At 73.0% G+C, this 57,443-nt stretch carries 49 protein-coding genes and 2 pseudogenes (2 of these 51 cut by a window edge); 23 read left to right on the top strand and 28 right to left on the bottom strand.

Annotation, left to right across the window (positions count from 1 at the left end):
- The 4 genes from ACPXCB_RS14570 to htpG form a co-directional block, all read right to left on the bottom strand.
- Positions 1-683 carry the start of a nitrate- and nitrite sensing domain-containing protein gene (locus ACPXCB_RS14570; protein ID WP_425875665.1) on the bottom strand. 1,717 nt of this gene lie to the left of the window's left edge, so only the first 683 of its 2,400 coding nucleotides appear in the window; the start codon lies at positions 681-683; its stop codon lies off the left edge, out of view.
- Positions 684-936: 253 nt separating this feature from the next.
- Positions 937-1,410 carry a helix-turn-helix transcriptional regulator gene (locus tag ACPXCB_RS14565; RefSeq protein WP_425875663.1) on the bottom strand — a complete coding sequence of 158 codons (474 nt, stop codon included), beginning with the start codon at positions 1,408-1,410 and terminating at the stop codon, positions 937-939.
- A gap of 265 nt (positions 1,411-1,675) precedes the next feature.
- Positions 1,676-2,947, bottom strand: a complete 1,272-nt coding sequence (locus tag ACPXCB_RS14560) for a cytochrome P450 (RefSeq protein WP_425875661.1) — start codon at positions 2,945-2,947, stop codon at positions 1,676-1,678.
- A 595-nt stretch (positions 2,948-3,542) separates the two neighbouring features.
- Positions 3,543-5,471, bottom strand: coding sequence for a molecular chaperone HtpG (htpG, locus tag ACPXCB_RS14555; RefSeq protein ID WP_425875659.1), 1,929 nt, complete (start codon positions 5,469-5,471; stop codon positions 3,543-3,545).
- Positions 5,472-5,806: 335 nt separating this feature from the next.
- On the opposite strand from htpG, the gene ACPXCB_RS14550 reads away from it, so the two are divergent.
- Together ACPXCB_RS14550 and ACPXCB_RS14545 are read left to right on the top strand one after the other, a co-directional pair.
- Positions 5,807-8,758: an ATP-binding protein gene (locus ACPXCB_RS14550; protein WP_425875657.1), complete on the top strand. Its 2,952-nt coding sequence runs from the start codon at positions 5,807-5,809 to the stop codon at positions 8,756-8,758.
- A gap of 528 nt (positions 8,759-9,286) precedes the next feature.
- Complete coding sequence (locus ACPXCB_RS14545) at positions 9,287-9,937, top strand: C39 family peptidase (protein WP_425875655.1); 651 nt, start codon at positions 9,287-9,289, stop codon at positions 9,935-9,937.
- A gap of 96 nt (positions 9,938-10,033) precedes the next feature.
- Here ACPXCB_RS14545 and ACPXCB_RS14540 read toward each other — a convergent pair whose 3' ends face one another.
- The 3 genes from ACPXCB_RS14540 to ACPXCB_RS14530 form a co-directional block, all read right to left on the bottom strand.
- Positions 10,034-10,702, bottom strand: a complete 669-nt coding sequence (locus ACPXCB_RS14540; protein WP_425875653.1) for a hypothetical protein — start codon at positions 10,700-10,702, stop codon at positions 10,034-10,036.
- Positions 10,703-10,840: 138 nt separating this feature from the next.
- Positions 10,841-11,980 (bottom strand): snapalysin family zinc-dependent metalloprotease, encoded by a 1,140-nt coding sequence (locus ACPXCB_RS14535; RefSeq protein WP_425875854.1) that lies wholly within the window; start codon positions 11,978-11,980, stop codon positions 10,841-10,843.
- A gap of 308 nt (positions 11,981-12,288) precedes the next feature.
- A complete protein-coding gene (locus tag ACPXCB_RS14530) occupies positions 12,289-12,768 on the bottom strand; it encodes a hypothetical protein (protein ID WP_425875651.1) in 480 nt (159 codons plus the stop codon).
- 213 nt (positions 12,769-12,981) lie between these two features.
- On the opposite strand from ACPXCB_RS14530, the gene ACPXCB_RS14525 reads away from it, so the two are divergent.
- Complete coding sequence (locus ACPXCB_RS14525) at positions 12,982-14,187, top strand: chitosanase (protein ID WP_425875650.1); 1,206 nt, start codon at positions 12,982-12,984, stop codon at positions 14,185-14,187.
- Between the two features lie 10 nt (positions 14,188-14,197).
- On the opposite strand, the gene abc-f is transcribed toward ACPXCB_RS14525, so the two are convergent.
- The 3 genes from abc-f to ACPXCB_RS14510 all read right to left on the bottom strand — a co-directional run bounded on the left by abc-f (position 14,198) and on the right by ACPXCB_RS14510 (position 18,495).
- The gene (abc-f, locus tag ACPXCB_RS14520; protein ID WP_425875648.1) at positions 14,198-15,847 is read right to left on the bottom strand and encodes a ribosomal protection-like ABC-F family protein; all 1,650 of its coding nucleotides are present in this window, start codon (positions 15,845-15,847) and stop codon (positions 14,198-14,200) included.
- A 222-nt stretch (positions 15,848-16,069) separates the two neighbouring features.
- Positions 16,070-17,167 (bottom strand): SRPBCC family protein, encoded by a 1,098-nt coding sequence (locus ACPXCB_RS14515; protein ID WP_425875646.1) that lies wholly within the window; start codon positions 17,165-17,167, stop codon positions 16,070-16,072.
- A 128-nt stretch (positions 17,168-17,295) separates the two neighbouring features.
- The gene (locus ACPXCB_RS14510; RefSeq protein WP_425875644.1) at positions 17,296-18,495 is read right to left on the bottom strand and encodes an RtcB family protein; all 1,200 of its coding nucleotides are present in this window, start codon (positions 18,493-18,495) and stop codon (positions 17,296-17,298) included.
- 615 nt (positions 18,496-19,110) lie between these two features.
- Between ACPXCB_RS14510 and ACPXCB_RS14505 the strand changes: the two genes are divergently transcribed.
- The 4 genes from ACPXCB_RS14505 to ACPXCB_RS14490 are packed head-to-tail and all read left to right on the top strand — an operon-like array spanning position 19,111 to position 22,013.
- Entirely contained in the window at positions 19,111-19,566 is a 456-nt protein-coding gene (locus ACPXCB_RS14505) for a helix-turn-helix domain-containing protein (protein ID WP_425875642.1), read from the top strand.
- Positions 19,559-19,975, top strand: coding sequence for a DUF4180 domain-containing protein (locus tag ACPXCB_RS14500; RefSeq protein ID WP_425875640.1), 417 nt, complete (start codon positions 19,559-19,561; stop codon positions 19,973-19,975). The genes ACPXCB_RS14505 and ACPXCB_RS14500 overlap by 8 nt, the downstream gene beginning before the upstream one ends.
- Before the next feature lie 42 nt (positions 19,976-20,017).
- On the top strand, positions 20,018-21,208 hold the full coding sequence (locus ACPXCB_RS14495; RefSeq protein WP_425875638.1) for a spore photoproduct lyase family protein: 1,191 nt from the start codon (positions 20,018-20,020) through the stop codon (positions 21,206-21,208).
- A gap of 22 nt (positions 21,209-21,230) precedes the next feature.
- The gene (locus tag ACPXCB_RS14490; protein WP_425875636.1) at positions 21,231-22,013 is read left to right on the top strand and encodes an alpha/beta hydrolase; all 783 of its coding nucleotides are present in this window, start codon (positions 21,231-21,233) and stop codon (positions 22,011-22,013) included.
- Positions 22,014-22,045: 32 nt separating this feature from the next.
- Here ACPXCB_RS14490 and ACPXCB_RS14485 read toward each other — a convergent pair whose 3' ends face one another.
- Together ACPXCB_RS14485 and ACPXCB_RS14480 are read right to left on the bottom strand one after the other, a co-directional pair.
- On the bottom strand, positions 22,046-22,228 hold the full coding sequence (locus tag ACPXCB_RS14485; RefSeq protein ID WP_425875635.1) for a DUF664 domain-containing protein: 183 nt from the start codon (positions 22,226-22,228) through the stop codon (positions 22,046-22,048).
- A 64-nt stretch (positions 22,229-22,292) separates the two neighbouring features.
- Positions 22,293-22,418 (bottom strand): annotated as a pseudogene (locus tag ACPXCB_RS14480) (DUF664 domain-containing protein); the annotation flags it as partial.
- A 342-nt stretch (positions 22,419-22,760) separates the two neighbouring features.
- Between ACPXCB_RS14480 and ACPXCB_RS14475 the strand changes: the two are divergent.
- The 5 genes and pseudogenes from ACPXCB_RS14475 (at position 22,761) to ACPXCB_RS14455 (ending at position 27,582) form a co-directional block, all read left to right on the top strand.
- Complete coding sequence (locus tag ACPXCB_RS14475) at positions 22,761-23,810, top strand: dipeptidase (protein WP_425875634.1); 1,050 nt, start codon at positions 22,761-22,763, stop codon at positions 23,808-23,810.
- A 38-nt stretch (positions 23,811-23,848) separates the two neighbouring features.
- Positions 23,849-25,153 (top strand): annotated as a pseudogene (locus ACPXCB_RS14470) (ABC transporter substrate-binding protein); the annotation flags it as partial.
- Positions 25,154-25,526: 373 nt separating this feature from the next.
- On the top strand, positions 25,527-26,399 hold the full coding sequence (locus tag ACPXCB_RS14465; protein WP_425875632.1) for a tetratricopeptide repeat protein: 873 nt from the start codon (positions 25,527-25,529) through the stop codon (positions 26,397-26,399).
- Positions 26,400-26,401: 2 nt separating this feature from the next.
- The gene (locus ACPXCB_RS14460; protein ID WP_089000078.1) at positions 26,402-26,605 is read left to right on the top strand and encodes a tautomerase family protein; all 204 of its coding nucleotides are present in this window, start codon (positions 26,402-26,404) and stop codon (positions 26,603-26,605) included.
- On the top strand, positions 26,602-27,582 hold the full coding sequence (locus ACPXCB_RS14455) for a D-2-hydroxyacid dehydrogenase (protein WP_425875631.1): 981 nt from the start codon (positions 26,602-26,604) through the stop codon (positions 27,580-27,582). Before ACPXCB_RS14460 ends, ACPXCB_RS14455 begins: the two co-directional genes overlap by 4 nt.
- A 218-nt stretch (positions 27,583-27,800) precedes the next feature.
- Here ACPXCB_RS14455 and ACPXCB_RS14450 read toward each other — a convergent pair whose 3' ends face one another.
- The 4 genes from ACPXCB_RS14450 to ACPXCB_RS14435 all read right to left on the bottom strand — a co-directional run bounded on the left by ACPXCB_RS14450 (position 27,801) and on the right by ACPXCB_RS14435 (position 32,426).
- The gene (locus ACPXCB_RS14450; protein WP_425875852.1) at positions 27,801-29,936 is read right to left on the bottom strand and encodes a thiamine pyrophosphate-dependent enzyme; all 2,136 of its coding nucleotides are present in this window, start codon (positions 29,934-29,936) and stop codon (positions 27,801-27,803) included.
- 80 nt (positions 29,937-30,016) lie between these two features.
- Positions 30,017-30,838, bottom strand: coding sequence for an ABC transporter permease (locus ACPXCB_RS14445; protein ID WP_425875630.1), 822 nt, complete (start codon positions 30,836-30,838; stop codon positions 30,017-30,019).
- Between the two features lie 91 nt (positions 30,839-30,929).
- Entirely contained in the window at positions 30,930-31,877 is a 948-nt protein-coding gene (gene nikB, locus ACPXCB_RS14440; RefSeq protein ID WP_425875629.1) for a nickel ABC transporter permease, read from the bottom strand.
- Between the two features lie 21 nt (positions 31,878-31,898).
- Entirely contained in the window at positions 31,899-32,426 is a 528-nt protein-coding gene (locus tag ACPXCB_RS14435) for an Lrp/AsnC family transcriptional regulator (protein ID WP_425875628.1), read from the bottom strand.
- A gap of 128 nt (positions 32,427-32,554) precedes the next feature.
- Here ACPXCB_RS14435 and ACPXCB_RS14430 point away from each other — a divergent pair, with 128 nt between their 5' ends.
- From ACPXCB_RS14430 to ACPXCB_RS14410, 5 genes are all read left to right on the top strand, one after another.
- Positions 32,555-33,598: an ABC transporter ATP-binding protein gene (locus ACPXCB_RS14430; RefSeq protein ID WP_425875627.1), complete on the top strand. Its 1,044-nt coding sequence runs from the start codon at positions 32,555-32,557 to the stop codon at positions 33,596-33,598.
- The gene (locus ACPXCB_RS14425) at positions 33,598-34,644 is read left to right on the top strand and encodes an ABC transporter ATP-binding protein (protein WP_425875626.1); all 1,047 of its coding nucleotides are present in this window, start codon (positions 33,598-33,600) and stop codon (positions 34,642-34,644) included. The genes ACPXCB_RS14430 and ACPXCB_RS14425 overlap by 1 nt, the downstream gene beginning before the upstream one ends.
- An 8-nt stretch (positions 34,645-34,652) precedes the next feature.
- Entirely contained in the window at positions 34,653-36,077 is a 1,425-nt protein-coding gene (locus ACPXCB_RS14420) for an aldehyde dehydrogenase family protein (protein ID WP_425875624.1), read from the top strand.
- Positions 36,078-36,084: 7 nt separating this feature from the next.
- Entirely contained in the window at positions 36,085-37,017 is a 933-nt protein-coding gene (locus ACPXCB_RS14415) for a hydroxyacid dehydrogenase (RefSeq protein WP_425875622.1), read from the top strand.
- 71 nt (positions 37,018-37,088) lie between these two features.
- Positions 37,089-38,216 (top strand): acyl-CoA dehydrogenase family protein, encoded by a 1,128-nt coding sequence (locus tag ACPXCB_RS14410; protein ID WP_425875850.1) that lies wholly within the window; start codon positions 37,089-37,091, stop codon positions 38,214-38,216.
- 40 nt (positions 38,217-38,256) lie between these two features.
- Here the strand turns inward: ACPXCB_RS14410 and ACPXCB_RS14405 are convergent, their stop codons facing one another.
- Genes ACPXCB_RS14405 through ACPXCB_RS14380 form a run of 6 tightly spaced genes read right to left on the bottom strand, consistent with a single transcriptional unit; the run spans position 38,257 to position 45,593 of the window.
- Entirely contained in the window at positions 38,257-39,141 is an 885-nt protein-coding gene (locus tag ACPXCB_RS14405; RefSeq protein ID WP_425875620.1) for a M15 family metallopeptidase, read from the bottom strand.
- 17 nt (positions 39,142-39,158) lie between these two features.
- The gene (locus ACPXCB_RS14400; protein ID WP_425875618.1) at positions 39,159-40,148 is read right to left on the bottom strand and encodes an acetylxylan esterase; all 990 of its coding nucleotides are present in this window, start codon (positions 40,146-40,148) and stop codon (positions 39,159-39,161) included.
- Positions 40,149-40,151: 3 nt separating this feature from the next.
- The gene (locus ACPXCB_RS14395) at positions 40,152-42,530 is read right to left on the bottom strand and encodes a beta-glucosidase (RefSeq protein ID WP_425875616.1); all 2,379 of its coding nucleotides are present in this window, start codon (positions 42,528-42,530) and stop codon (positions 40,152-40,154) included.
- A complete protein-coding gene (locus tag ACPXCB_RS14390; protein ID WP_425875614.1) occupies positions 42,527-43,348 on the bottom strand; it encodes a carbohydrate ABC transporter permease in 822 nt (273 codons plus the stop codon). Before ACPXCB_RS14390 ends, ACPXCB_RS14395 begins: the two co-directional genes overlap by 4 nt.
- On the bottom strand, positions 43,345-44,286 hold the full coding sequence (locus tag ACPXCB_RS14385) for a carbohydrate ABC transporter permease (protein ID WP_425875612.1): 942 nt from the start codon (positions 44,284-44,286) through the stop codon (positions 43,345-43,347). Before ACPXCB_RS14385 ends, ACPXCB_RS14390 begins: the two co-directional genes overlap by 4 nt.
- Positions 44,287-44,294: 8 nt before the next feature.
- Positions 44,295-45,593 carry an ABC transporter substrate-binding protein gene (locus ACPXCB_RS14380; RefSeq protein WP_425875611.1) on the bottom strand — a complete coding sequence of 433 codons (1,299 nt, stop codon included), beginning with the start codon at positions 45,591-45,593 and terminating at the stop codon, positions 44,295-44,297.
- Between the two features lie 237 nt (positions 45,594-45,830).
- Between ACPXCB_RS14380 and ACPXCB_RS14375 the strand changes: the two genes are divergently transcribed.
- Positions 45,831-46,853, top strand: a complete 1,023-nt coding sequence (locus ACPXCB_RS14375) for a LacI family DNA-binding transcriptional regulator (RefSeq protein WP_425875609.1) — start codon at positions 45,831-45,833, stop codon at positions 46,851-46,853.
- Between the two features lie 206 nt (positions 46,854-47,059).
- On the opposite strand, the gene ACPXCB_RS14370 is transcribed toward ACPXCB_RS14375, so the two are convergent.
- Positions 47,060-47,881, bottom strand: coding sequence for a peptidylprolyl isomerase (locus ACPXCB_RS14370; protein ID WP_425875607.1), 822 nt, complete (start codon positions 47,879-47,881; stop codon positions 47,060-47,062).
- 87 nt (positions 47,882-47,968) lie between these two features.
- Positions 47,969-49,333, bottom strand: coding sequence for a D-alanyl-D-alanine carboxypeptidase family protein (locus ACPXCB_RS14365; protein ID WP_425875605.1), 1,365 nt, complete (start codon positions 49,331-49,333; stop codon positions 47,969-47,971).
- 275 nt (positions 49,334-49,608) lie between these two features.
- On the opposite strand from ACPXCB_RS14365, the gene ACPXCB_RS14360 reads away from it, so the two are divergent.
- The 3 genes from ACPXCB_RS14360 (at position 49,609) to ACPXCB_RS14350 (ending at position 51,632) form a co-directional block, all read left to right on the top strand.
- Positions 49,609-49,941, top strand: a complete 333-nt coding sequence (locus tag ACPXCB_RS14360) for a cupin domain-containing protein (RefSeq protein ID WP_425875604.1) — start codon at positions 49,609-49,611, stop codon at positions 49,939-49,941.
- On the top strand, positions 49,938-50,726 hold the full coding sequence (locus tag ACPXCB_RS14355; protein WP_425875602.1) for a YwiC-like family protein: 789 nt from the start codon (positions 49,938-49,940) through the stop codon (positions 50,724-50,726). Before ACPXCB_RS14360 ends, ACPXCB_RS14355 begins: the two co-directional genes overlap by 4 nt.
- Before the next feature lie 177 nt (positions 50,727-50,903).
- Entirely contained in the window at positions 50,904-51,632 is a 729-nt protein-coding gene (locus ACPXCB_RS14350; RefSeq protein ID WP_425875600.1) for a class I SAM-dependent methyltransferase, read from the top strand.
- A gap of 1 nt (position 51,633) precedes the next feature.
- Here the strand turns inward: ACPXCB_RS14350 and ACPXCB_RS14345 are convergent, their stop codons facing one another.
- Positions 51,634-52,374 (bottom strand): MerR family transcriptional regulator, encoded by a 741-nt coding sequence (locus ACPXCB_RS14345; RefSeq protein ID WP_425875598.1) that lies wholly within the window; start codon positions 52,372-52,374, stop codon positions 51,634-51,636.
- Between the two features lie 178 nt (positions 52,375-52,552).
- On the opposite strand from ACPXCB_RS14345, the gene ACPXCB_RS14340 reads away from it, so the two are divergent.
- Entirely contained in the window at positions 52,553-54,826 is a 2,274-nt protein-coding gene (locus ACPXCB_RS14340; protein ID WP_425875596.1) for an ATP-binding cassette domain-containing protein, read from the top strand.
- A gap of 186 nt (positions 54,827-55,012) precedes the next feature.
- Here ACPXCB_RS14340 and ACPXCB_RS14335 read toward each other — a convergent pair whose 3' ends face one another.
- From ACPXCB_RS14335 to ACPXCB_RS14325, 3 genes are all read right to left on the bottom strand, one after another.
- Positions 55,013-55,261 (bottom strand): hypothetical protein, encoded by a 249-nt coding sequence (locus ACPXCB_RS14335; RefSeq protein WP_425875594.1) that lies wholly within the window; start codon positions 55,259-55,261, stop codon positions 55,013-55,015.
- Positions 55,262-55,471: 210 nt separating this feature from the next.
- Positions 55,472-55,891: a protein-tyrosine phosphatase family protein gene (locus ACPXCB_RS14330; protein WP_425875592.1), complete on the bottom strand. Its 420-nt coding sequence runs from the start codon at positions 55,889-55,891 to the stop codon at positions 55,472-55,474.
- A gap of 156 nt (positions 55,892-56,047) precedes the next feature.
- Entirely contained in the window at positions 56,048-56,641 is a 594-nt protein-coding gene (locus tag ACPXCB_RS14325; RefSeq protein WP_425875590.1) for a helix-turn-helix domain-containing protein, read from the bottom strand.
- 80 nt (positions 56,642-56,721) lie between these two features.
- On the opposite strand from ACPXCB_RS14325, the gene ACPXCB_RS14320 reads away from it, so the two are divergent.
- On the top strand, positions 56,722-57,443 hold the 5' portion of the coding sequence (locus ACPXCB_RS14320) for an NAD(P)/FAD-dependent oxidoreductase (protein ID WP_425875588.1). 295 nt of this gene lie beyond the right edge of the window; only the first 722 of its 1,017 coding nucleotides appear in the window; it begins with the start codon at positions 56,722-56,724; its stop codon lies beyond the right edge, outside the window.

Genomic DNA, 57,443 nt, shown 5'->3' with positions numbered 1-57,443 from the left:
TGCTCCCACCAGCCCCGCCAGGCGGGCCGGGCGAGGGCCAGGAAGGACAGGCTGGACTCGGTGAAGCCGGACCGGGCGGCGGCGATGTCCTGCTGCATGGCGGGGGTCAACTGGTCGGCCGCGACCGCGCGCAGGACGGCGACCTGCTGCTGGCCGGCCGCCTCGGCCGCCTTGGACAGCGCCGCCGAGGCCCGCATGCCGTCCGTGATCCGGGCGTTGACCGCGCCGAGGGTGACGCCCTCCCGAAGGCTGAGCAGGTCGGCGATCACGATCCGGTAGCTGAAGGTCATCGCCGACACCGAGGCGTGCGCCGCCGTACGCACCTGCGCGCGCAGCGGCGGCAGGCTCTCCAGCGCCAGGTCGATCCGCTGGAGCGCGGTCTGCCCGGCGGCGGGGCCGGGAGGCACCAGCGCCCGCTGCCGGCGGTAGCGGGCGACGGCGTCGTCGGTGCTCCCGGTGGCGTCCACGAAGGCTTCCTGCTGCTCGGCCGCGCCCCGGCTGAGCAGGTCGGCGGCGACGACGCGCTCGCGTTGCAGCCGGTGGGCCAGGTCGCCCGCGTCGGCACCGAGGTGCGCCAGGAGTCCGAGATCGCTCGCGCGGGTCGTCTGGTGGACGCTCTCGGTCAGGGCGAGGCCGGCGAATCCCATCACGGCGACCAGCGGAGCCGCCACGATGAGGCGCATCCGGGTGCCGATCTTCCAGCCTCGGCGGCCGGTCGGGTAGGGTCGGGCCGCGTGGGACCTCGTGCTCGACGCCAAGACTGACTCCCGCGACTCATCCAGGACGGCCAATGCGCACCTTGCCGTTTGCACGTCTCATTCCGCCGGACCGAGCGCCCACAGAGAAGACCTGACGGTGGTACAAACGGGCCGTACCGGCATCTGTACCCAGCGTCAGCAGCGTCCGCCCCGCACCGCGATTCCGATCCCGCGCAGGTCAGGAGCGCCCGGGCCGCCCGCCTGACGGGTGCGGCGGGAGGTCCGCCTCCGGCTGCCCGCCGAGCACCTGGCCGATCAGCTCCCGCAGTTCGTCGATCGCCGCCACGACCGCCTCCGGGTCGCGCGCGTCCCGCCGTGCGGGCGGCGGCGCGGGGGCCGGGTCGAGCCCTGCCACCGTGCCGAACCGGGGGCCGCGGCGACCGTCCGCCGCCAACTGCTCCGCCGCGACCTGCGGCCACAACGCCGCCAGGCAACCGCCGGTGCCGAGCACCTCGTCGCAGCGGACGGCGAACTCATGACTGCCGTACCGGCGACCGGACTCGACCGCGGCGACCGTCTCGCGACTGAACCGCACCCGCTCCGCGAGCGCCCGCTGGGTCAATCCCTGACGGGTGCGCCAGCTGCGCAGTTCGGAGCGGAACCGGTGGATGGCACCGGAGCGCTGGGCGCTCGACGGGGGCGTGCGATCCATGTGTTCACCTTCGCGACGCCGACCGGCCGGCATCGGCGTCGACATCAATAGACATTGAGCGATGAATGGGCATTCGCAGGGGACAATTCTTAACCCATTGGTCGGTGGGTGTGAAGACGTGACTTCGGAGCGTAGTCGCCCGCCGGAGGCCGCCGGCGGGCCGCGGCGACCCCCACGGGTCCGCGCGCCGCCTGCCGGGCGCCGCACGGCACGGTCCGACGCGCCCGCCCGCAGAACAGGACCGGCGCCGCCACGAGACGGCTGGTCACCCGGCGACGGGCGCCGCCGGAGCACCGGACGGCACCGTCGTGTCGAGGACCACCGGCAGGCTCCGGTGCGCGCGGAAGGCGATGTTGACCTTGTACGAGCGGCGGTGGCCGGGGGCCAGGCGCAGTCCGGGAACCGCTCGGCAGAGCTGGGTCAGCGCCATCCTCGCCTCCAGCCGGGCCAGCGCCGCGCCGATACAGAAATGCGGCCCGTGCCCGAACGAGAGGTGCCCGTCCGCGTCGGACCGGTGCGGATCGAATTGCTCCGGCCGGGCGAACACCGCCGGATCCCGGTTGGCGGCGCCGATCAGCAGCAGGCAGCGCGCACCCGCCGGAATGGTGACGCCGTCCAGGGTCACGGGTCGGCGGGTCACCCGCAGCCAACCGTCGATGGCGGGCGCGAAACGCAGCGTCTCGCTCAGGAACGCGGGTATCCGGCGCGGGTCCTCGCCGAGTTCCCGCCACCTGCCCGGGCCCGACAGCGCCTGGTCGAGCGCGTGGGCGAGCAGCCCGGCCGTGGTCTCGTGCCCGGCGACCAGGAGGTTGAACACGATGCTCGACACCTCGGGCACCGTGAGCACCTCGTCGTCGCCGTCGCGGTACGCCAGCAACTGGCTGACGTAGTCGTCGCCGTACCGGCCACCGCCGAGTCGGGCGCCGACCAACCGGTCGCAGTAGCGCCAGAACTCCCAGAGGTCCCGGGCCAGCCGGACCTGTTCGGCCGGGTCCGGCTGCCCCCAGAGCAACGCGATCTGACCGTCCCCCCAGGCCCTGACCCGCCCGACGTCCTCCTCCGGTACGCCGAGGATGTCGAGCAGGACCAGCAGGGGCAGTTCGCTGGTGAACTCGCCGACGAGGTCCGCCCGCCCGTCGGCGCGGTCGACGAGCCGGGACACCAGTTCGTCGACCCGGCGCTCGACGATCGCGCCGTACCGGCGCTCGACGCGTTCGGCGGTGTTGGCGAAGGTCGCCCGCATGGCCCGACGGGTCCGGGGGTGCACCGGGGGGTCCGCGGCGGCGGTGGTGGGCGGCGCGTCGATGCGGGCGATGTACTCCATCGCCTCGGGGCAGACGTCGTAGATCGGGGCGAGGGTGAGGGCGTTGCCGAAGGCCTCCGCGTCACCCAGCGCGCGGCGCACGTCGGCGTGCCGGGTGATCAGCCACAGCCCCAGGTCCGGATCGTGGCGCACCCCCTCGGGCTCGTCGAGGAGCCGCCGCCACACCTGTGCCGGATCGGTGAGATACGCCCCCGCGAACGGATCCAATCGCATGACCGCCTCCTCGAGCGCCATGGCCACGAACGGAATTGCCGCACGACTCCCGGGGCTCCGGTTACCGCCGCACGCTTCACGGTGCGCCCATTCCGGGAGCAAGTCAATATCGGCGTTCTTCGATGTGCCGATGCGCAATTTCCACGCCTTCGGCCACGCGCGCACCACGTCGCCCTGCAAGTTGCGGGATGTTCCTTGCCCCGCTGGTCGCGACGTTGAACACGGTAGACGACGCAGCGGCCGACAGCGGGCACTCCCTCGCGACACGGGGCCCCGCGTGTCCCGCACGGCCGGGCGGGAAGGCGGTGCGACATCGACCGAGGATCAGGCCCTGAAAGGCCGACTGTACGCGGACCAGGAACACGATTCACGACGCGTTCCGCGAACGGCCGACCGATGACCCGAAGGAGTTTTCCCGGCAGGAGCGGCGGCAGATTCCGGCGCACGGCTCGGGTCCATGCGGGCGGCGGGTGGGTCGTCGAGCAGGACGACGCGCGGGGCGGTCCGTCCCGGCGATCCGGAAGACGGCCCGGTGTGGGAGTCGACCGGTCACGGGCCGACCGGCGGCGCCCCGCCGGCCGGCCCGTGCGTGCCGCTAGAGGGTGCGGGCGAGCCGGTCGGCGAGCATGCGGGTGAACCGGGACGGGTCGGCCAGTTCTCCGCCCTCGGCGAGCAGCGCCAGGCCGTGGAGCAGCTCGGCGGTCTCCTTCAGCGACTCCTCCGTGCCGCCCTGCTCGTGCGCCTTGCGCAGGCCGGTGACCAGCGGGTGGCCGGGGTTGAGCTCCAGGATCCGCTTCACCGTCGGCACCTCGTGTCCCATCGCCCGGTACATCTTCTCCAGCGTCGGGGTGATGTCGTGGGCGTCGCCGACGACGCAGGCGGGCGAGGTCGTCAGCCGGGAGGAGAGGCGGACCTCCTTGACGGAGTCGGCGAGGGTGGCGCCCATCCAGGTGAGCAGGTCGGCGAAGTCCTTGCGCTGCTGCTCGCGCTCGGCCTCGGCCTCCTTCTTCTCCTCCTCGGTGTCCAGGTCCACCTGGCCCTTGGCGATGGAGCGCAGCGTCCTGCCGTCGTACTGGCCGACGCGCTCGATCCACACCTCGTCGACCGGGTCGGTGAGCAGCAGCACCTCGTAGCCCTTGGCGCGGAACGCCTCCATGTGCGGCGAGTTCTCGATCATCGTGCGCGAGTCGCCGGTGGCGTAGTAGATGTCGCTCTGCCCGTCCTTCATCCGGCCGACGTAGCCGGCGAGGTCCGTGGGCTCGGCCGGATCGTGGGTGGAGGCGACCGACAGGATCTCCAGGAGCGTGTCCCGGTTCTCCGTGTCGTCGATCAGGCCCTCCTTGACGGCGGCCCCGAACTCCGTCCAGAAGGTCCGGTAACGCTCGGCGTGGTTGGCCTTCATGTCCTTGACGGTGGACAGGATCTTCTTGACCAGCCGACGGCGGACGACCTGGATCTGCCGGTCCTGCTGGAGGATCTCCCGGGAGATGTTCAGCGACAGGTCGTGCGCGTCCACGACGCCCTTGACGAAGCGCAGGTAGTTCGGCATGAGCGCTTCGCAGTCGTCCATGATGAAGACGCGCTTGACGTAGAGCTGCACGCCGCGGCGGCCCTGCGGGGCGAACAGGTCCAGCGGCGCGTGCGACGGGATGAACAGCAGGGCCTCGTACTCGAAGGTGCCCTCGCCCCGCATGTGCACGATGTCCAGCGGGTCGGCCCAGTCGTGGCTGACGTGCTTGTAGAACTCCTTGTACTCGGCCTCGTCGACCTCGTCGCGGGAGCGGGCCCAGAGCGCCTTCATCGAGTTGAGCGTCTGGGTCTCGGTGCTGGTCTCGTCGCCCTCGCCGGGGCGCTCGACGGTCATCCGGATCGGCCAGGCGATGAAGTCCGAGTACCGCTTGACGATCTCCCGGATCGTCCACTCGGCGGTGTAGTCGTGCAGGTTGTCCTCGTCGTCGGCCGGCTTGAGGTGCAGGGTCACCGACGTGCCCTGCGGCGCCTCCTCGACCGACTCGACGGAGTACGTGCCCTCACCGGCCGACTCCCACCGGGTGCCGCCGCTCTCCCCCGCCCGGCGGGTCACCAGCTCCACCCGGTCGGCGACCATGAACGCCGCGTAGAAGCCCACGCCGAACTGGCCGATCAGCTCCTGCCGCGCCCCGGCGTCGGAGGACTCGCGCAGCTTGCGCAACAGCTCGGCGGTCCCGGACTTGGCGATCGTGCCGATCACCTGCACGACCTCGTCGCGGGACATGCCGATGCCGTTGTCCCGGACGGTCAGCGTGCGCGCCGCCTTGTCGACCTCGATCTCGATGTGCAGGTCGGAGGTGTCGACCTCCAGCTCCTTGTCGACCATCGACGCCAGGCGCAGCTTGTCCAGCGCGTCCGAGGCGTTCGAGATCAGTTCACGCAGGAAGACGTCCTTGTTCGAATAGATCGAGTGGACCATCAGCTGGAGCAGCTGACGCGCCTCGGCCTGGAACTCCAACGTCTCGGCCCGGTTGCTCACACCGTGTCCTTTCATCCTCGAAAGCCCACCGAAGGTTCGCGGAAAGGATACGAGCCGTCGCCGACGGCGAGACGACGGGACCGCGGAACGTCGGCTGGCGTCGCGTTGCCCCCGCGCCCTACCCGTCGCAGACGGCGTCGACGTGGCCGCCGGAGAAGCCGAGGCTGATGCGCCCGCCCCCGCCGACCCGATCTGCCGGGTCGAGGTGTGGAGATGCGCAGGCCTGGGTACAGACACGCGCTGGGGTGCCGGCGGACGTGCAGCTGAAGCTGGGTGCCAGGATGTGCGGGTAACGCCAGCAAGGGTCGTCGGGGCCCGGAAGTGAGGGCTGCGATGAGGTGCGACCGAGGGTGACACGGCCCACGGGGGACCTGTTCGCCGACGGCGGTGGGACCGGGCGGCTGATGGCGCGCCTCGACTGGGCCGCCACCCCGCTCGGCCCGGTCGACGGCTGGCCGCAGAGCCTGCGCGCCGCCGTCCGGATGGTCCTCTCCTCCCGCTACCCGATGCTGCTGCTGTGGGGGGACCGCTTCACCCAGCTGTACAACGACGCGTACTCCGCCCTGATCGGCGACAAACACCCCGACGCGCTCGGCAACGACGTACGGGTCACGCTGGCCGAGGGCTGGGACGTGCTGGCCCCCCTGATCGACGAGGCGATGGCGACCGGCGTCGCCAGTTGGGTGCCGGCCCTGCAACTGCTGCTCGACCGCGCCGGCTACCGCGAGGAGGCGTACTTCAGCGTCTCGCACGCCCCCGCCCGCGACGACGAGGGACGCACGGTGGGGGTGCTCACCGTGTGCAGCGAGGTCACCGAGCAGGTCGTCGGTGAGCGCCGGCTGCGCCTGCTGCGCGACCTGTCCGTCGGCGGCGACGGGCGGACGGTCGACGTGGAGAGCACCTGCGCCCGGCTCGCCGAGGCCATCGGCGGGCACCCGCTGGACGTCCCCTTCGCCGCGATCTACCTGCGCGAGGGCGCGCTGCTGCGCCGCGCCGCCCACGTCGGCGGGGAGCCCGTGGCCGCGGCCCTGCCCGCCACGCTGCCGGCGGGCGAGGAGCAGGAGTGGGGGCTGGCGGCCGCCGCCGGCGGCACGGCGACCGAGGTGGCCGGCGTCAAGCGGCGGCTCGCCCTGCCCGCCGGGCCGTGGGGCGACCCGGTCGGCACCGCCCGCGCCCTGCCACTACCGTCCGCCGAGGCGGGCCAGCCCCTCGGGGTGCTGCTGCTCGGGGTCAGCCCGAGCCGGGGGGTGGACGAGGCGTACCGGTCGTTCCACGCGCTGCTGGCCCAGCAGGTGGCCGTCGCCGTACGCAACGCGCAGGCGTACGAGGAGGAGCGCCAGCGGGCCGAGGCGCTCGCCGAGCTGGACCGGGTCAAGACCGGCTTCTTCACCAACGTCAGCCACGAGTTCCGGACCCCGCTGACGCTGATGCTCGGCCCGCTGGCCGACGCCCTCAACGACAACGAGCATCCCCTGCCGGCGACCCAGCGGGAACGGGTCGACACCGCCTGGCGCAACGCCACCCGGCTGCTCACCCTCGTCAACAGCCTGCTCACCTTCTCCAGCCTGGAGGCCGGGCAGGCACACAGCCAGGCTCGCGAGGTCGACCTGGCCGGGCTCACCACCGAGCTGGCGAGCGTCTTCCGGGCAGCCGTCGAACGCGCCGGGCTGCGCCTGGAGGTCGACTGCCCGCCGCTGCCCCGCGCGGTCACCGTCGACCCGGTCAACTGGGAACGCATCGTCACCAACCTGCTGTCGAACGCGCTGAAGTACACCTTCGTCGGCCGGATCCGGGTCGGGCTGACCGCCGACGACGACGAGGTACGGCTGACCGTCGCCGACACGGGCATCGGTATCGCCGAGGAGCATCTGCCCCGGCTCTTCGAACGCTTCCACCGGGTGCAGGGCACCCGGTCGCGCAGCCACGAGGGCACCGGCATCGGGCTCGCCCTGGTCCGCGAGCTGACCCGCCTCGAAGGCGGCGACGTGCGGGTGGAGAGCCGGATCGGGACGGGAACGACGTTCACCGTGGCGCTGCCCTGGTCCGTCGCGGGGCGGACCGCCGCGCCGGCCGCGGGCGTGGCCGGAGCCGGGGACACAGACGGAGCCGGGGACGCGGCCCGGGCCGCCGTCCAGGAGGCGGTCGGCTGGCTGGCCGACCCGGCGCAGGCGGGGGCGTCCGCGCCGGCCGGGCCGCCGGTGCCGGCGTACGGTGCCGAGGACGCGCAGCGGTACACGCGGATCCTCGTCGCCGACGACAACGCCGACATGCGCGCGTACCTGGCCCGGTTGCTGGGCGAGCAGGGCTGGCTGGTGGAGACGGTCGGCGACGGCCGGCAGGCCCTGGAGGCGATCCGCCGGGAACCGCCCGACCTGGTGCTCACCGACGTGATGATGCCCGGGATCGACGGCCTCGAGCTGGTCCGTCGGCTGCGAGGGCAGACCGGCACCCGCACGCTGCCGGTGGTGGTGCTCTCGGCGCGCGCCGGCGGCGACGCCAGCGTGGAGGGGCTCGACCTGGGCGCCGACGACTACGTCGTCAAGCCCTTCGCCGCCGCCGAGCTGATCGCCCGGGTCCGGTCCGCCCTGCACGTCGCCCGCACCCGGCGGCATGACCGGTACGACGCGGGCGGCCCCGGCGACACCGCACGCGGGGCGGACGGCCCCGGCACGACGGGCGACGCGGGTGGCCTCGGCGGGGCCCCGACCGAGTCGGCGGCCGGCGCACGGCCGGCGACGTCGGCCGGTCCCGAAAACGACGGCGCCCCGGTCAGGTCATCGACCTCGGGTGGCGGTCCCGTGGACGTGGGTGGCGGTCCGGTGAGCGGCCCGCCTGTCGCGCCGGGCGTCGATCCGTCGGTCGGCGGGCACGGGGAGCACGCCCACGACGGGGGCCGGCGGCCGGCTCCCGAGCAGCCGGCCGCGCTGGACACGGGCTGGACGTATCCCTCACAGCCCACCTCCGCCGCCGCGATGCGCCGGGACGTGCGGGCCTCGCTGGAGAACCTGGACGTCGACCCGGACACCGTGGCTGACCTCCTGCTGGCCGCCTCCGAGGCGGTCAACAACGCCGTCGAGCACGCCCAACGCCCCACCCGCCCCGAGGTGCGGGTGCGACTGCGGGTGGCCGATGGCACGGTACGGATCTCGGTGCGCGACTTCGGCACCTGGCGGGACCGTCGTCCGGCCATGGACCGGGGGCGGGGTGCCACGCTGATGAACGCGTACGGCGACGTGCGACTGGTCTCCACCGCCGACGGCACCACCGTCACCATCGAACGCCGCCTGCCGCCCACCGCCTGACCCGCCACAGCGGGACCCTCGCGCACCTGCCGTCACCGTGTCGGCCACATGTGGCGTATGTCCCGTTTGTGGTGGTGCGCGTCACGGGTCGGGTGGGCATGGGCCGGGGTGCCGGGTCGTTGTAGCCATCGTGGCCGCGGTGACCAGGCCCGGCCGCGTGACCAGGCCCGTCGCCGGCCCGACGGTCGTTCGCCGGCCCGTGGTCGGCGGAATGCGGGCCGGGCCGGCGTGGTTACATCCCCCGGACCACCGAGTACCTCCGCCTGAACCGGGCGCCGGGCCGCCGGAATGACCGGCCGCCCACGGTGGTTACATCCCCGGGACCACCCAGCGGGCGACCGCCGCACGGACGGCTCCGCGAGACGGTGGAATGTGTGGCCGGCCCGGCCGGTTGCATCCCCCCAGGGACGAGCCCGGCCGGCCCCGCCGGCCGCAGGCCCCCGAACATCTCGACCTTTCCTCAGCCCGCGACGCCACCCGTCCCCCGCGGTGTGTGTCGCGTACCCCCGATCGAAAGGTGCTGCCATCATGCGTACCGACATCCTGCGTAAGACCGCTCTGACCGCTGCCGGGCTCGCCTTCACCGGCGGCGCCATCGCCGGCCCCGTCACCACCGCCTTCGCCGCCCCCGCCGAGGCCAAGCCCACCACCGTCGCTCAGGACCGCAAGGGCGGCGAGCGCGAACTCGGCGTGCGCTACGAGGCACAGCCCAACTTCTACTACTGCGGCCCCGCCGCCGCCCGCAACGCCCTCAGCGTCCAGGGCAAGAACATCGACGTCGACGACATGGCCCAGCGCATGGGCACCACCGAAGCCGGCACCAACTCCATCAACGACATCACCCCCGTCCTCAACAAGGAAACCGGCAAGGACGCCTACCAGTCGGTGGAGATCGCCGGCGCCAAGGCCGACGACAAGCAGACCGACAAGCTGCGCGCCGACATCGTCACCGCCATCGACGAAGGCCACGCCATCGTCGCCAACATCGCCGGCACCGCCACCGACACCGACGGCACCACCCACTCCTTCGAAGGCGGGCACTACATCAGCGTCGTCGGCTACCGCGACAACGGCAACACCGTCACCATTGCCGACTCCGCCAACCCCAACCAGGCCTCCTACCGGATGAGCGTCGACAACCTCGCCGACTGGATCGCCACCCGCGGCTACACCGCCTGACCCACAGCGACACGACAACGACAAGGGCCGACCCCACCCGGGGTCGGCCCTTTCGTCATGCCATGCCGAGGGCTCGCCCGCCCCTGCCCACCCGGCTCAGGACCGGCGGTTGCGCTCCTGACTGAGCCGCTCGTCGAGCCGGCCGAGTTCGTAGATCGCGTTCAGTTCCGTCGGCAGGTGGGTCACGTTGTCGACCACGGGCTCGTCGTCCGGCTCGGGGGCGAGGGCGGGGGTCGGCGGATTGGCCGGACCGGCCGGGCCGGTGGCCGCGACGGCGGGCCGTCGCCGTCGGTGCAGGACGAACAGCACGGGCACCGCCAGGACGCCCAGCACCAGGCCGTAGACCAGCCACCGGTCCGCTCCCCCCTCGCCCTCGCGTGGTGGGGCCGCTACCGCCGAGGGGGCATCGGAGGCGGCACCCTGCCCGGGCGGGCCCGGCGCCTCGGCCTCCCGTTCGGCCGGTCGCCCGGCAGGCCGGTCGCCGGCGGGTGCGGGCGCGGACGCACCCGCGGGGCTGGACCGGCCCGGCGCCGCCGGGACAGCCGGCACGGCCGACGGGCCGGCCGGGGACGGGGCGGGGGCCGCCGAGCTGGACGGCGCGGGCGTCGGGGAGGTCCCCGGGGTGGCCCGGCCGCTCCCCTTGAGCAGGTCGTCGACGACCTGCCCGACGCCGCCGAGCAGGTCACCGACCGGCCCGCCGGAGGCCGTCGGCGTCGGCGCGGGAGCGAGCGCCAGGGTCAGGGCGAGCGCGGCCACGACACGCATGGTTCACCTCGGAAAGGGGTCGATGTGCCAGGCACCGTACCGCACTCCTGGTGGTCGCCGCGTGACGCCCCGGCGGTACGACCGGAGCGACGACGCTACGGGGGACGCCGCACGCGGCGTCCCCCGTAGCGGGGTGGGTCAGGCCGGCAGGCCGCCGACCTGGCTGTTGATCCAGGACCGGATGGACGGCAGGTCCACGTAGATGGACGGGCCGGTGGCGCAGGTGGAGTTGTTGTTGCCGGCCCGGCTGGTGGCGCCGATCAGGGCCCACGCCCCGTTGATCCGGCGCACCTGCGGGCCGCCCGAGTCGCCGTAGCAGGCGCCCGCGTTGCCGTTGGTGTTGTTGGTGCAGATCTCGTACGGGCCGTTGATGCCGAGGCAGCGGCTGTCCGCCACGATCGAGGTGTCCAGCTCGTTCGCGACGGTCGGGGCGCTGCCGCAACCCCGGGGAGCACAGGTCTGGCCCCAGCCGATGATGCGGGTGGCGGTGCCGACCGCGCCGGAGGTGGTCGGGATCGGCGCCGGGGCGTAGCTGACCGAGCTGGACAGCTGGAGCAGCTTCACGTCGACGCTCGGGTGGTTGACCGCCCGGGTCACCGAGACGACGGTGCCGCCGCTGGTGCGGTTGACGCTGCCGACCCGTACCGAGGAGGGGGTCCCGCAGTGCTTGGCGGTGACCGCCCAGTTGGCCTTGATCAGCGTGCCGGTGCAGCCGGAGACGTACACCATCCACGGGTAGTTCTCACTCGCCGGGCGACCGTTGACCACCTGCGGCGAGATGTCGTCGGTGTCGTTCCACGTGAACGTGCCGGTGGGCACCTCCGCCGCGGCCAGGCCGCCCGCGAAGAGCTGGTTCACCCGGGACGCCTCGGCGGCGCTCGGGTAGGCGTTGGTGCAGGAGACCGGCGCGCTGCTGCCGGACATCAAGTCGGAGCAGAGCCCGGTACGCCGGTCGGGCAGGCCGAGGATGTGGCCGAGCTCGTGGGTGGCGATGCGGGTGCGGTTGTACCCCTGGTTGACGGCGGTCCAGCCCATCCATACCCGGCCGGCGCCGAGGCTGGTGACCTGCGCGCGCGGCCAGCCGCTGTCGACGTAGATGGTGACGTTGCCCGGCGTACGGGCGACCAGCTGGACGTTGCTGACCCGGCTGTTCCAGATGGCCGCGGCCTGGTCGAAGTTGGTGCGGAACTCGCCGGCCCGGCTCGCGTCGTAGTAGACGGTCCGGGCGGCGGACGCGCCCGTGTCGGCGGACGCGCTCGTGTCGGTGGCAACCTGCATTCCGGTTGCGGCCAGCACCGCCGCCAGCGCGGCGGTCGCCGCGTGCAGCAGTTGTCGTCGGAACATACACGCACTCCCTGGGTTGTCCGGCGGCGTGCCACCGCCAGTCATCGATGTACGTGAATGCTAGAGGGAGGGCCACCGATATGCGGCATAACGGAATCGTCATACCGGCAGCACGGCTGCGGGGCGACCGGCGTCGCACGGACCGGACCGGCGCGCAGCCGCGGCGGGTGGCGCGCCGGCTGCCGGGAGGACCGCCCTCCACCCCCCTCGGCGCCGCGAGCGGTCCGCCTCGGCGCCGGCGCTCATCCGGCCGGCGACGCGGCGGTCCGCTCCGCCGAACGGGCGGCCCGGCGCACGTCGCCGGCCGCCAGCGCGAACAGCGCGAGGGCGCCGGCGAGGGCCGCGTCCACCCCGATCACGAATCCCCGCTCCGACCCGGCCGGCGCCACGGCGACACCGGCGGCGAGCGCCACCGCCGCCGCGAGCGCCATGCCCAGGCGGGCCGACGCCTCCCACCGCACGGCCCACCGACTCCCCGGCGACCGTCCCGCCCTGAGGCCCGCGCGCAGCCACCACGCGGCGGCGGCGATGAGCAACGCACCGAGCGTGCCGGCGACCCCGATCACCAGCCACGGCGCGGCGAACGCCCCCGCCCGCCCGGCGGGCGACGACACGCCGCCCGCCGCGAGCAGCGCGAACCCGACCGAGAGCGCGACATGGACGAGGATCACCCGCGACAGGCGACGTCGCAGCTCACTCAGCTCGGCAACGGGCATCGACACTGCCGCCTCCCCTGCTCGGGTCCACCCCGCATCGTGCCACGTCGGGTGCCACCTGACCCAGGGGTGACCGGCCTCGACGTTTGACAGTCAATTGACGCACTGCTATTTGTTAATACAGTTTCCTGAAGCTCGTGGTGGCCGTCCGGCCGTTCCACGGGGCCGCAGGGCCCACCGACCGGAGGCGGCGCGCCGCCATCCCACCCGAGGAGCGCCATGCCTCGCAAGCGGACCGTCGCCCAGCTCTCGGGTGCCCTCGCCGTCACCGTCGCCGCGCTCGGCTACGGCCTGCCCTCGGCCAGCGCCGCGGCGGCCGGGCCCGTCACCGGCCTCGGCGGGAAGTGCGTCGACGTCGCCGGGGCCAACCCGGCCAACGGCACGCCGGTCCAGCTCTGGGACTGCAACGGCACCGCGGCCCAGGTCTGGACGGTCGGCAACGCCGACGGATCGGTCCGCGCGCTCGGCAAGTGCCTGGACGTCACCGCCGCGTCGACCGCCAACGGCGCCAAGGTGCAGCTGTACGACTGCAACGGCACCGGCGCACAGAAGTGGACCGCCAGCAACGGCACGCTGGTCAACACCGGCTCGGGCAAGTGCCTCGACGTCACGGACTGGAGCACGGCCAACGGCGCCCGGTTGCAGATCTGGAGCTGCTCCGGCACCGCCAACCAGCGGTGGACCCTGCCCGGCGGCGGCGCCACGCCCACCCCGTCCGCCCCGGCCGGCGCTCCCCTCGACGACCCGGCCAAGAAGGACGTCGCCATGCAGCTCGTGTCGGCGGCGGAGAACTCCTCGCTCGACTGGCGCGCGCAGTTCTCCTACATCGAGGACATCGGCGACGGGCGGGGCTACACCGCCGGCATCATCGGCTTCTGCTCCGGCACCGGCGACATGCTCGAACTCGTGGAGGCGTACACGCGGACCAAGCCCGGCAACGTGCTGGCCGGCTACCTGCCCGCGCTGCGCGCCGTCAACGGCAGCGACTCGCACGCCGGCCTCGACCCGTACTTCCCCCGCGACTGGCGCACCGCCGCCGCCGACCCCGTGTTCCGGGCGGCGCAGGAGGCCGAGCGGGACCGCGTCTACTTCAACCCGTCGGTCCGCGACGGCAAGGCCGACGGGGTACGGGCGCTCGGGCAGTTCGCCTACTACGACGCGGCGGTGATGCACGGCTACGAGGGCATGCGGGCGATCCGCAGCCGCGCCCTGGCCCGGGCGAAGCCCCCGGCCCAGGGCGGCGACGAGCGGACCTGGCTGCACGCCTTCCTCGACGAGCGGGTCGCCGAGATGAGGAGGGAGCCCGCCCACTCGGACACCTCCCGTGTGGACACCGCGCAGCGGGTCTTCCTCGACAACGGCAACTTCAACCTGGACACGCCGCTGGTGTTCGCCGTCTACGGCGACCAGTACCGCATCGGCTGACGGCCCCCGGTCACGACTGCGGCGCGACGCCGGCGGGGGCGCCGGTCTCCCGCAGCCGGCCGTCGGCGAGCCGCAGCCAGCGGTCCACGCCGATCGCCGCGAGGAACCGCTCGTCGTGGCTGATCACCACGAACGCACCCTCGTACGCGTCGAGCGCGCTCTCCAGCTGGCCGACGCTGACCAGGTCCAGGTTGTTGGTCGGCTCGTCGAGCAGGAGCAACTGCGGTGCCGGTTCGGCGAACAGCACGCAGGCCAGGGTGGCGCGGAGCCGCTCACCGCCGGAGAGCGCCCCGACCGGGAGATGGGCGCGGGAGCCCCGGAACAGGAAGCGGGCGAGCAGGGTCATCCGCTGCGCCTCCGGCATCGCGGGCGCGTACGCGGCCAGGCTCTCCGCGACCGTGCGGTCGAGGTCCAGCAGGTCCAGCCGCTGGGACAGGTACGCGATCCGGCCGTCGGCCCGCCTGGTCCGGCCGCCCTCCGGCTGCACGTCGCCGCTGACCACGCGCAGCAGGGTGGACTTGCCGGCGCCGTTCGGACCGGTGAGCGCGATCCGTTCGGGTCCCCGGATCGTGAGGTCCACGCCGGCACCGGCGAACAGGGCGCGCCCGCCGTAGCGGATCTGCATCCCCTCGCCGTGGAAGACCGTGCGGCCGGCCGGAAGGCTGGTGCCGGGCAGTTCCAGCGTGATCCGCTGCTCCTCGCGCAGGGCACGGCCCGCCTCGTCGAGCCGGGCCTTGGCGTCGCCGACCCGCGCGGCGTGCGTCTCGTTCGACCGGCCCACCGACTCCTGGGCGCCCCGCTTCATGGTGCCGGCGAAGATCTTGGGCAGGCCGGCGCTCTTCAGGTTGCGGGCGGCGTTGCCGGCCCGGCGCTCGGCCCGTTCGCGCGCCTGCTGCATCTCCCGCTTCTCCCGCTTGACCTCCTGCTCGGCGTGGCGGACGTTCTTCTCCGCGACCTCCCGCTCGGCGCGCACCGCCTCCTCGTACGCGGTGAAGTTGCCGCCGTAGGAGCGGACCTCGCTCCGGTCGAGTTCGAGGATGCGGTCCATCCGGTCCAGCAGCGCCCGGTCGTGGCTGACCAGCAGCAGGCAGCCGTTCCAGTCCTCCAGCACGGCGTACAGCTTGCGGCGGGCGTCGAGGTCCAGGTTGTTGGTGGGCTCGTCGAGGAGCAGGATGTCGGGCCGCCGCAGCAGTTGCGCCGCCAGGCCCAGGGAGACGACCTGGCCGCCGCTGAGGGTGTGCAGGGGCCGGTCGAGGGACACGTCGTCGAGGCCGAGCCGGTCCAGTTGGGCGCGGGTGCGCTCCTCGATGTCCCAGTCGTTGCCGATCGTGGTGAAGTGCTCCTCGTCGGCGTCCCCGGCCTCGATGGCGTGCAGCGCCCCGAGCACCGGCGCGATCCCGATGACCTCGGCCACGGTCAGGTCGCCGGCCAGCGGAAGGTTCTGCGGCAGGTAGCCGAGCACGCCGTCGACGGTCACGGAGCCCCCGGTCGGCGGGTACTCGCCGGCGATCAGCTTGAGCAGGGTGGTCTTGCCGGCGCCGTTCGGCGCGACGAGGCCGGTGCGGCCGGCGCCCACCGTGCAGGACAGTCCCTCGAAGACGGGGGTGTCGTCCGGCCAGGAGAAGGAGAGGCGGGAACAGATGATGAACGCGTCGGACATGCGGAGACCCTCGGGGTGACGTGGGCGCGCCGGGCGCCCTGGGGGCGGGATTCGAAGACGACGGACCACGGCCACGGCGGCGGTCGAACGCCTGCCGCTGGCCGGGCACTTCCGGTGTCACCCGGAGATGTCGTCGTCACCCGCCACGTCTGGTCTCCCTGTCCCGATCACTCGCGCCCATCCTAACAGCGCGGCCCGGTGCCGCGGGTACGCGCGACGGCGTCAGAGGCCCGCGCAGGGGTCGTCGCCCAGCGAGCAGTCCTCGGGCGCCCTGGTGAGCTGGTCGACGTCGCGCACGGCGAACGTGAAGGTCCGCGAGCGGCCGGGCGGCACGGACGGCCCGGTGAACGTGACGACCTGCCCGTCCCGCCGGTACTCCGCCCCGCTGACGTCGGTCAGGGAGCCGCCCTCGGCCAGCGTGACGACCACCGTCCAGCCGTCCACCGCCGCGCTGCCGGGATTGTCGACGACCACCTCACCGGTGAAGCCGAGCAGCCTCGTCGACACGGTCCGGTAGCGGGCGGTCATGGCGGGGGCCGACGGCGCGATCGAGGTGGGCGTACGCGAGGGTGTGGCCGAGGGGGTCGCCGACGGCGTCCGGCTCGGGCGGGACGGGGTCGGCGTGGCGCTGCGCGTGGGGCGGGCGGAGGGGGTCGCCCGCGGCGTACGGCTCGGGGTGGCCGTGGCGGTCGGCGACGGCGTCGCGACCGGGCCGGCGACCGGGTCCGGCTCGGCGGGCAGGACCGCCCACACCGCCGCCCCGGCGGCCAGCACGACGCCGGCCAGCCCCGCGACCAGCAGCGGCCAGCGGCGGCGCCGGGCGGCCGGTGCCGGCTCGTCGCCGACCTCCTCGGTCACCGGCATCTCGGCGGTCATCCCGGGCTCGCCCCGACTCAGGTCGACCTGCCGGAAGGCCAGCCAGTCGAGGATCGCCGGCAGGCGCCCCGTCAACGCCTGCCGGTAGGACTCCTCGCGGCGCTCGCGCTGCTCGTCGTCCCAGCTGCCGTGCTCCAGCACCTCGCGGACCGACAGCCGGCACCCCTCGGCGGTGGGGGCGACGGCACAGGCCAGCCGGCTCCGCCGGCCGCCCTCGAGGCACCGCAACGCGATCAGCTCCGGCTCCCGCCGGTCGGTCACCTCCGCGTCGACGGCCGCGTCGAACCCGGGCAGGCCGGCGGTGAACAGCAGCAGCCGGCCGCTCGACCCGGCCATCGGCTCGACCTCGGTGAACCAGCGGGCGAGCAGAGCGCGATCCGTCAATGCGTGCCACACCCGGTCCGCCGGGTGGAACAGGTCCACCTGCACGTCGATCTCGATCACGGCGCGACTCTACGGGTATCGATCGCGGCCCGCCCCGGACGGGGGAGCCCCACGGTGCGCGGCCGGCGCCGCGCGGGCCGCCGGGGATGGGCGACCGGCGCCCACCCCTCCGGGGCGCCGGTCGGCGGTCATCCCTTCACGCAGACCACCTGCTTGAGGTGCGCCACCACCTCGACCAGGTCCTCCTGCTGCGCCATCACCTGGGTGATGTCCTTGTACGCCCCGGGGATCTCGTCGACCACGCCGGCGTCCTTGCGGCACTCCACGCCGGCGGTCTGCGCGGCCAGGTCGGCGGTGCTGTACGTGCGCTTCGCCTGCGCCCGCGACATCCGCCGCCCCGCCCCGTGCGAGGCGGAGCAGTACGCGTCCGGGTTCCCCTTGCCCCGCACGACGTACGAGCCGGTGCCCATCGATCCCGGGATGATGCCCAGGTCCCCCCGACCGGCCCGGATCGCCCCCTTGCGGGTGACCAGCACGTCGACGCCGTCGTAGCTCTCCTCCGCCACGTAGTTGTGGTGGCAGCTGATCGGCTCGTCGTAGCCGACGTGCGGGAACTGCTCCCGCACCACCCCGCAGAGCAGGGCGAGCATGACCGCCCGGTTGCGCCGCGCGTACTCCTGCGCCCACCACAGGTCCCGGCGGTAGGCGTCCATCTCCGGCGTGCCGGCGAGGAACACCGCGAGGTCGCGGTCGGGCAGGTCGGTGTTGTGCGGCAGCCGCCGGGCGACCGCGATGTGCCGCTCCGCCAGCTCCTTGCCGATGTTGCGCGAGCCGGAGTGCAGCATGAGCCACACCCGTCCCTCGTCGGCGCCGCCCTGCTCCAGGCAGACCTCGATGAAGTGGTTGCCACCGCCGAGCGTGCCCAGCTGCCGCTGGGCCCGCGTCTCCAACTGCGCCACCCGCCGGTCGAGGCCGGCGAACCGGCGCCAGAAGTCGTCCCAGCCGGCCTGCTCCAGGCCCCGGACCCGGCGCGGGTCGACCGGCTTCTCCCGCTGGTTGAATCCGACCGGGATCGTGGCCTCGATCGCCGAGCGCAGCCCGGCCAGGTCGTCCGGGAGGTCGGCGGCGGTCAGCGAGGTGCGCACCGCGGACATGCCGCAGCCGATGTCGACGCCGACCGCCGCCGGCGAGACGGCCTGCCGCATCGCGATGACGGAGCCGACCGTGGCGCCCTTGCCGAAGTGCACGTCGGGCATGACCGCGACGCCCTCCACCCACGGGAGCGCACCGATGTTGCGCAGTTGCTTGGCGGCCTGCGGCTCGATGCCGTACGGGTCGGTCCAGACCCGGACCGGCGCGCGGGTGCCCGCGAGCGGGGTGTAGCTCATCGTCGTCTCCTCGTGTCGGGGGCTGGTCGCCGCCGTCGCGGCGGGACCGGAAGGGATCGACGACCGCCGGGGATCGAACCCCGCGTCTCTCGTGCCCGAGGCGAGCGGGTCAGCCAGCTCCCTCGTCCCGGTGACGGTCGTCCTCCCGGCCGGCCCGTGGCGGGGCGACCGGGTCGTTGCTTGCGGTGTGGAGTGGGGCACGGATGACGTCGCCGGGGCGCGGCCGGGACGGAGGTGGACGGGGACCGGGGGGGACGAAAAAGCCGCCCGGCCCCGGTGGGGTGGGCGGCTGCGCGTACGCGCCGGCGCTAGACGCGCCGCCACCCCCGTTGCCGCCCCTGTTCGGGACGGCGCCGCCCGCAGGCTCGTGTGCCCGTGGGTAGCGGGGCACCGCCGCGCGGCGTCGGCCACCCGGCGTCGGTGCGGTTGCGCTGCGACACGGCGTACTCCCCTGGGTCGTCCATCTGACCTTGCGCCGATGACGGTAGGCGGGCCGCGACGGTGGCCGCAATGGATATTCGCGATCCGTCCGACGACCCGCACCGCGCGGCGGGCACGACGTCCGCATCACGACCACTTCCCCATCCTTCCCTGTCTGCACTAGGATAGGGAACGATGAGTGAGGAAATGTACTCGGTCGAGCAGGTGGCCGAGCGGCTGGGCCTGCACGTGCGCACCGTGCGGGGCTACATCCGCGCCGGTCGGCTCAGGGCGGTGCGGATCGGCAAGCAGTACCGGATCGCCCGCGCCGACCTCGACGCGCTGACCGGTCGGCCGGCACCCGCCCGTCCCGTCGGCGCTGCGGCGGTGGAGGTGTCGAGCATCCTGCAGATCGACGGCGTCGACCGGGCCGCGGCCGACCGGCTGGCCACGCTCGTCCTGGCCGCGGCGAACACCACCCACCACCCCGCGCACCCGCTGCGCATCCAGACCGTCCACGACGAGGAGCGGAACCGCATGAAGATCGTGATCCTGGGCGGAGCCTCGGCCACCGCCGAGGTGCTGCACCTGGTCGACGCCGTGCTCGACGGCGACAACGGCCTACTCACCGGGGAGGCCGGCGATGCCTGACGTCATCCAGGAGCGGGCCGGGGTCCCGGTGCTGGTGTGCGACCCGGACGGCCCGCCGGTGACCACCGAGCAGGACGCGCTGGACCTGATCGGCTCGGCCTTCCTCGGCGCCCAGGTGGTGGCCGTGCCGGTGCGCCGGCTCGACGCCTCCTTCTTCTCCCTCGGCACCCGCTTCGCCGGCGAGGTCATGCAGAAGTTCGTCAACTACCGGCTGCGCCTGGCCATCGTGGGCGACATCGGCCCGCACCTCGCGGCCAGTTCGGCCCTGCGCGCCCTCGTGCACGAGTCGAACCGCTCCGGCCACGTGTGGTTCGTCCCCGACCTCGACGCCCTCGACGCCCGCCTGGCGCCGGCGCCGGGACCCCGTGGGGCCACCCCCGGGCCGGGCGGGGCGCCGACGCGCGGCTGACCGCCCGGGGTTGCCGGCGCGCGGGACGGGTAACCGGCGCGGATGAGGCCGGAGGCCGAGCCGGTGGACGTCGACGCGCCGCTGGCCGTCGACGTACCGCCCGCGCCGCACGATGCCAGCGGCGAGCGCGTGCCGACCCGCGACCTGGCCGGGCTGGCGCCGCCGGCGCGGCCGGCGCGGCGGTGGCTGCCGCGCCGGGTGGTCGCCACGCCGGCCGCGCTGGACCACCCGCACGGCCGGCGCGTGGTCCGGCGCGTCGAGGCCCTGGGCATCGAGGTCGAGCGGCTCCGCGCCAACCGGCTCACCGGCATCTGCGGGGCCACCGAGCGGGAGACGTACGCGCGGGCGAAGGCGACCATGGCGCTCGTGGTCAGCCCGCCGTCGCGCCGGAAGCTGCAACCCATCGCGCCCAGCGCGGACTGGCGCTTCGACCTGGCGGAGGGCTGCCCGGCCCACTGCCAGTACTGCTACCTCGCCGGCTCGCTGTCGGGGCCACCGGTGACGCGGGTGTACGCCGACCTGGACGACATCCTCGCCGGCCTCACCGACTACGCCGGGCGGGGCACGGTGACCAGCCGCAGCGCCGAGCGGGCCGCCGAGGGCACCACCTTCGAGGCGTCCTGCTACACGGACCCGCTGGCCCTGGAGCACCTCACCGGCAGCTGGCGCCGGGCGGTGGAGCACTTCGCCGGCTGGGACGCCCCGGTGCAGCTGCGCTGGACCACCAAGTACGCCGACGTGGACACGTTCGTGGGGCTGCCGCACGCCGGGCGCACCCGGGTCCGGTTCAGCGTCAACTGCCGCCCGGTCAGCGAGCGGATGGAGGGCGGCACGGCGTCCGTGCCGCACCGGCTGGCGGCGCTGCGCCGGCTCGCCCTCGACGGCTACCCCGTGGGGTTGACCGTCGCGCCGATCATGCCGCTACCCGGCTGGCGGGAGCACTACGGCGAGCTGCTCGACGCGGTCGCGGGCGCGGTCGCCGGGGTGCCGGGGCTTGACCTGACCGCCGAGCTGATCACCCACCGGTTCACCCCGGGCAGCAAGGAGGTGCTGCTCGGCTGGTACCCGCGCACGAGGCTGGAGATGGACGAGTCCGCCCGCAGCCGCAGGTACGGCAGGTTCGGCGCGGTGAAGTACGTCTACCCGCGCGACACCATGGCCGAGCTGCGCACCTGGTTCGACCGCGAGCTGGCCGCCCGGCTGCCGGCCTGCCGGGTCCTCTACTGGACGTGAGGATCGGCTACGGTCGACGACCGTGGCCCTGATGCGTGTCGACTTCCACTCCGAGGTGCTCGGTCTCGGCACCTCCATGACCGTGATCCTCCCGCAGCACACCTCCTCGCAGGTCGGCATGCCCGGAAGCGCCCCGCAGGGCGACCCGCCCGTGCTCTACCTGCTGCACGGGCTGTCCGACGACGACACGATCTGGCTGCGCCGTACCTCGATCGAGCGGTACGTGGCGCCGCTCGGCCTGGCCGTGGTGATGCCCCAGGTCGGGCGCAGCTTCTACAGCGACGAGGAGCACGGCAACCGGTACTGGACCTTCCTCACCGACGAGCTGCCCCGGCTGTGCCACGGCTTCTTCCGGCTCTCGGCGCGTCGGGAGGACACTTTCGTCGCCGGGCTCTCGATGGGCGGCTACGGGGCGCTGAAGTGGGCGCTGCGCGACCCGGGCCGGTTCGCCGCGGCGGCCAGCCTCTCCGGCGCGCTCGACGTGGCCGCCCGCCGCCACGCCACCACCGCACCCCTCGACCCTGCCGTCTGGCACACCGCCTTCGGCGAGCGGACCGTCGCGGGCAGCGACGACGATCTCCTCGCCCTGCTCGGCAGGACCAAGGGCACTGACCTGCCCGCCCTCCGCGTCGCCTGCGGCACCGAGGACTTCCTGTACGAGGACAACCTGACCTTCGTCACGGCGGCCCGCGAGCGCGGCGTCCCGCTCACCGTGGACTTCTCCCCCGGCGCGCACGACTGGGCGTACTGGGACGCGAAGATCCAGGACGTGCTGGCCTGGTTGCCGCTGCGCACGGGCGGCTGAGGGCACGCCGGGCGGGGGTGCCGCCGGCCGGCTCAGGCGCCGACGCTGCCGTCGATGCCCTCGCGCAGCAGGTCGGCGTGACCGTTGTGCCGGGCGTACTCGTGGATCAGGTGCAGCATCACCAGCCGCAGGGACACGTCCTCGCCGGACCTGGCGTGGTGGCCGGTCACGTCGAGCGACCCGGCCGCGCGCTCGATGCGGCGGGAGTGCGCCACCTCCCCGCTGCCAGGCGTCGAAGGCGTCGGCGCGGGTGGCGCCGCTCGCGTCGTACGCCACCTGGAAGTCGCCGGAGTCCGACCAGACCAGCGGCACGTCCTCGCCGTCGATGGTGCGGCGGAACCAGGCCCGCTCCACCTCCGCCATGTGCCGGACCAGGCCGAGCAGCGACAGGGTGGACGGGGGCATCGACTGCCGGCGCAGCTGTTCGTCGGACAGCCCTCGCACTTCATGCGGCGGGACCCCGCCGCAGGTGATCATGCCGGACGTCGGCGGGACGAGGTACGCGGCCCGCCGCGCCCAGCGGCCCGTCGGTCCCCGCCCGGACGCGCCACGACCGGCGTGATCAGGCCAGGAGCAGGAGGCCGTCCCGTTTGTCCGGTAGTGCTCCCCAAGCGGTGACCCGCGATTCGTCAATACGACGAATTTCGTCGCCCAGAGACGATTATTTGACGAGTTCGCCAGGATCTATGGACATGAACCGCCGGCACTCGTAGGGTCTCACCATCTTCCGATGATCCTGGAGATGACGTGAACACTGCCGCCACGGAAATTCCCGCCAACTTGGCGACCGAGCTCCACACCGCCGCCACCGTGGTGGACGGGAGCACGGTCATCGAGCTCAGCGACGCCCACCTCGACCGGATCCGGCGAGGCGGCGTCACCGCTGTCAACCACACCGTCACCAGGCCGTACGCGGACACGGTCACCGCCCTGCGGGAGGTGAACCGGTGCCGCAGGTGGATCGACGAACACTCCGACGACGTCCTGCTCGCGCTGACCGTCGCCGACATCGAGCGAGCCAAGGCCGAGGGCAAGGAAGCCGTCATCTTCGGCCCGCAGGACACCGAGATGATCGGCGCCGATCTCGACCTGCTCGGCACCTTCTACGATCTCGGCGTCCGCATCCTGCAACTGACCTATCAGCGGCAGAACCTGCTCGGCGCCGGCTGCGGCGAGGAGACCGACTCGGGTCTGACGCACCGGGGTCGCCGCTTCGTCGAGGCGATGGACGAGCTGGGCATCCTGGTCGACGTCTCGCACTGTGGCGAGCGCACCGGCCTGGACGCGATGGAGGCGTCCGCCAAGCCGGTCGTCGTCACCCATTCCTTCTGCGACGCGATGTCGCCGCACATCCGGGCCAAGTCCGACGGCTACCTGCGCAGCCTCGGCGAGCAGGGCGGGGTCATGGGCATCACCACCCTGTCAGGCTTCCTGTACTACCCGGAGGCCCCGTCCAGGCGTCCGGATCTCGCCCGCTTCGTCGAGCACGTCAGCCGCGTGGTGGAGGTGGCCGGCATCGACCACGTCGCGATCGCCACCGACTACGACGAGACGTGGACCGAGCCGATGCGGATCGCGCAGTTGAAGTCCATCGCCCGGTCGAAGTCCAAGGAGCACCAGAACCTCCTCGGTGACTTCGGCTGGACCGAGCGTCGGGCGATCGGGATGGACGACGCCGCGGACTTCCCCAACTTCACTGAGGCGCTGTTGAACGGCGGTTTCTCGCCGGCCGACGTGACCAAGATCCTCGGCGGCAACTGGCTCCGGGTCTACGGACAGACGTGGAAACCGGCCTGACCTGTAAGTGCTGATCGTGATACCAGCCAAGGAGACCCATGCGAACTCGTGTTTTGACCAAGGTGCTGGCAGTCGGCGTCATCTCGGCGCTCGCCGCCGGCTGCGGAGGCGGTGAGCCTCCGTCCAAGAACAGCGGCAGCAGCTCCAACGACGGCCTGAGCGGCAACGTCCGCCTCCAGGACGAGTCGCAGCCAGCAGGCAGCCCGAAGTCCGGCGGTCGGCTCCGGGTCATGATCCGGCTGGACGCGAACGAACTCGACCCGCACCGCATGTCGGAGACCTCGGCCTTCGTCATCAACGAGCAGATCTACGAGTCGCTGGTGCAGTCGTACCGGGGCGAGATCAAGCCGGCCATCGCGGAGTCCTGGGAGCAGAGCACCGACGGCCTGTCGGTGACGTTCAAGCTGCGCGACAACGCCGTCTTCCACAGCGGGCGCAAGGTCACCGCGGCGGACGTGAAGTACTCGATCGAACGGATCAAGAACCCGGCGACGCGGGCGCCACGCGCCCGTAGCTACGAGGGCATCACCTCGGTCACGGCGCTCGACGAACGTACCGTCGAGATGAAGCTGGCCAAGCCGAACGCCGCGATCCTGACCCTGCTCTCCACCGCCGCCTCATCGATCGTGGACCGCACGGTGGCCGAGGCGGGCGGCCTCAACGGCAGCGTCGACGGCGGCAGCGGCCCCTTCAAGATGGCCTCGCGGGTCACCGGCCAGGCCATCAAGCTCGACAAGCACGCCCAGTACTGGGAGCCGGGCGTGCCCTACCTCGACGGGATGGACTTCACGTTCAACCCGGACGACAACGCCCGCGCCGCGGCGGTTCGCAGTGGCACCGTCGACTTCCTCTGGCGTCCCGCGCCCGAGTTCATCGACGCGCTCAAGCGCGACGAGAAGCTCAAGTGGTACGGCGGCTCCGGGTCGCTCTCGCTGCACCTGCGGCTCAACACCTCCAAGGCCCCGTACGACAACGTCAAGGTCCGGCAGGCCATCTTCCTCGCGCTCGACCGGCAGGAGATCCTCAACGTGGCCAACTCCGGTTTCGGGACCGCGCTCAACGCCGGATACCTGCCGCCGGACCGGTTCGGCGCGGTGCAGGAGCCGATCTACGGCAAGGCCGACGTCGAGAAGGCCAAGGCGCTGCTGACCGAGGCCGGGTACCCGAACGGCTTCGAGGCCAAGCTCATGGTCATCGCCACGTCGGCGTTCCAGGTGCGCTCCGCCGAGGTGGAGCAGCAACAGCTCGCCAAGATCGGTATCAAGGTGACCATCGAGTCGGTCGAGTCGACCATCGCCGACACGAAGACGAAGTCCGCCGACTTCGACATGTACCAGTCCGGCTTCGGTCTGACCTACGACCCGGACGAGCGGTTCACCGCCAGTTTCCTCTCCGGCGGCGGCCTGAACTACGGCAACTGGACCGACCAGGAGTACGAGAACCTCGTCGTGCAGGCCCGCTCGGAGATGGACAAGGACAAGCGCGCCGCGCTCTACCAGCAGGCCGAGAAGATCCTGGCCGAACGCGGGCCGGTGGCCATGACCTTCCTGAACGCGGACTTCGACGTGGTGCAGAAGGACGTCATGGGATACCAGGGCGACCCGACACCGACGTACCGCTTCTACCGGCACATCTGGGCGCGACGGCGTACCCGGGGGGGGGCCCGCGGCCCCCGGGCGCCCCCGCCACCCCCGCAGGACGACGAAAGGCAGGCCAATGACGGCCGTACCGCTGACCGACCGCTACGTCATCGCCGCCCGACTCAAGGGCTACCTCAACAAGCACGGCGAGTCGGTGGCGCTGCTGACCGAGGCACTCGAGCTGGAGCCGGGCAGCGCACGCCTGCTGCGCTTCCGTGGGCACCGGCGCATCTCGATCGGCGACTACGCCGGCGCCATCGCCGACCTGCGCGCCGCGGCCGACCAACTGCCCGGCGTCGAGGACGAGTACGAGATGTACCAGCCCGAGGTGGAGAAGGACGTCGTCAGCCTGATCCTCGGCAGGCCCGAGCAGGTACGCCCGCAGCACCTCACCGACACCATGGCCGCCCAGGACCCGCAGGCCCTCGGCCGGTACAACACCACGCTGCACGCCGGCATCTGGTACCACCTCGGGGTCGCCCAGTACCTCAGCGGCGACTTCGAGGGCTGCCTGCCCAGCTTCCGCGCGGCCGAGGAGTCCTCGCGGCACCAGGAGGGCACCGTGGCGTCGCAGGACTGGCAGTACATGGCGCTGCGCCGGCTCGGCCGGACGGCCGAGGCCGAGGAGGTGCTCGACCGGTTCCGCGCGATCACCCTGGTCCAGGAGGACCACCTGGTCGGGTACGAGGGCCGGATGCAGCTCTACACCGGCGACATCACCCCGGAGCAGCTGTGGGCGATGTGCGACGGCAACGACCTGAAGACCGTCACCCAGGGTTACGGTCTGGGCAACTGGCACTACCACCAGGGTGACCTCGACAAGGCCCGTGAGGTCTTCGACGGGGTGCTGCGGACCGGTGTCACGCACGCCTTCGCCTACCTCGCGGTCAAGGCCGAGTACACCAACAATCCCGACTTCGCCGCGGCGGCGACGACAAAGGAGAACTGACGATGGCAATCATCCGTGCCGAGATCGGCAAGCGCGACCAGGAGACCAAGAACGCGATCATCGCCGAGCTGACCGACGTGCTGGTCAAGTACGGCTCCCCGCGGGAGAACACCCACGTCCTGCTCTACGAGGTCTCGTACGACAACTGGGCCAAGGGCGGCCTGACCTACAACGAGCGGAAGAAGCAGGCGCAGGAGTCGTCATGACCGTCGCCACCGGGGGACCTCACGTCCTCATCACGCCGAACCTGGCCGAGCTGCTGCCGCAGCTGCGCGAGCGCTATCCACAGTGCCGGTTCACGTCGGTGCCGGAGGACGAGCCGGTCCGTGCGGAGTACCTCGACGCCGAGGTGATCCTGCGCAGCGCGATGAACGAGGACACCTTCGACGAGCTGCTGAGCAAGTGCGACGGCCTGCGCTGGGTCCAGATCACCGCCGCCGGCTTCGACTGGGTCGGCGGCGACATCATGCGCCGCCGCCTCGACGAGGGGCTGGTCTACACCCGCTCCGGGAACTCCTACAACGTGCCGATCGCCGAGTACGTCATCGGTGCGGTGCTGCTGCACCAGCGGGCGTTTCCCGAGCTGCGCGAGGCCCAGGAGCGCCGGGAGTGGGTGCGCATCGTCGGCCGGGACCTCATCGGCAGCACCATGCTGGTCTTCGGCACCGGCGGGATCGGGCGCGAGGTGGCCTGGCGCGCCCGGTCCCTGGGCGTCACCGTGGTCGGGGTCAACCGTGCGGGTACGCCCGCCGAGGGCTTCGACCGGGTGGTGTCGTTCGCCGACCACCTCGCGCTGCTGCCCGAGGCCGACTCCGTGGTGCTGGCCATGCCGCTGACCAGGGAGAATCAGCACTTCTTCGACGCCGGGCGCTTCGCGGCGATGAAGGAGAGCGGCATCCTGGTCAACGTCGGGCGCGGTGCGCTGATCGTCGAGGACGCCCTCGTCGACGCCATGCGGCAGGGCCGCATCGGCGGTGCTGTGCTCGACGTGTTCGAGGAGGAGCCGCTGCCCCCGGAGCACCGGTTGTGGGGGCTGCCCCGCACGACGCTCACCCCGCACACGTCGTTTCGGGGGTCGGGCAACCTGCAACGGCTCTACGCGGACTTCTGCGCCAACTTCGACCTGTACCTGGCCGGTGAGCCGTTGACCGGCACGAAGCGTCAGCCCGAGCTGGGGTACTGACCGGCCCGCGTCGTGAGGCGGCGGAGCACCTGAAGGGTGCTCCGCCGCCTGCACGTCGTGCCCGGCCCGCTGCCGCCCTGCCTCCGGGCGGACGTCGCTCCCGATGGCGTGGACGACTCAGCTCGACAGGGCGGACAAGCAGTACGCGTCCCGCCGACGCGCCGGCGGCCCACCCGGTCGATCGGTCGGCCGCCGGCGTCGTGCGGGCCTGCCGGGGATCACCCGAGCAGCGAACGGGCGGCTGCCAGCACGTCGTCCTCGCCCAGCAGCACCTGGTCGGCGGCCGGGCCCAGGGGGACGTAGCTGTCGACGCTGTTGACGCGCGAGATCCGGCCGGTGAAGCCGCGGTCGACCAACGCGGCCACCACCGCCTCGGAGACGCCGCCACTGGTGCGGCTCTCGTCGACGACGAGCACCCGCGAGATTCCGGCGAGCGCGGCGCGCAGGCTCACGGCGGGCAGCGGCGACAGCCACTGCAGGTCGACGACCCGGGTGCTGACCTGTTGTTCCCGGGCCAGCGTCGCGGCCACCCGCAGGCTCATCGGAACGCCGTTGCCGAAGGTGACCATCGCCAGGTCCGTGCCCTCGCACACCGTCCGCACCTGGCCGAGCGGGTTCTCCGTCGCCGCCCAGTCGGCCGGCTCCGGGTAGCCGGCGAGCCAGCCGCCGTCGCCGTCGGTGTGCAGGTCACGCCGATGGTAGAGCGCGATCGGCTCCAGGAAGACACACACCCGCCCCTCCTGCTCGGCCAGGGCGAGACACTGGCGCAGCAGAGCGGGGGCGGTGGCCGGGTGCGCGGCGACCGCGAAGGCCAGGCCGGGGATGTCCCGCAGCACCGCCACCGAGTTGTCGTTGTGGAAGTGCCCGCCGAACCCCTTCTGGTAGGCCAGGCCGGCGATCCGCACCACCATGCCGTTGGAGTACTGCCCGGCGGAGAAGAAACGCAGCGACGCGGCCTCACCGCGCAACTGGTCCTCCGCGTTGTGCAGGTAGGCCAAATACTGGATCTCCGGGATCGGCAGCGTGCCGGCCAGGGCCCCGCCGAGCGCCACCCCGAGGATGGTCTGTTCGTCGAGCAGGGTGTCGAAGACCCGGCTGGCCCCGAAGACCTTCCGCAGCCCCCGGGTCACGCCGTAGACGCCACCCTTGCGCGCCACGTCCTCGCCGAAGACCTGGGCCTGCGGCCAGGTCAGCAGCGCGTCGTGCAGGGCGGCGTTGATCGACTGGGCCAGGGTGAGCGGGCCGCGGGACTCGGGGGGTCTGCCGTCGAACGCCCTCTCCCGCCCGGCACCGGCGCGGCGCGCGGCGGCGCCGACCCGGTCCACCCGCCGGGCGGTCAACGGTGCGGTCACCGCCGCCGGGTCGTCCAGTCGCGCGACCCGGCCCAGCATCAGCTCAGCCTGCTCCATCACCTGCTTGCGGGAATGCTCGTAGCGCTCGAGGGTCTCGGCCGGGCTGAGTATCCCGCGCCGCGCGAGCAGGGCCGCGGTCGCCAGGATCGGATCGCGGGCATGGTCAGCGAGGATCTCCGCGCGGGTGCGGTAGGCCAGCTCGGCGTCGGAACCGGCGTGACCCATGAACCGTACGGTGCCCAGGTGCAGCACGGCGGGCCGGCGCCGGGTACGCACCTGGTGCGCCAGGTCGGCCGCAGTGGCCAGCAGGCCGGCGGGATCGGTGCCGTCGGCGTACGCGTAGTCGATGCCGGGCAGGGCCGACAGCATCCGCCGCACCCAGCCGCGCGGGGAGCGGGTGCTGATGCCGATGCCGTTGTCCTCGCAGACGAACAGCAGCGGCACCGGGATGCCCTGGTGGGCGCTGTAGCCCACCGCGTTGAGGGCGCCGGCCGCCGTGGAGTGGTTGGCCGAGGCGTCGCCGAAGCTGCACACCACCACGGCGTCGGCCGGGTATCCGGTGTCGGTGACGCCCCGGTCGAGCGCGAACGCCAGGCCCATGGCCCGCGGCAGGTGGGAGGCGATCGTCGACGTCTGCGGGATGATGTTGAGCTCCCGGTGGCCGAAGACCTTGTGCCGGCCACCGGAGATCGGGTCCTGCCGGGACGCCGCCGCCGAGTGCAGCACGTCCGCGATCGGCGTGGAGCCGGCGACCTGACCGGCCCGCGCGGCGTAGAAGCCGCCGGAACGGTAGTGCAGCAGGGCCGGATCGGTCGGGCGCAGCGCCAGCGCGACGGCGGCGTTGCTCTCGTGCCCGCTGGAGCCGATCGTGTAGAACCCCTCCCGCTGGGCCTGCAACCAGCGCAGCGCGAGGTCGAGGTGCCGGCTCTGGATCTGGGCGTCCAGGTAGTCCAGCAGCAGGCCGGGTTCCACGTGGACGTCCAGGCCGGTCTGCGCGGGCAACGGCTGACCCGCGGACCACTCGGTGAGGCGGCGGATCAGGTGCTCGTCGATGGATTCCACGCGGTTGTGCTCCTTGCGGGTCAGCGACTGGAGCGGCCCCGCAGCCGCGGGTCCAGAACGTCGCGAAGGGTGTCGCCCAGGAGGTTGAAGCCGAGAACGGCGATCATGATGCAGACCCCGGGTACGACCGACGGCCAGATCGACATCTCCATGAACGACTTGCCGTTGGAGAGCATCGAGCCCCAGGACGGTTGGGGCGGCTGCACACCGAGCCCGAGGTAGCCCAGGGACGCCTCGATCAGGATCGCGTAGGCGATGCTCGTGGTGAACTGCACCGCGATCGGGGCGACCGAGTTGGGCAGGATGTACTTGAGGATGAGCCGGGTGTTGCTCAGCCCGACCGCCTGGCCCGACTCCACGTACGGCTCCCGGCGCACCGACATCGCGGTGCCGCGCACGATCCGGGCGAAGCTGGGGATGAAGACGATGACCAGGGCCAGGACGAGGTTCTCCGTGCCCGGCCCGCGGGCGGCCACGACCGCGAGGGCCAGCAGCAGAGTGGGGAAGGAGAACATGATGTCGGTCGCCGGGGTGATGATCGCGTCGAGTACGCCCCGGTAGAAGCCCGCGAGCAGCCCCAGCAGGACGCCGATGGCACCGGCGCAGGTCACCACGATCAGGCTCACCGTCAGCGAGGTACGCGCGCCGTAGAGCGCCCGGCTGAGCAGGTCGCGGCCGGCCTCGTCGGCGCCGAGCGGGAAGTCGCCGCCGGGCGGGGCGAGCCGCTGGTCGGACATCGCGGTCGGGTCGTACGGGGAGATCAGCGGGGCCAACGCGGCGGCCGCGATCATCAGCACCACGATGACCAGTCCGACCAGGCCGACCTTGTCACGCGTCAGCAACCTCAGCAGCTGTCCGCCACGGCGCCCGACAGACCTCCGGGAGGCGCCCTCCTGCTGGCTGCCGCGACGTTGGCGGCGGCCGGGAACGACTTCAGTGACCACTGCGCAACCTCGGATCCAGGTAGGTGTAGAGCAGGTCGACGAGGAGGTTGACCACGACGTAGAAGAAGGCCAGGAAGAGCAGGGTCCCCTGGACGACGGGGTAGTCACGCTGGCTGATCCCGCGGATGACCATCGTGCCGAGCCCCGGCCAGGCGAAGACCTGTTCCACGATGACCGTGCCGCCCAGCAACGCCCCGGCCTGGATGCCCAGCACGGTCACCACCGGGATCAGCGAGTTGCGCAGGGCGTGCCGGACCATGACCCCACGTTCGCCCAGCCCCTTCGCGCGGGCGGTGCGGACGTAGTCCTGGTTGAGCACCTCCAGCATGCTGGACCGGGTCATCCGCATGCTGATCGCCGCGAGGCTGGCGCCGAGGGTGACCGAGGGGAGGACGAGGTACTTCAGGCTGCCCAGGAAGCCCTCGCCCTCCCCGGCGCCCTGTGACGGCAGCCAGCCCAGCGAGACCGAGAAGATGTACACCAGCAGGATGCCGAGCCAGAAGTTCGGCAGCGACAGCCCGATCAGCGACGCGACCCGGGTGCTGGCGTCGAGCAGGCCGTTGCGCTTGGTGGCGCTGAGCACACCGAGCGGGATCGAGATGAGGATCGAGACCAGCAGCGCCGAGACGGCCAGCAACAGCGTGGACGGGAAGCGCTGCATGATCTCTTCGAGCACCGGCTGACCGGTGCGCATCGAGGTGCCGAGGTCGCCCTGCAGGAGGGCGCCCAACCACCTCACGAACTGTTCGTACACGGGCATGTCCAGCCCGAAGTAGCGGCGCATCTCCGCCTCGATCGCGGGGTCGCCGAAGTCCTGCCCCATGATCGAGCTGATCACGTCGCCAGGGATCATGCGGATCACCAGGAACGAGATCACCGAGATCCCGAGCAGGACCGGAATAACCGATACAAGGCGGATCAGCGTGATGCGCAGCATGTCTTGCCTCTTTCGGTCTGGTCAGACTGAACCGGGCGCGCCAGGATCCGAGCTCGCGTCCCAGGCGGACTCCTCGTCGCCGGTGACAGCGATGTCGCGGGCCCACTCGTGCGCACGCTTGGCGACCCGCAGCACCATCACCGAGCGGCTCTCCATCACCCCGTCGAGGTGGCCCAGCCGCTCCGTCCAGAACCGGCGCATGGCGTTGCTGGAGGCGAAGTAGCCGACGGCGATGACGTCGAACTGCCCGGTCACGTGGTAGACGTACGCGATCTCGGGCATGCCCGCGAGCTTGTCGATGAGCTGTTCGGTGCTGCCCGGCGCACTCTGGATCTCGAAGAGTGTGTGCACCGGACGCCCCATGAACGCGGCGCTGGGAATCGCGGCGAACTGCAACTGCCCGTCCGCGATCAACCTTTCCATCCGTCGTCGGACCGACCCTTCCGACAGGCCGACCTTGGCGGCCAGCGCCACGTTCGTCTGTCGCGGGTCCTGGACGAGTTCCCGGATGATGCTGCGATCTTTTTCGATCGAGCTCTTGGAAGCCAACGTTGCTCCATCTTCACTTGGTGGCGGTATTCGTCGCTGCCGGGAGCCTAGACGACGAACATCGTCTGTGCAACACTCCTGGTTGACGAATGGCGACGTTCAAGCGTCCAGACTGCGGGGTGGGTTCGATGGCCTTGTTGGAGGTGCGGGACCTGCGTACCGAATTCCGTGCGGCACGGGGTTCGGTGACGGCGGTCGACGGGGTCTCGTTCACCGTCGACGCCGGCGAGACGGTGGCACTGGTGGGCGAGTCCGGCTGCGGAAAGTCGGCCACCGCGCAGTCCATCATGGGCCTGATCGTGCCGCCGGCCGGTCAGGTGACCGGCGGACAGGTGCTCTTCGAAGGAAGGGACCTGGTGCGCCTGCGCCCTCGCGAACTGCGGGCCGTCCGCGGCAAGGGCATTTCGATGATCTTCCAGGACCCGATGACCTCGCTGAACCCGGTGCTGACCGTCGGGAAGCAGCTCACCGAGACCCTGGAGCTACACCTTGGACTCGGCCGCAGGGCCGCGCGGGCGCGCGCCGTCGAACTGCTGGAGATGGTGCGCATCCCGGCCGCGGAGACCCGGCTGAGCTCCTATCCGCACCAACTCTCCGGCGGCATGCGGCAACGTGTGATGATCGCGATGGCCCTCTCCTGCCAACCCCGGCTGATCCTCGCCGACGAGATCACCACCGCACTCGACGTGACCATCCAGGCGCAGATCCTGGAGCTGTTGCGGGAACTGGCCCGGGAGACCCGGACCGCCGTCCTGCTCATCACCCACGACCTCGGGGTGGTGGCCGGCATGGCGGAACGGGTCAACGTGATGTACGCCGGGCAGATCGTGGAGCGGGCCGAGACGGTCGACCTGTTCCACCGTCCGCAGATGCCCTACACCTGGGGGCTGCTGGGGTCGGTGCCCCGGCTGGACCTCGTCCGGGGCGGCAAGCTGCGCCCGATCGCAGGGCGCCCGCCGGAGCTGTCGGAGATGCCCCCCGGCTGCCGGTTCGCGCCCCGCTGCGCGCACGTCCGGGAGACGTGCCAGGGCGGCGCACCCGACCTCATCACGACGTGGGAGAAGCCGGACCGGGGCCAGCTGACCCGCTGCTGGGGCATGCGACCGGAAAGCGAGGGCGGCTGGCTCTCCACTCAGGACCGGCACCCCTATCTCTCGACAGAGGAGAGCTGATGACCGAATCCCCTGTCGCCGCTTCCGAGCACGCCCTGCTGCGGGTGCGCGACCTGGCGGTCGACTTCAAGGTGCCCGCACGTGGGAAGCTGCGTCCGGCCCGCCTGCGAGCCGTGTCCGGGGTGGACCTCGACGTCCGGCGGGGCGAGATCATCGGAGTGGTGGGTGAGTCCGGCTGCGGCAAGTCCACCACCGGGCGGGCCATCCTCCAGCTCCTCAAGCCCACCAGTGGAACGGTGACCTTCGACGGCACCGAGCTGACCACCCTGAGCCGGGGCCGGATGCGGGCGATGCGCCGACGGATGCAGATGATCTTCCAGGACCCGTACGCCTCGCTGAACCCGCGCATGACCATCGGCGAACTCATCGAGGAGCCGTTGCTCGTGCACGCCGACCTGTCCCCCGCCGGGCGGCGGGCGAAGGCGGTGGACACCATGCAACTGGTCGGGCTCAGCGAGCAGTGGCACGACCGCTATCCGCACGAGTTCTCCGGCGGCCAGCGGCAACGGGTGGGCATCGCGCGGGCTCTGGTCAGCAACCCGGACTTCATCGTCGCCGACGAGCCGGTCTCCGCGCTCGACGTCTCGGTTCAGGCCCAGATCGTCAACCTGCTCGAACAACTGCAGGAGGAGCTGGGCCTGACGATGATGTTCATCGCCCACGACCTCGCCGTCGTGCGGCACCTCTGCGACCGCATCGCCGTGATGTACCTCGGCACCGTCGTCGAGGTGGGCGAGTGCGAGGACATGTACCGTCGGCCCCAGCATCCCTACACCAAGGCACTGTTGTCGGCGGTGCCGATCCCCGATCCGCTGGTCGAGACCGAGCGCCAGCGCGTGATCCTCACCGGAGACGTGCCGAGCCCGCTCAGCCCGCCCAGCGGATGCCGCTTCCGCACCCGGTGCTGGAAGGCGCAGGAGATCTGCGCGACGCAGGAGCCGGCGCTCACGACGGCAGCCGGCAGCGGCCACCAGGTCGCCTGCCACTTCCCGGAGGAGCCCGGCCCGATGGACCGGCCCCTCGCCGCTGCGGCTGGTGGCCGATGAGCGTGCCCGTGCATCTCAATCTCGTCGACGGCGACTGGGTCGACGGGGAACGCCGGCCGAACGGCAACCCCGCCCGCCCCGGCGAGGTCGTCAGCGAGTACGCCGTGGCCGACCGGGACACCGCCCGCGCGGCGATCGAGGCCGCCCGCCGTGCGCAGCCCGGCTGGGCCAGCCAACCCGTCGGGTCCCGGATGGCCGTCCTGGACGACATCGGCACCACCATCCTGCGCCGCACCGAGGAACTCGCGGTCCTGCTCTCGCGGGAGGAGGGCAAGCTGCTCAGCGAGGCGCGCGGGGAGGTCGTCCGCGCCGGCCAGACCTTCCGTTACTACGCCCACCAGCTGCTGCAACCGCAGGGCGAGGTCTACTCCTCCACCCGCCCGGGCGTCCACGCCGAGGTCCGGCGCCGACCGCTGGGCGTGGTCGGGATCATCACCCCCTGGAACTACCCCCTCGCCATCCCGGCCTGGAAGGTCGCGCCCGCGCTCGCCTACGGCAACGCGGTCGTGCTCAAGCCCGCCGAACTGGTCACCGCCTCCGCCGGGGAACTCGCCCGGATCATCGCCGGCTCCGCGCTGCCGCCCGGCGTGTTCAACCTCGTCATGGGCGCCGGGCGGGTCGTCGGCGAGGAGCTGCTGACCGCGACCGGGATCGACGGCGTGTCCTTCACCGGAGGCACCGGCACCGGCGGCCACGTGGCACGGCAGTGCCTCACGCACGGCAACAAGCGGTTCCAGCTGGAGATGGGTGGCAAGAACCCCCTCGTGGTGCTCGACGACGCCGATCTGGAGGTCGCGGTGCGCTGCGCCCTGGACGGCAGCTTCTTCAGCACCGGTCAGCGCTGCACGGCGTCGAGCCGGCTGATCGTGCAGACGGGCATCCACGACCGGTTCGTCGACGCGCTGGCCGCAGCGGCCGGCGCGCTACGGGTCGGCGACCCACTCGACCCCCGCAGCGAGCTGGGCCCGGTGGTGAGCCCCGAACAACTCGCCCAGAACCTCGACTACGTCCGGATCGGGCGCGACGAGGGCGCACGGGTGGTGGCCGGCGGGACGCACCTCCCGGACGAGGGCCAGTTCATGCGGCCCACCCTCTTCGCCGGCGCGCGCAACAACATGCGGTTGGCCCGGGAGGAGATCTTCGGCCCGGTCTCCTGCGTGATCGAGGTCGACGACCTCGACGAGGCGATCAGCGTCGCCGGCGACACCGACTACGGGCTCTCCGCCGGCATCGTGACCACGTCGTTGTCTGCGGCCGAACGGTTCAAACGCGACGCCCGCGCCGGCATCGTGTCGGTCAACCTCCCCACCGCCGGCACCGAACTGCACCTGCCCTTCGGCGGCACCGGCGCCTCCAACCACGGCCCCCGGGAGCAGGGCGGCTACGCGCGTGACTTCTACTCCGTACCGGTGACCTGCTACACCGGCTGGTGAGGACGCCATGACACCCAGGATCCTGCTCACCGAGCCGATCGCCGCGCCCGGCATGGCGCTGCTGCGGGCAGCGGGCGAGGTGCATGTCGCCCACGCCACCGACCCGGCGACACTCGCTGCCGGGCCACTGACCACCGCCGACGCCCTGGTGGTGCGCTCCTCACCGGTGACGGCCGGCATGCTCGAAGCGGGGCACCGGCTCCGGGTCGTCGGCCGCCACGGCGCCGGGCTGGACGGCATCGACCTCGCCGCCGCCGACCGCCTGGGCATCCCGGTGGTCAGCACGCCGGGCGCCAACGCCGACTCGGTCGCCGAGTTCGTCATCCTGGCCGCCCTCACCCTCGCCCGGCAGGTGCCGGCGGCCGCCGCGTCGTTGACCCGGGGCGCCTTCCCCGCTGGCCGGTCGCTGCCGTCCGCCGTCGTCGCGGCCGGGCTCACCGGGACCATGCTGGCCGGCCGCACCCTGGGCCTGGTCGGGCTCGGCGCCATCGGCCGGGGCGTCGGGGCCCGCGCCCAGGGACTGGGCATGAACGTGATCGGGTACGACGTCACGACGGCCACCCCGCCCCCGGGGGTACGTCTCGTCGCGCTGGACGACCTGCTGCGCGAGGCCGACGTGGTGAGCCTGCACGTGCCCCAGACCCCGCAGACGACCGGTCTCGTCAACGCCGCCGCGCTCGCCCGGATGCGCCCGGACGCCCTGCTGGTCAACACCGCGCGGGCCGGGGTCGTGGACAGCGGGGCCGTACTCGCCGCGCTCGACGCCGGACGGCTGCGGGGCTACGCGGTGGACGTCTTCGCGCCCGAGCCGCCCCGCCCCGACGATCCGCTACTGCATCATCCGAGGGTCTTCGCCACCCCGCACATGGCGGCGATGACCCACGACGCGCTGGACGCGATGGCCGTCGCCGTCGCGCGTAGCGTGATCGCGCACCTGTAAACCCCGGGAGGAAACGAACCGTGACCCTGTCCACCCCCGCGACCGCGCTCGCGTACTTCGGCGTCGACACCCTGATCGACGACGACACCCGGGACCTCCAGGCCGCCGTACGCGGCTTCGTCGACCGACGGATCCGCCCGGAGGTCGCCACCTGGTACGAGCAGGGCCGCCTGCCCGTGCGGGAACTGGCCCGCGAACTCGGCGAACTCGGCGTGCTCGGCATGCACCTGAGCGGCTACGGCTGCGCCGGCACCTCCGCCGTCGCGTACGGGCTGGCCTGCTTCGAGCTGGAGGCGGGCGACTCGGGGCTGCGCTCCCTGGTGTCGGTGCAGGGATCGCTCGCCATGTACGCCATCTGGCGCTTCGGCTCCGAGGAGCAGAAGCAGCAGTGGCTGCCCCGGATGGCCGCCGGCGAGGCGATCGGCTGCTTCGGCCTGACCGAACCGGACTTCGGCTCCGACCCGGCCGGCATGCGCACCAGGGCCCGCCGCGACGGGGACGACTGGGTGCTCAACGGCACCAAGATGTGGATCACCAACGGCTCCGTCGCGGACGTCGCCGTGGTGTGGGCCCGCACCGACGATGGCGTACGCGGCTTCCTCGTCCCCGCCGGCACCCCCGGCTTCACCGCCCCGGAGATCACCCGCAAGCTCTCCCTGCGCGCCTCGGTCACCTCGGAACTCGTCCTCGACGACGTGCGGCTGCCCGCCGACGCGATGCTGCCGGAGGCCGCCGGCCTGTCCGGGCCGCTGACATGTCTCAACGAGGCCCGCTTCGGCATCGTCTTCGGGGCGCTGGGCGCGGCCCACGACTGCCTGGAGACGACGATCGCGTACGCCCGCAGCCGGCAGATCTTCGACAAGCCGCTCGCCGCGTACCAGGCCACCCAGCTCAAGCTCGCCGACATGGGGCTGGAGCTGGGCAAGGGAATGCTGCTGGCGTTGCAGATCGGCGCGCTGAAGGACGCCGGCACGCTCGACCACCGGCAGATCAGCCTGGGCAAGCTCAACAGCGTGCGGGAGTCCATCGCCATCGCCCGTGAGTGCCGCGCGATCCTCGGCGCGGCCGGGATCACCCTCGACTACCCGGTCATCCGGCACTCGGCCAACCTCGAATCGGTGCTCACCTACGAGGGCACGTCCGAGGTGCATCAGCTGATCATCGGGCAGGTGCTGACCGGTCACGCCGCCTTCAAGTGAGCGCGACGCCGGGTCGGGAGCGCTGGCCGGGTCGGGAGCGCTAGCCGCCCACGGGCTCGGCCGAGGAGCGGGCCACCGGCAGGTCGAAGTACGTGTCCGGCCAGGGTTCGTCGCGGTAGCGGTAGTGCCACCACTCGCGGTCGTAGTTGACGAAGCCGCCGTCGGTCATCAGCTGCCGCAGCAGCCGCCGGTTGTCCCGCGGCTGGCCGGTGACCTGCGGCGAGTCGGTGTGCGCGAGCGGGTCGAAGCAGTCGAAGCCGGTGCCCATGTCGACGCCGTTGTCCGGGAACCGCTGCCCCTTCGGGGCGGTGCAGGAGACCAGGGGCTGGCCCGGGGCGTACGGGGGCTGGGTGGGGGTCGGCACGTCGACCAGGGTCAGGTCCAGCGTGCTACCCCGGCTGTGGGCGGTGGGGGCGCCGACGTAGCCCTCGTCGAACAGCTCGGACTTCGCCACCCGGGGATAGAACTCCGCCTTCATCCGCTGCTCGCCGGGCTGCCCGGCCCACTCGACGAAGTCGTCGGCGGCCCGTTGGGGCCGGTAGCAGTCGTACACCTTCAGGCTGCGGGCCCGGGCGAGGGCGGCGTCCTGCACCCGGCGCAGCGCCTCGGCGGCCGGCCGGGTGAGCAGGCAGAGCGGTTCGGGGTAGCCGGCGACCGGTCGCCCGACGAAGTTGTGCGCGCCCGCGTACCGGATGTCGGTCCGGATGCGCGGGTCGACGTCGGTGAGGACGACGAGGCCCGGCCCGGGCGACATCGCGGCGGGTGCGGACGCCGGGGACGACGGTGGCGGCGCAGCCGGTGGTGACGGCGCGGGGCGGGTACAGCCGGGCGCGAGCGCCACGATCAGGACGGCCACGGCCACCGCCCGCCGGCGGGCGGTCGCGGCGCGCGGGGCTCGCCGGTGGATCCGGACTGGCCTGGCCACACCCCCTGTCTATCAGGCTACGGGCCGTCGGGCGCCCGGTCCGGCGAGAGGTGTACGCGCAGGAAGCGCACGGCCGCCTCGTCGTCGTCGATCCCGCCGGCCTCGTGACCGTTGTACCGCCAGACCGACAGCTCCGTCGGCCCCCGGCAGGCGTTGACGGCGGCGAAGACCGTCGACGGCGGCACGATCTCGTCCATCAGCGCGACGGAGAAGCGGGCCGGCAGGTGGCACCGGCGGGCGAAGTTCACCCCGTCGACGTAGGCCAGGGTGTCCAGCACCCGCTCCTCGGCGTGCCGGTGGACGGCCAGATAGTCGCGGATCTCCCGGTACGGCTGCGCGTCGGTGAGCACGATCGCGCGCGGGATGTCGCACAGGAAGGGCACGCCGGCCACGACGGCCCGCAGGTCGGGCGTCAACGCGGCGACGGCGAGCGCCGCCCCGCCGCCCTGGCTGTGCCCGAGGACCGCGACCCGCGCCGGATCGACCGCCGGCAGGGTCCGGACGGCGTCCACCGCCCGCACCGCGTCGGTGAGGAACCGCCGGTAGTAGTACGTGCGGGGGTCCGTGACGCCACGGGTGGCCACCCCGGGCGCCTCGGGGCCGGCGGCGGCCGGATCCGGGGTGTCCCCCCGGGCCCAGCCCGCGCCCTGCCCCCGGTTGTCCATCTGCAGGTGCGCGAAACCGGCCGAGGCCCACAGCAGGTTCTCCAGCGGGTGGCCCCGGCCGCCGCCGTAGCCGGCGTACTGCACGACGGTGGGCAGGGGCGGCTCGGCGCCGCGCGGCAGGCGCAGCCAGGCCCGCACCGACTGCCCGGCGAACCCGGCAAAGGTCACGTCGAACACGTCGATCGTGGCCAGCCCGGTGGGCACCGGTTCGGCGCGCACCGGCCAGCCGCACTCCCGCGACTCGGCGATCGTGTCCGCCCAGAACCGGTCGAAGTCCGCCGGCTCCCGCACCCCGCCCCGGTACGCCCGCAACTGCTCCTCGGGCAGGTCGGTGAGGGCCACCGCTCAGCCGGCCGACGGCGTGACGGCGAAGCGGGGGTGCAGCCGCCGGGTGTGGTCGACGTGCCGGGCCGGACCGCGCAGCGCGACCGCCGCCACGAGCCGATGGTCGGTGCTGGACGCCGCCAGCCGCAGCTCCAGCTCCCCCGGCTCGACGACGCGCCGCCCGTCGCGCCCCGTGAAGGCGAACAGGTCGGCCGGCACGGCCAGGTCGACCCGGCAGGCCGCGCCCGCCTCCAGCGGCACCCGCAGGTAGCCGATCAGCCGCTGCACCGGCTGGACCACCGAGGCCACCGGGTCGTGGGCGTACACCTGGACCACCTCGCTGCCCCACCGGGAGCCGGTGTTGCGCACCGTGAAGTGCAGCCGCAGCTCACCGTCGGTCGCCGCGACCGGCTCCTCGACGACCAGACCCGACCAGTCGAACGTGGTGTAGCCCAGGCCGTGCCCGAAGCCGAACGCCGGCGTCGGGTCGACGTTGGAGACGTCGCTGGCCTGGCCCAGCCGGGCCGACAGGTAGGTGGTCGGCTGCGCGCCCGGCCCCCGGGGCACGCTGACCGGCAGCCGCCCCTGCGGTGCGACCCGGCCGCTGAGCACGCCGGCGATGGCCGGGGTGCCCTCCTCGCCGGGGAAGAACGACTGCACGATCGCCGCCGCCTCGGCCACCGCCCGGCCCAGCGCGTAGGGCCGCCCGGCGAGCAGCGTCACCACCACGGGCGTACCGGTGTCCAGCAGCGCGTCGAGCAGGTGCTGCTGCGCCCCGGGCAGGGCCAGCGACTCGGCGTCGCAGCCCTCGCCGCTGGTGCCCCGCCCGAACAGTCCCGCCCGGTCGCCGAGCGCGGCGACGACCACGTCCGCGTCCCGCGCCGCCGCGACGGCCGCCGGCACCCCGCCGGTGTCGTCGCCGTCGACGGAGACGCCGGCCACGGTGACCACGACGCTGCCGGGGAACTCGGCGCGCAGCGCCGCCGCCAGGGTGGGCAGCGCGATGCCGACGGGCACCTCGGGATGCCGGGAGCCGACGTGGGCGGGGAACGAGTAGCAGCCCAGCACCGCCGTGGGACTCTCCGCCTGTGGGCCGACCAGCGCGATGCGGGCCGGCCGCTCCAGCGGCAGGCTGCCGTCGTTGGCCAGCAGCACCACGGAGCGCTCGGCCACCTCGCGGGCGAGCGCCCGGTTGGCGGGCGGGTCCAGGTCGACGGTGCCGCGCAGCGCCTCCGGGTCGGACAGGTCGGTGCCGGCCAGCGCGGCCGGCACCGGGGTCCAGTCGGCGTCGAGGAGACCGAGCTGCGCCTTCTGCGTCAGCACCCGACGCACCGCCCGGTCGATCAGTGCCTCCGGTACCGCGCCGGCCGCGAGCGCCTCGCGCAGCGGCTCGCCGAACGTCTTCACCGTCGGCAGCTCGACGTCCACGCCGGCGGCCAGGGCCTCGGCCGCCGCCTCGGCCCAGCTGCCGGCCACGCCGTGCAGGGTGTGCAGGAAGGCGATGCCGAAGTAGTCGGCCACGACGGTGCCCGGGAAACCCCAGGCGTCGCGGAGCAGGCCGGTCAGCAGCTCCCCGTCGGCCGCCGAGGGGACCCCGTCGGTGTCGGTGTAGGCGTGCATCACCGATCGCGCGCCGCCCTCGCGTACCGCCATCTCGAACGGCGGGAGGATCACGTCCGCGCGCTCGCGGGGGCCCATCGCCACCGGCGCCAGGTTGCGCCCGCCCCGGGAGGCGGAGTAGCCGGCGAAGTGCTTCAGCGTCGCCACCACGCCGGCGGACTCCAGGCCCCGCACGTACGCGGTGGCGACCGTGCCCACCAGGTAGGGGTCCTCGCCGATCGTCTCCTCCACCCGCCCCCAGCGCGCGTCGCGCACCACGTCGAGCACCGGGGCCAGCCCCTGGTGCACCCCGACGCGGCGCAGGTCGGCGCCGATGGCGGCGGCCATCCGCCCGATCAGCTCCGGATCGAAGGTGGCGCCCCAGGACAGCGGCACGGGGTACGCGGTGGCGCCCCAGGCGGCGAAGCCGGCCAGGCACTCCTCGTGCGCCATCGCCGGGATGCCGAACCGGTTGGCGGCGGCGACGCGCTGCTGGGTCCGCAGCAGCGACAGCGCGCCGAGCGCGGGGTCGACGGGGGCGGTGCCGAACGGGCGGGTCAGCTGGCCGAGCCCGGTGTCCAGCAGGGCGGCCAGGTCGACCGGTTCCTCCATCTCGTGCTGGTACGGCGCGACCTCTCCCCCGTCGGCGGCGGCGCCGACCCAGACGCCGTAGAGCTGGGCCACCTTCTCCGGCAGGGTCATCGCGGCGATCAGGGCGTCCACCCGGGTCGCGAGGTCGAGGGTCGGGTCGGTCCAGATCGCGGTGCCGGGGGCGATGTCGAGGGTCACGTTGTCGGTCACTTTCCTCCGACGCCCATCAGCCCCTGCACCAGGGCCCGCCGGGCGAACAGATAGACGAGCAGGACAGGCACCATCGACAGCACGACCGCGGCGAGCAGGCCGGGAATGTTGATCCCGTACTGCGTCTGGAAGTTGTAGAGGCCGAGGGTGATCACCTTGGTGGAGTCGGACTGGGTGAGGATCAGCGGGAACAGGAAGCCGTTCCACGCCTGGAGGGCGGAGAAGACCGCGATCGTGGCGATCCCGCCGCGCGACAGCGGCAGCACCAGCTGGGCGAAGACCCGCGCCGGGCTGGCGCCGTCGATGGCCATCGCCTCGTACAGGTCGGGGGTGATGTCCCGCATGACGCCGCTGAGGATCAGCGCGCACACCGGCAGGGAGAACGCGGCGGTGGGCAGGATGACGCCGACGAGGTTGTCGTAGAGCCCCGCTTTGCTGATCAGGTAGAAGATCGGCACGATGACCGCCTGCGCCGGGATCGCCAGGCCCAGCAGGAACAGCCGGAACACGCCGGAGGTGAGCCGGCTGCGGCTGCGCACGATGGCGTACGCCAACGGCGGCACGAGCAGCAGCACGATGGCCACCACGCTCGCCGTCACCACGAGGGTGTTGAACAGGTAGCGGCCGAAGCCCTCGTCGAAGGCGCCGGTGTAGTTGTCGAGGGTGAAGGTGTCGGGCAGGGCGAGCGGGCCGTTGCGGCCGTAGCCCTCGCGGGTCTGCACGGTGATCGCCAGCATGACGTAGATCGGCAGGCCGACCACGAGGAGCCAGGCCAGGGCGCCGATCCCGGCCAGCCAGTTGGGGCGGTGCCGCTTCACAGTCCCTCCATGGTGGAGCGCATCCGGTCGTAGCCGGAGACCCGGACCACGATCAGCGAGATGACGGTGGCGACGACGACGAGGAGCAGGGCGATGGCCGCGCCGGCGCCGAAGTCGAAGCTGCGGAACGCCTGCTCGTACATGTGGTAGGCGGTGATGGTGGTGTCGGTGCCCGGCCCGCCCTGGGTGAGGATCAGCACGGTGTCGAACGTGGTCAGCCCGCCGACGACCATGAGGACCACGGAGGTGATCATGGCGTTGCGCAGCTGCGGCAGGGTCACGTGGCGGAACTGCCCCCACCGGCCGGCGCCGTCGACCTCGGCGGCCTGGTAGAGCACCGCCGGCACGGCGCGGGCCGCGCCCTGGTAGATCAGCGCGTGGAACGGGATGAACTGCCAGCTGCCGACGAAGACCAGCACGGCGATCGCGCCCGTCCGGCTGCCGAAGAGGTTGCCGTCGCCGAACAGCCACGGGGCCTGACCGGGCACGCCGAAGTTCGGGTCGAGCAGCGCCCGCCACAGCACCGACACGGCGGTCGCCGACAGCAGCAGCGGCAGGAAGAAGACGGCGGACAGCACGGCCCGGTTGCGCTGCGGCCCGGCCGCCCACACGCCGATCAGCAGGCTCAGCGGCGTCTGCACCAGCACGCCGAGGGCGGTGAGCAGGACGCTCAGCCACAGGCTGTTGATCATCACTGGGTCGCGGGCGAGCCGCTGCCAGTTGTCCAGCCCGACGTACTCCGGCGAGCCGAGGCCCGCCCAGCTGGTGAAGCTGAGCACGACCACGAGGACCAGCGGCACTAGCGCGAAGAGCCCGAAGAACAGGGTGGCGGGGAGGGCCCAGGCGAAGCCCGGGCGGCTGAGGGTGGGGCCGCCCGGGCTTCGTCGGGCCCGTCGCTGCTCCGTCGCGGCGGAGGCGGCGAGGGTGGTGGTGGACATGGTCGCGCTCAGCCCGCCTGCAGGGACTGCATCGCCTTGATGAAGCCGGCGGCGTCCATCCGGCCGTTGCAGTACTGCTGCACGGCCTGGTGGATGGTCGTGGTGGCGGCCGGCGGGTACGCCTGGTCCCAGGAGAGCTGGAAGTTCGGGGCCTCCTTGACCAGGGTGAACTGGTACTTCAGGTAGTCCGGGTTGGTGGCGCCGTCGAGGAACTTCTCGGTGTTGGTGGTGGTCGGCAGGTTGCCGATGGCGAGCTGCGCCTGGACGAACTCGTCGGAGTACTGGAGCTTGAGGAACTCCGCCACCGCCTCCGGGTGCTTGGTCTTCTTCAGCACGGAGTAGAAGTTGTTGGTGTTGCCGACCACGTTGCGCGGGTCGCCCTTGCCGCCCGGGACGCTCGGGAAGGCGCTCCAGCCGAGGCCCTCGGCGGCGAAGGTCGGGTTGGCGTCGTGGTGGGTCGAGTAGTTCCAGGAGCCCATCAGCTCGAAGCCGGCCTTGCCGCTGGACAGCAGTGCCGGAGAGCCGCCGTCGGTGAACTTGACCGAGTCGAAGTTGGTGCCGAACGCGCCCGCGTCGGTCAGCTGCCGCAGCAGCTCCAGGGCGCGGCGGCTCTCCGGGCTCTCCCAGGCGCTCTTGTCGCCGCCGAGCGCCTTGGCGAACAGCTCGGGGCCGGCCACCCGGTCGTAGAGGTACTGGTACCACATCTGGGTCGGCCACTGGTCGCCGCCGCCGAGGGCGATCGGCGTGATCCCCTTGCCCTTGAGCGTCCGCACGGCCGCCAGCAGGTCGTCCCACGTCTTCGGTGGGGTGATGCCGGCGTCGGCGAGGACCTTCTTGTTGTGGAACAGCAGCACCGGCTGGGTGCCGCGCATCGGCACGCCGTACGCCTTGCCGTCGACCATTGCGGTGTTGAAGACCGACGGCAGGAAGTTCGCCTTCAGCCCCGGGTCCTTGGCGATCATGTCGTCGATCGGCAGCAACAGGTCGGCCTTGACGAACGGGGTGATGCTGCCGCCGCCCCAGTTGAAGAAGACGTCCGGCGCCTGCTTGGTGTTGATGATGGTCTGGAGCTTGGTCTGGTAGTCGGCGCCGGGGATGGTGTCCAGCACCGCCTTGACCTTCGACGTCTTGTTGAACGTCTCGACGAGCTGTTTCTCGACCTTGTTGGTGGCGTCGCCGTACACCAGGATGCGGATCTCGTCCGGGCCGGCGGCCGAGTCACCGTCACCGCAGGCGGTCAGTGGCAACGCCAGCGCCAGGGCGGCGCCGAGCGCGACGACCCGGGCGAGCCGCGTGCGTAAAGTCATGATCGACCTCTCGTGGTGGGGGTGTGGTGGGGGACGTCGCCGCCGGCGCGACGACCGAAAGGTGTCCGACAAGTTTCCGGAATACTTCCGTAACTCGTCCGAACGCTAGAACCGACCTGCCGTGTCGTCAACCCCCGATCGTGGGGCAAGATGGGCCGGTGGAGCGGCCCCGCCGTTCCGGACGTTTTTCGGTGGTCACGGGTACGGTCGATCTTCCGACCGGTGAAGGAGACGCGGGTGGACGGCGACGACGGGCGCAGGATCACCATCACCGCAATCGCGCGGGAGGCCGGGGTCTCGGTGCCCACCGTGTCGCGGGTGCTCAACGGGCGCTCGGACGTGGCTCCCTCCACCCGCGAGCGGGTGGAGGAGCTGCTGCGCCAGCACGGCTACCAGCGCCGCGGCAGCCGTACGGTCAGCCGCGTCGGCCTGGTCGACCTGGTCTTCAACGACCTGGACAGCCCCTGGGCGGTCGAGATCATCCGAGGGGTCGAGGACGTCGGGCACGGCGCGGGCGTCGGCACGGTGGTCTCCGCGATCCACCGCCAGTCGACCGCCGCCCGGCAGTGGTTGCAGAACCTGCGGGCCCGCGCCACCGACGGCGTCATCTTCGTGACCTCGCACCTGAGCCCGCCACTGCACGCGCAGCTGCGCCGCCTCAACGTGCCCGTGGTCGTCGTCGACCCGGCCGGCGTGCCCGCCACCGACGTGCCCACCGTCGGCGCCACCAACTGGGCCGGCGGGCTCGCCGCGACCGAGCACCTGCTGTCGCTCGGGCACCGGCGGATCGGCTTCGTCGCCGGACCGACCCACCTGCTGTGCAGCCGCGCCCGCCTGGACGGCCACCGGGCCGGGCTCGAGGCGGCCGGGGTGCCGGTGGAGGACCGCCTGGTGCACCCCGGCGACTTCTACCACGCCTCGGGCTTCGCCGCCGGGACGGCGCTGCTCGACCTCGACGACCCGCCGACGGCCATCTTCGCGGCCAGCGACCAGATGGCCTTCGGCGTCTACGAGGCCGTCCGCCGCCGCGGGCTGCGGATCCCCGACGACGTCAGCGTCGTGGGCTTCGACGACCTGCCCGAGGCCCGCTGGGCCTCACCGCCACTGACCACCGTCCGGCAACCGCTGGTGGAGATGGGTCGCCTGGCCGCCCGGACCGTGCTGCGGCTGGCGCAGGGCGAGGGCATCGACTCCCCCCGGGTGGAACTCGCCACCAACCTGGTCGTCCGGGACAGCACGGCGCCGCCGCGCCAGCCGTGAGCGCCGCCGCACGGCTCGCCGCCCGGCCGCGGCGCTCCCGACAGCGTTCCGGAAGTTCCGGAGGATCGCCACCGGCCTGACCGCCGGGCAGTCACCGCACGCGACCCGGCGGACGTTCCGGAACGGCGCACCGTCCCCGCCGCCCCGGGCCGCCCGGACGTACCGGAACGACGCCGCGGGCGGCGGGGGCCGCCGGGCCGTCGGGTTCAGCGGTGCGGGTGGTGGTGCCGGACCGCGCGCCGGATGTCCACCGGCAGGGCGGGCGCGCCGTCGACCGGCGCGGGATCCTCGACGGTGGGGGCGATACCGCCGGCGGCGATCCGGTCGAGGGTGGCGAGGCCGGCGGCGTCGATCGAACCGAAGACCGTGTAGTTCGGGCGCAGCGCCGAATCCCCCTGGACCAGGAAGAACTGGCTACCGTTGGTGTCGGGGCCCGCGTTGGCCATGGCGAGGGTGCCCCGGGCGTAGAGCCGGCGTACGCCGGTCGGGTCGGTCGGCGCCGGCGGCAGGTCGGTGGGCAGCTCGTCGGCGTAGCGGTAGCCGGGACCGCCGGAGCCGGTGCCGGACGGGTCACCGCACTGGAGCACCTTCAGCGTCGGGTACGCGGTGAGCCGGTGGCAGGAGGTCCGGTCGTAGAAGCGGTGGCGCACCAGGTGCAGGAAGCTCTGCACGGTGCAGGGGGCCGCCTCCCGGTCGAGGGTCAGCCCGATCGGCCCCTGATTGGTGCGCAACGTGACCCGCACGCTGCCCCGGTCGGGGGTGCGCCTCGGGTCGGGCGGCAGCGGGACCGGCCTGGCGGCGGGGTCCTCGGGCGTCTCCGTGTAGGCACACGGGCCGGGCGTGACCCGGGAGACGGCGGCGGCGTCGGCCGGGGCTGCGCCGGGCGCGGCGACCGCGGCGGCGCCGCCACCGGTGACCAGCGCGCCCGCGACCAGGGCCACCCCGGCGAGGCGGGACAGCGTACGGGCCGGCCGGCGGGGTGCCTCGATCGACGGCGGGACGGGGTGCGGTCGCGGTTCGCTCGACACGGGGATCCTCCTGGACTCGTGGCGCTGGAAAGACCGGAGTCTATGGATCCCGTCGTCGCTTGTCGATCCGCCCCGCCCGCGTCCAGGTCAGGAAGGGGCCCTGCCGTACCGGCGCCGGGCCGCCCGGCGGCGCCAGAGCAGCGCTGCCCCCAGCAGCGCGACCGCCCCCGCCGAGAGCGCGGCCACGGGCCACCGGGCGATCAGCCCGTCCCCGAGCGGGCCGCTGGCCGCGGCCGGGCGCGGATCGATGGTGGCGGCGAGCGCGGGTGGCGAGGGGGTCGCCGAGGCGGTCAGCTCCCCGGGCTCGACCAACCGGCCGACGGCGGAGCCCCGCGGCAGCGTGAAGCCCCAGTCGAGCAGGGCCGCACCCTGCTCCCAGCCCCGCGCGGGCTGCGGCTCGGCGCCGAGCAACGTGACCACCAGCCGCCGCCCGTTGCGCTGGGCCGCCCCGACGTAGGTGTGCCGGGCCAGGTCGGTGAAGCCGGTCTTGCCGCCGAGCGCGCCCGGGTAGCGGTAGATGAGCTGGTTCTCGTTCTGGATCTCGAAACCCTTGGTCCGCTGCGCCGGCTGGGCGGGGATGCGGTGCGTCTCGGTCAGCGCGTACCGGCGGAACGTCGGGTCGGCGAAGCAGGCCCGGGCGACCAGCGCCAGGTCGTACGCGCTGGTGAACTGGCCTCGTCCGTCGAGGCCGGAGGGGGTCACCGCGTGGGTCTGGAGGGCGCCGAGGCGGTGCGCCTCCTCGTTCATCGCCCGCACGCCGCCGGCCATCCCGTCCGGCCCGCCGCCGAGGCGGGCCAGCACGTTGGCCGCCTCGTTGCCGGACTGGAGCAGCAGCCCGAGCCAGACGGTCTCGATCCGGTACCGCCCGCCGGCGACCAGCCCGACGGCCGAGGAGCCGGGTTCGATGTCCATGTCCCCGTCGGTGACGGTGACGACCTGCTGCGGGTCGAGTCGGGGCAACATGGTGGCCGCCAGCAGCAGCTTCTGCACGCTGGCCGGGGTGCCGTACTCGTGCGGGCCGCAGCCGCCCAGCACCTGGCCGGTGTCCAGGTCGGCGACCAGCCACGAGGTCGCGGTGACCGCCGGCGGGCGCGCGGCCCCCGCCGGGACGACCAGCCCGCCGGTGTCGAGCGCCGGGCCACCCACGGCCCGCTCCCCCGGCACGGCCGGCGGCGGTGACGGACGCGGCGGCCGGGACACCCCGGGCGCGGGCGCCTTCGGGCAGGGCGCGGACCCGACGGAGCCGGGCGCGGAACCGACGACAGCGGGCGCGGACGTTGCCACGCCGGGCGGGGACGCGACGACACCGGGCGCGGAGGTCGCGGACGCGACGAGGCCGGGCGCTGACGTCACGGGGGCGACGGGACCGGCCGGGCCGGCCGCCGCGGGAACGGGAGCGCCGGTGCCGAGGAGGACGGCGGTCGCCGTGGCCGCCAGCAGCCGAACCTTCATGCACCGCACCCTAGTCGGCGGAGTTCGGGGCAGGGGCCGGGTTCTCCAGGCCCGGGGCGCCCGGGACGGGTCGGAGGCGTGGCCGGCTCACCCCCGCCCGACCGTTTCCGGGACGCGGACTCCCTGGTTCCGGGACCATCGGCCCTGCCGCGGGGCGCGGTCGGGACGGAAGCTGGAAACTGAAAGCGGTAGCCGATCTTCCGGTTTACGTGCCGGGTGCCGCCGTACCGGCGTCCCCGCCCCGCGGGCCGCCCGACACCGACGAAGGGACGACCATGGAAGCCCTCTCGCTGACCCGCCTCGCCGACGAGCAGCTCGCCGCCGCGCGGGAGGCCGACAGCGGACGCAGCGCACGTTCCCTGCACGCGGGCCGGGACCGTCGCCTGCGGCAGACCCTGCTCGCCCTGCGCGGCGGTCGGTCCCTCGACGAGCACGACAGCCCGGGCGAGGCGACGCTGCAGGTGCTCGTGGGGCGGGTGCGCCTGGTCGCCGGGGACGCGTCCTGGGAGGGCGACGCCGGCGACCTCGTGGTCATCCCGCCGCTGCGGCACGCGCTGCACGCCGTCACGGACGCCGCCGTCCTGCTCACCGTGACGCCGCGGCCGTGAGCACCGTCCCGGCCCGTCGTCACCGCCCGGTCGGGCGCCCCGCCGTGGGCGTCCCCGGCCACGCTCCGGGCCGGGGCCGGTCGCCGGGCTGGGTGCCGCCGCAGCACGGCGCGTGGGCGATGCTGCTGCTGCCCTTCCTGGCGGCGCTGACCGTCACCGGCCCGCACCCGCTGCACCTTCTCCTGCTCGGGGCCGCGCTCGCCGGATACCCGCTGTCCTACTTCGGGTTGCAGGCGGTCAAGACCGGGCGGATCCGCCGGGTACGACCGCACCTCGTCGGGTACGGGCTCGCCACCGTCGCGCTCGGCACTCCGGTGCTGGTGGCCCGGCCCGCGACGCTCGCCTACGCCCCGATCTTCGTGGCCCTCGCCGCCGTCAACGCCGGCCACGCGCGCCGGCGCCGAGACCGGGCGTTCGTCAACGACCTCGCCTTCGTGGCGCAGTGCGGCCTGCTCGGTCTCGTCGTCGCCACGGTCGCCGGGGTGCCGTGGACCAGCGTGGCCGGGGTGACGGTCGTGGCACTGGGCTACCTGGTCGGCACCGTCGTCCATGTCAAGACGATGATCCGGGAGCGGGACAGCGTCCGGTACCGGTGGGTGTCGTGGACGTACCACGCCGTCGTCGCGGTCGCCGCGGCGCTCTGGGCGCCGGTGCCGGTCGCCGTGCTCTTCACGGTGCTGCTGGCCCGGGCGGTGCTGCTCGCCGGGCGTCGGGTCGCGCCGATGCGGGTGGGGCTGGTCGAGACGGCGTGTGCCCTGCTGGTGCTGGGGGCGGTGGCGCTCTGACCCTGGCGGGGGCGGGGCGCTGCCGGGCCCCGACGGCCCGCGTCGACGGGAGGGCTCCCACGGGGCGGGACGCACCGCGTCGGTTGGCTCACAAGCCGTTGCCTCCGGCAGCGCTCACCGACTAGAACCGGGGAACGATCGCCCGGACCGCCCGGCGACGGTGGCGAGGTGATGGCCGTGGCTCTGATCTCCTACGACGACGCCGACGCGGCGGCCTTCGCCGCGACCCGGGAGCTGCCACGCAGCGGCCTGGACCGGTGGCGGCACGCGGTGCAGCAACACCTTCGGCCCCGTACCGGCACCACGCTGCTCGACCTCGGGGCCGGCACCGGCGCCTGGGCCGCCGCCTTCACCGAGTGGTTCGGCGCCCGGGTGGTGGGGGTGGAGCCCGCCAGGGCGATGCGCTCCCGCGCCAGCCACCGGCCGCTGCTCGCCGGCGACGCGGTCGCGCTGCCGCTGCGCGACTCCGTGGCGGACGCCGCGTGGCTGTCCACGATGGTGCACCACATCCCCGACCTCGACGCGGCGGCGCGGGAGCTGCGCCGGGTGCTCCGGCCGGGCGCCCCCGTGCTGATCCGCTCGCCGTTTCCCGGCCGGCACCAGCGGATCACGCTGTTCCGCTGGTTCCCGGAGGCGGTACGCGTCCTCGAGACCTATCCGGACCTGGCGCGGGTGCGCGCGGCGTTCGCCACGGCCGGGTTCACCGTCAGCACCGTCGAGCCCGTCGCGCAGACCACGGCGGCGTCGCTGGCCGAGTTCGCCGAGCGCCTCGACCGCCGGGCCCACACCCCGCTCCAGTCGATCACCGACGAGGAGTACGCCGCGGGGCTGGCCCGGCTCCGGGCCGCGGCCGCCACGGCGACGGGCCCGGTCGTCGACCACCTCGACCTGCTGGTGCTGCGCTGAGTCACCCGGGCAGGGCCGGGTCGCGGTGGCGCAGGTAGTCGTACAGCGCGGCCGAGGCGTGCAGCCGTCGCAGGCTGCGCCGGTGCAGCTCCTGCTCCCGCTTGGCCAGCTCCGCGTGGACCCGCTGGGCACTGCCGGTGGTACGCATCTCGCCGAGCACGGCCGCGACGATGTCGAACGGGTACGCGCCCCGGCGCAGCAGCGCCACGACCTGCGCGGCGCGCAGCTCGGCCGCGTCGTACACCCGGTAGCCGGTGCCGCGCTCGCGGACCGGCCGGAGCAGGCCGCGCTGCTCCCACAGCCGTAGCTGCGAGGTGCGGACGCCGACCAGGTCGGCGACCTCGCCGATGCGGGCCCCGCGCCGGGGCGCCGGCAGGACGGCGGCCGGGCTGGTCACCACGGTCTCGAACGCGCCGAGCACCCGCCGGATGTCGGCCCGCTCGCGGTCCAGCTCGGCGTGGCCGGCGTCGAGCGCCGCCAGCGCCGCCGCCAGGTCGCCCCGGTGCACCGCGGCCATGACCTCCCGGGTACGCGCCCAGCCGTGCCCCTCGGCCATCCGCCGGACCACCGCCAGCGCCCGCACGTGGTCGCCGGTGAAGACGCGGTAGCCGGCGGGGGTGCGCTCGACCGGGGGCAGCACGCCGAGGTCGACGTAGTTGCGCACCTGCTGGACGGAGATGCCCGCGGTCGCCGCGACCTCCGCCCCCCGCCACCGTCCGGTCCGTCGTCCCGCATCCACCACCGGGCCACCCTACCGGTCTACACGTGGTTTGAGACTTTCCCTCCCGCCCCGGGCCGCCGGCGCCGCAACAGGAGTGTGAAACCCTCCACGGGAGGTTGAATGAGACGATTGAAGGCGGCCTGGCCCCCGTAGATGTACCCCGGGCGGGACTCCGCCCACGATCTCGCGAAGGGTTCGCATGCAGCAGCCAGCACGGTCCGCCGCCGACAGCCACGACATGATCGAGGTGCGCGGCGCCCGGGAGAACAACCTCGCCTCCGTCTCGGTGGACATCCCCAAGCGCCGGCTGACCGTCTTCACCGGGGTCTCCGGCTCCGGCAAGTCCTCCCTCGTCTTCGGGACCATCGCCGCCGAGTCGCAGCGCCTGATCAACGAGACCTACAGCGCCTTCCTCCAGTCGTTCATGCCGAACGTGAGCCGCCCCGACGTCGACTCGCTGCGCAACCTCAGCGCGGCCATCGTCGTCGACCAGGAGCGGATGGGCGCGAACTCGCGCTCCACCGTCGGCACCGCCACCGACGCGTACGCGATGCTGCGCATCGTCTTCAGCCGGCTCGGCACCCCGCACGTGGGCGGGGCCGGCGCGTTCAGCTTCAACCTGGCCGAGGGCATGTGCCCGGCCTGCGAGGGCCTCGGGCGGGTCTCCGACCTCGACGTCGGCGAACTCGTCGACGTGGAACGCTCGCTCAACGACGGCGCGATCAAGGTGCCCAACTTCGCCGTCGACTCGTGGTACTGGCAGACCATCGTCCACTCCGGGCTGTTCGACCCCGACACGAAGCTCCAGGACTACACGCCGCAGCAGTGGCAGGACTTCCTCCACAAGCCGTCCACGAAGATCAAGGTGGGCAGCAACAACTGGACGTACGAGGGCCTGGCGGTCAAGGTGCGCCGGCTCTACCTGGCCAAGGACCGCGAGTCGATGCAGGCGCACATCCGGTCGTTCGTCGACCGGGCGGTCACCTTCACCACCTGCGCCGCCTGTGGCGGGACCCGGCTCAACGCGGCGGCACTCTCCTCCCGGATCGCCGGGCGCAACATCGCCGAGTGCTCGGCGATGCAGATCAGCGACCTGGCCGGGTTCGTCCGCGCCATCGACGACCCGTCGGTCGCCCCGCTGACCGGTAACCTGCGCGACCTGCTCGACTCGCTGGTCGAGATCGGCCTGGGCTACCTCAGCCTGGACCGCGAGTCCGCCACCCTCTCCGGCGGCGAGGCGCAGCGGGTGAAGATGGTCCGGCACCTCGGTTCCAGCCTCTCCGACGTCACGTACGTCTTCGACGAACCGACGGTCGGCCTGCACCCGCACGACATCGCCCGGATGAACGACCTGCTGCTGCGCCTGCGCGACAAGGGCAACACGGTGCTGGTCGTCGAGCACAAGCCCGAGACGATCGCCATCGCCGACCACGTGGTCGACCTCGGGCCCGGGGCCGGCACGGCGGGCGGCCGGATCTGCTTCACCGGTGACGTCGCCGGCCTGCGCCGCTCCGACACCCTCACCGGCCGGCACCTCGACCACCGGGTACGCCTGCGCGAGCACGTACGCCGGCCGTCCGGCCAGCTGTCGATCCGCAACGCCGACCTGCACAACCTGCGCGAGGTCGACGTCGACATCCCGCTGGGGGTGCTGACCGTGGTGACCGGGGTGGCCGGCTCCGGCAAGAGCTCACTGATCCACGGCTCGCTGCACCGCCGCGACGGCGTGGTGGTCGTCGACCAGTCGCCGATCCGGGGTTCCCGGCGCAGCAACCCGGCCACCTACACGGGCCTGCTGGACCCGATCCGTGCCGCCTTCGCCAAGGCCAACGGGGTCAAGGCGGCGCTGTTCAGCGCCAACTCCGAAGGCGCCTGCCCCACCTGCAAGGGCATCGGCCTGGTCTACACCGACCTGGCGATGATGGCCGGCGTCGCCTCGGTCTGCGAGCGGTGCGAGGGGCGGCGCTTCACCGACGAGGTGCTCACCTACCACCTGCGCGGGAAGAACATCAGCGAGGTGCTCGCGATGCCGGCCACGGAGGCCCGGGACTTCTTCCCCGGCGGCCCCGCCCGGGCGATCCTCGACCGGCTGGTCGACGTCGGGCTCGGCTACCTCACCCTGGGCCAGCCGCTCAACACGCTCTCCGGCGGCGAGCGGCAGCGGCTCAAGCTGGCCATCCGCATGGCCGACAGCGGGAGCACGTACGTCCTGGACGAGCCGACCACCGGCCTGCACCTGGCCGACGTGGACCAACTGCTCGCCCTGCTGGACCGGCTGGTCGACGCCGGCAACACCGTCGTCGTCATCGAGCACCACCAGGCGGTCATGGCGCACGCCGACTGGCTGATCGACCTCGGTCCGGGGGCGGGACACGACGGCGGCCGGATCGTCTTCACCGGCACGCCGGCCGATCTGGTCGCCCACGGCGACACGCTGACCGCCCGTCACCTGCGCGAGTACGTGGGCCGCTGAGCCACCGGCCGGACGGGGGCGGCGACCCTCCGGACGCCACCCCGGGGCCGGTCACGCCCGGGGCCGGTCACGCCCGGCCCCGGATCGCATCGCCCTCCGGCCCGGATCGCATCGCCCCCGGCCGCCCGGGTCCACGTCCCCCGGCTGCCTGGCCTGGGGCGGTGCCCGGGGTCGTCCCCCGGGCGGTCAGCGTCCCGACACGGGGACCGCCCGGGCGGACGGCGCCGCCAGCCGGCGCGCCCAACGCCGTAACGGCGACACCGACGCCGCGACCGGAGTGAGCAGCCCGACGATGATCAGCAGGGCGTCGAAAAAGAGCGTGGCGAGTACGACGAGAACGGCCAGCGACGCCACGGTGCGGGCGGTCACCGACGCCGGGCGGGCCGGCGCCCGGTGGGCGCCGTGGTGGCGGACGGGGATGCGGGGTGGAGCCATGGTGCCTGGTACCTGCCTCGGAGATCGAGGTGCGGCGCCACTCATACCCCCCGTGAGCTGCCCAAACACGTCCGATGACAAGCACCACAACCCGACGCGCCCGCCTGCCCGGCGGGGCAGTCGCCACTGCGGTGCCCCCGGTGCGGGCGCGGTGCGCGGCTCCGGCGCGGTGCGCGGCTCGGGCACGGTGCGCGGCTCGGGCACGGTGCGTCAGGTTAGGCGGCGCAGCCAGCGACGCTGCCAGGGCGTCTCCACGGCCCGCGGGCGGTAGGTGGCGCGCACCCAATCCACCGCCCGCTCGGGCGGCAGCCCGTCGAGGATCGCCAGCGCCGCCAGCGCGGTGCCCGTACGCCCGGTGCCGCCCCGGCAGGCCACCTCCACCCGCTCGCCGCCGTGGGCGCGGCGCAGCGCCTCAGTCAGCGCGTCGACCGCGTCCGCCCGGTCGACCGGGACCCAGAAGTCGGGCCACCGGATCCGCCGGTGCGGCCAGGCGGGCGTTGGCCCGGGGGCCAGCAGCAGGGCGAAGTCGGCGGGCGACGCCTCGTCCGCGATCCGCCGCCCCCGTACCCGCGCCCCACTCGGCAGTGAGACGACCCCCACTTGCTCGCCCCACGCCCGTACATCACTCATCCCCCCATCCTCACGTCCACCCCGCTCCCCCGCCGCCCCGCCTCACCCCCCTCACCTCAATCCCCACGTTGATCATGAAGTTATCGACGAATTCGATCGCCAAAAGTGGCAACAACTTCATGATCAACGGCGGGGGGTGGGGGGCGTGGGAGGGGGTCAGGGTGGGGGTGGGGTTTTCGGGCGGGCGCGGAGGTGGGCGCGTTCGCCCTGTCTGCCGAAGAGGCTGAGGAACTCGACCGGCTCGGCGTCGGCCGACCCGAACCAGTGCGGTACGCGGGTGTCGAACTCCGCCGCCTCCCCCGGCGTGAGCACGAGGTCCTGGTCGCCGAGGACGACCCGCAGCCGCCCGTTGAGAACGTAGAGCCACTCGTAGCCCTCGTGGGTCTGCGGATCGGGCTCCGCTCTGCGACCGCCGCCCGGGATCACCAGCTTGTACGCCTGGATGCCGCCGGGCCGGCGGGTCAGGGGCAGCATGGTCATCCCGTGGCGGGTGACCGGGCGCAGGTGGACGCGCGGGTCGCCGGTGGACGGGGCGTCGACGAGTTCGTCGAGCGTGACGCCGTGCGCCCTGGCCAGCGGGAGGAGCAGTTCGAGGGTGGGCCGGCGGGAACCGGACTCCAGCCGGGAGAGCGTGCTCACCGAGATGCCGGTCGCCGCCGACAGGTCGGCCAGGGTGGTCTCCCGCTGCCGGCGCAGCGCGCGCAGCCGGGGACCGACCGCGCCGAGCGCCTGGTCCAGGTCGTCGTCCATGCCGCCATCTTGCCACTGTGGCAACAATGTTTGCCACCGCGGCGGCGGCGACCGCATCGTGGTCGCGGGAGGTGGTCACGGTGACCGAACAGTTGGATGGCAGCTACGACGTGGTGGTGGTCGGAGGTGGCGCCGCGGGGTTGAGCGGGGCGCTGACGCTGGCCCGGGTACGACGATCGGTGGTGGTGCTCGACTCGGGCGCGCCGCGCAACGCCCCGGCCGAGGGCGTGCACGGGCTGCTGGCCCGCGAGGGGATCCGGCCGGCCGAGCTGCGGGAACGCGGCCGGGCGGAGGTACGTGGCTACGGCGGCCGGGTGGTGACCGGCGAGGTCGCCGCCGTGGCTCGCGACGACGACGGCTTCACGGTGACGCTGGCCGACGGTCGGACGGTCCGCGCGCGCCGGCTGCTGGTGGCCACCGGGCTGGTGGACGAGTTGCCGGACGTCCCGGGGCTGCGGGAGCGCTGGGGCAGGGACGTGCTGCACTGCCCGTACTGCCACGGCTGGGAGGTCCGCGACCGGGCCATCGGCGTGCTGGCCAGCGGGCCGTTCTCGGTGCACCAGGCGCTGCTGTTCCGGCAGTTGAGCGCCGACGTCACGTACTTCCCGCACACCATGGCGCTCTCCGCCGAGCAGGCGGAGCAGCTGGCGGCCCGGGAGATCCGCGTGGTCGACGGCGAGGTCGCGTCCCTGGAGGTCGCGGAGGACCGCCTCGTGGGCGTACGGCTGGGCGACGGCACTCTCGTGCGCCGGGAGGCCCTGGCCGTCTCGTCGCGGATGGTGGCGCGCGCCGGCTTCCTCGC

This window comes from Micromonospora sp. DT62 (genome assembly GCF_049847285.1).
Lineage (GTDB): Bacteria > Actinomycetota > Actinomycetes > Mycobacteriales > Micromonosporaceae > Micromonospora > Micromonospora reichwaldensis.
This window is presented reverse-complemented; position numbering and strand designations above follow the sequence as displayed.

Coding starts and splice junctions, on each gene's coding strand:
- ACPXCB_RS14505 (WP_425875642.1), top strand. CDS start 19,111: ATGAGTGAGGAAATGTACTCGGTCGAGCAGGTGGCCGAGCGGCTGGGC.
- ACPXCB_RS14380 (WP_425875611.1), bottom strand. CDS start 45,593: ATGACTTTACGCACGCGGCTCGCCCGGGTCGTCGCGCTCGGCGCCGCC.
- ACPXCB_RS14425 (WP_425875626.1), top strand. CDS start 33,598: ATGACCGAATCCCCTGTCGCCGCTTCCGAGCACGCCCTGCTGCGGGTG.
- nikB (WP_425875629.1), bottom strand. CDS start 31,877: ATGCTGCGCATCACGCTGATCCGCCTTGTATCGGTTATTCCGGTCCTG.
- ACPXCB_RS14465 (WP_425875632.1), top strand. CDS start 25,527: ATGACGGCCGTACCGCTGACCGACCGCTACGTCATCGCCGCCCGACTC.
- htpG (WP_425875659.1), bottom strand. CDS start 5,471: ATGAAAGGACACGGTGTGAGCAACCGGGCCGAGACGTTGGAGTTCCAG.
- ACPXCB_RS14540 (WP_425875653.1), bottom strand. CDS start 10,702: ATGCGTGTCGTGGCCGCGCTCGCCCTGACCCTGGCGCTCGCTCCCGCG.
- ACPXCB_RS14340 (WP_425875596.1), top strand. CDS start 52,553: ATGCAGCAGCCAGCACGGTCCGCCGCCGACAGCCACGACATGATCGAG.
- ACPXCB_RS14560 (WP_425875661.1), bottom strand. CDS start 2,947: ATGCGATTGGATCCGTTCGCGGGGGCGTATCTCACCGATCCGGCACAG.
- ACPXCB_RS14385 (WP_425875612.1), bottom strand. CDS start 44,286: ATGTCCACCACCACCCTCGCCGCCTCCGCCGCGACGGAGCAGCGACGG.
- ACPXCB_RS14535 (WP_425875854.1), bottom strand. CDS start 11,980: ATGCAGGTTGCCACCGACACGAGCGCGTCCGCCGACACGGGCGCGTCC.
- ACPXCB_RS14430 (WP_425875627.1), top strand. CDS start 32,555: ATGGCCTTGTTGGAGGTGCGGGACCTGCGTACCGAATTCCGTGCGGCA.
- ACPXCB_RS14495 (WP_425875638.1), top strand. CDS start 20,018: ATGAGGCCGGAGGCCGAGCCGGTGGACGTCGACGCGCCGCTGGCCGTC.
- ACPXCB_RS14460 (WP_089000078.1), top strand. CDS start 26,402: ATGGCAATCATCCGTGCCGAGATCGGCAAGCGCGACCAGGAGACCAAG.
- ACPXCB_RS14325 (WP_425875590.1), bottom strand. CDS start 56,641: ATGGACGACGACCTGGACCAGGCGCTCGGCGCGGTCGGTCCCCGGCTG.
- ACPXCB_RS14545 (WP_425875655.1), top strand. CDS start 9,287: ATGCGTACCGACATCCTGCGTAAGACCGCTCTGACCGCTGCCGGGCTC.
- ACPXCB_RS14360 (WP_425875604.1), top strand. CDS start 49,609: ATGGAAGCCCTCTCGCTGACCCGCCTCGCCGACGAGCAGCTCGCCGCC.
- ACPXCB_RS14525 (WP_425875650.1), top strand. CDS start 12,982: ATGCCTCGCAAGCGGACCGTCGCCCAGCTCTCGGGTGCCCTCGCCGTC.
- ACPXCB_RS14510 (WP_425875644.1), bottom strand. CDS start 18,495: ATGAGCTACACCCCGCTCGCGGGCACCCGCGCGCCGGTCCGGGTCTGG.
- ACPXCB_RS14500 (WP_425875640.1), top strand. CDS start 19,559: ATGCCTGACGTCATCCAGGAGCGGGCCGGGGTCCCGGTGCTGGTGTGC.
- ACPXCB_RS14335 (WP_425875594.1), bottom strand. CDS start 55,261: ATGGCTCCACCCCGCATCCCCGTCCGCCACCACGGCGCCCACCGGGCG.
- ACPXCB_RS14565 (WP_425875663.1), bottom strand. CDS start 1,410: ATGGATCGCACGCCCCCGTCGAGCGCCCAGCGCTCCGGTGCCATCCAC.
- ACPXCB_RS14415 (WP_425875622.1), top strand. CDS start 36,085: ATGACACCCAGGATCCTGCTCACCGAGCCGATCGCCGCGCCCGGCATG.
- ACPXCB_RS14330 (WP_425875592.1), bottom strand. CDS start 55,891: ATGAGTGATGTACGGGCGTGGGGCGAGCAAGTGGGGGTCGTCTCACTG.
- abc-f (WP_425875648.1), bottom strand. CDS start 15,847: ATGTCCGACGCGTTCATCATCTGTTCCCGCCTCTCCTTCTCCTGGCCG.
- ACPXCB_RS14365 (WP_425875605.1), bottom strand. CDS start 49,333: ATGAAGGTTCGGCTGCTGGCGGCCACGGCGACCGCCGTCCTCCTCGGC.
- ACPXCB_RS14455 (WP_425875631.1), top strand. CDS start 26,602: ATGACCGTCGCCACCGGGGGACCTCACGTCCTCATCACGCCGAACCTG.